The 57,671-nt window shown below is 57.7% G+C and carries 44 protein-coding genes and 1 rRNA gene (1 of these 45 running past the window's edge); 14 read left to right on the top strand and 31 right to left on the bottom strand.

Annotation, left to right across the window (positions count from 1 at the left end; all coding sequences use genetic code 11):
* Positions 1–2,532: the 5' portion of a hypothetical protein gene (locus ACFFT4_RS02550; RefSeq protein WP_378044813.1), read on the bottom strand. 1,356 nt of this gene lie to the left of the window's left edge; the window shows 2,532 of its 3,888 coding nt (coding positions 1–2,532); its start codon is at positions 2,530–2,532; the stop codon falls past the left edge of the window.
* Positions 2,533–2,706: 174 nt separating this feature from the next.
* Between ACFFT4_RS02550 and ACFFT4_RS02545 the strand changes: the two genes are divergently transcribed.
* The 11 genes from ACFFT4_RS02545 (at position 2,707) to ACFFT4_RS02495 (ending at position 20,043) form a co-directional block, all read left to right on the top strand.
* Positions 2,707–3,732, top strand: coding sequence for a family 43 glycosylhydrolase (locus ACFFT4_RS02545; protein ID WP_378044811.1), 1,026 nt, complete (start codon positions 2,707–2,709; stop codon positions 3,730–3,732).
* Positions 3,729–6,410 (top strand): family 78 glycoside hydrolase catalytic domain, encoded by a 2,682-nt coding sequence (locus ACFFT4_RS02540; RefSeq protein WP_378044810.1) that lies wholly within the window; start codon positions 3,729–3,731, stop codon positions 6,408–6,410. Before ACFFT4_RS02545 ends, ACFFT4_RS02540 begins: the two co-directional genes overlap by 4 nt.
* The gene (locus ACFFT4_RS02535; RefSeq protein ID WP_378044809.1) at positions 6,407–8,482 is read left to right on the top strand and encodes a beta-galactosidase; all 2,076 of its coding nucleotides are present in this window, start codon (positions 6,407–6,409) and stop codon (positions 8,480–8,482) included. The genes ACFFT4_RS02540 and ACFFT4_RS02535 overlap by 4 nt, the downstream gene beginning before the upstream one ends.
* Positions 8,475–10,199, top strand: a complete 1,725-nt coding sequence (locus ACFFT4_RS02530; RefSeq protein WP_378044807.1) for a glycoside hydrolase family protein — start codon at positions 8,475–8,477, stop codon at positions 10,197–10,199. Before ACFFT4_RS02535 ends, ACFFT4_RS02530 begins: the two co-directional genes overlap by 8 nt.
* 18 nt (positions 10,200–10,217) lie before the next feature.
* Entirely contained in the window at positions 10,218–10,880 is a 663-nt protein-coding gene (locus ACFFT4_RS02525) for an aspartate/glutamate racemase family protein (RefSeq protein ID WP_378044805.1), read from the top strand.
* 27 nt (positions 10,881–10,907) lie between these two features.
* Positions 10,908–12,173, top strand: a complete 1,266-nt coding sequence (locus tag ACFFT4_RS02520) for a ribulose-bisphosphate carboxylase large subunit family protein (RefSeq protein ID WP_378044803.1) — start codon at positions 10,908–10,910, stop codon at positions 12,171–12,173.
* Entirely contained in the window at positions 12,170–13,570 is a 1,401-nt protein-coding gene (locus ACFFT4_RS02515) for a four-carbon acid sugar kinase family protein (RefSeq protein ID WP_378044801.1), read from the top strand. The genes ACFFT4_RS02520 and ACFFT4_RS02515 overlap by 4 nt, the downstream gene beginning before the upstream one ends.
* Positions 13,571–13,640: 70 nt before the next feature.
* Positions 13,641–15,695 (top strand): beta-galactosidase, encoded by a 2,055-nt coding sequence (locus tag ACFFT4_RS02510; RefSeq protein WP_378045004.1) that lies wholly within the window; start codon positions 13,641–13,643, stop codon positions 15,693–15,695.
* Entirely contained in the window at positions 15,692–18,094 is a 2,403-nt protein-coding gene (locus ACFFT4_RS02505) for a glycoside hydrolase family 95 protein (protein WP_378044799.1), read from the top strand. Before ACFFT4_RS02510 ends, ACFFT4_RS02505 begins: the two co-directional genes overlap by 4 nt.
* Positions 18,095–18,131: 37 nt before the next feature.
* The gene (locus tag ACFFT4_RS02500; protein ID WP_378044798.1) at positions 18,132–19,118 is read left to right on the top strand and encodes a hypothetical protein; all 987 of its coding nucleotides are present in this window, start codon (positions 18,132–18,134) and stop codon (positions 19,116–19,118) included.
* A 214-nt stretch (positions 19,119–19,332) separates the two neighbouring features.
* On the top strand, positions 19,333–20,043 hold the full coding sequence (locus ACFFT4_RS02495) for a G1 family glutamic endopeptidase (RefSeq protein ID WP_378045001.1): 711 nt from the start codon (positions 19,333–19,335) through the stop codon (positions 20,041–20,043).
* Positions 20,044–20,075: 32 nt separating this feature from the next.
* On the opposite strand, the gene ACFFT4_RS02490 is transcribed toward ACFFT4_RS02495, so the two are convergent.
* The 7 genes from ACFFT4_RS02490 to ACFFT4_RS02460 form a co-directional block, all read right to left on the bottom strand.
* Positions 20,076–21,086 carry a Fic family protein gene (locus ACFFT4_RS02490; protein ID WP_378044797.1) on the bottom strand — a complete coding sequence of 337 codons (1,011 nt, stop codon included), beginning with the start codon at positions 21,084–21,086 and terminating at the stop codon, positions 20,076–20,078.
* 191 nt (positions 21,087–21,277) lie between these two features.
* Entirely contained in the window at positions 21,278–22,198 is a 921-nt protein-coding gene (locus tag ACFFT4_RS02485; protein WP_378044795.1) for a dihydrodipicolinate synthase family protein, read from the bottom strand.
* Between the two features lie 37 nt (positions 22,199–22,235).
* Positions 22,236–23,249 (bottom strand): sialidase family protein, encoded by a 1,014-nt coding sequence (locus tag ACFFT4_RS02480; RefSeq protein WP_378044794.1) that lies wholly within the window; start codon positions 23,247–23,249, stop codon positions 22,236–22,238.
* A 103-nt stretch (positions 23,250–23,352) separates the two neighbouring features.
* Positions 23,353–25,710, bottom strand: coding sequence for a helix-turn-helix domain-containing protein (locus tag ACFFT4_RS02475; protein ID WP_378044792.1), 2,358 nt, complete (start codon positions 25,708–25,710; stop codon positions 23,353–23,355).
* Between the two features lie 39 nt (positions 25,711–25,749).
* Positions 25,750–27,306: an extracellular solute-binding protein gene (locus ACFFT4_RS02470; protein ID WP_378044790.1), complete on the bottom strand. Its 1,557-nt coding sequence runs from the start codon at positions 27,304–27,306 to the stop codon at positions 25,750–25,752.
* A gap of 96 nt (positions 27,307–27,402) precedes the next feature.
* On the bottom strand, positions 27,403–28,299 hold the full coding sequence (locus tag ACFFT4_RS02465; RefSeq protein ID WP_378044788.1) for a carbohydrate ABC transporter permease: 897 nt from the start codon (positions 28,297–28,299) through the stop codon (positions 27,403–27,405).
* Positions 28,293–29,249 carry an ABC transporter permease gene (locus ACFFT4_RS02460; protein WP_378044786.1) on the bottom strand — a complete coding sequence of 319 codons (957 nt, stop codon included), beginning with the start codon at positions 29,247–29,249 and terminating at the stop codon, positions 28,293–28,295. Before ACFFT4_RS02460 ends, ACFFT4_RS02465 begins: the two co-directional genes overlap by 7 nt.
* A 268-nt stretch (positions 29,250–29,517) precedes the next feature.
* On the opposite strand from ACFFT4_RS02460, the gene ACFFT4_RS02455 reads away from it, so the two are divergent.
* On the top strand, positions 29,518–30,987 hold the full coding sequence (locus ACFFT4_RS02455) for an ATP-binding protein (RefSeq protein WP_378044785.1): 1,470 nt from the start codon (positions 29,518–29,520) through the stop codon (positions 30,985–30,987).
* 69 nt (positions 30,988–31,056) lie between these two features.
* On the opposite strand, the gene ACFFT4_RS02450 is transcribed toward ACFFT4_RS02455, so the two are convergent.
* The 7 genes from ACFFT4_RS02450 to ACFFT4_RS02420 form a co-directional block, all read right to left on the bottom strand.
* Positions 31,057–31,956, bottom strand: a complete 900-nt coding sequence (locus ACFFT4_RS02450) for a glycerophosphodiester phosphodiesterase (protein ID WP_378044783.1) — start codon at positions 31,954–31,956, stop codon at positions 31,057–31,059.
* Positions 31,957–31,981: 25 nt separating this feature from the next.
* Positions 31,982–32,812 carry an ABC transporter permease gene (locus ACFFT4_RS02445; RefSeq protein ID WP_378044781.1) on the bottom strand — a complete coding sequence of 277 codons (831 nt, stop codon included), beginning with the start codon at positions 32,810–32,812 and terminating at the stop codon, positions 31,982–31,984.
* Between the two features lie 10 nt (positions 32,813–32,822).
* Positions 32,823–33,743, bottom strand: a complete 921-nt coding sequence (locus ACFFT4_RS02440; protein WP_378044780.1) for an ABC transporter permease — start codon at positions 33,741–33,743, stop codon at positions 32,823–32,825.
* Positions 33,740–34,720 (bottom strand): ABC transporter ATP-binding protein, encoded by a 981-nt coding sequence (locus tag ACFFT4_RS02435; RefSeq protein WP_378044778.1) that lies wholly within the window; start codon positions 34,718–34,720, stop codon positions 33,740–33,742. The genes ACFFT4_RS02440 and ACFFT4_RS02435 overlap by 4 nt, the downstream gene beginning before the upstream one ends.
* Positions 34,710–35,702: an ABC transporter ATP-binding protein gene (locus tag ACFFT4_RS02430; protein WP_378044777.1), complete on the bottom strand. Its 993-nt coding sequence runs from the start codon at positions 35,700–35,702 to the stop codon at positions 34,710–34,712. The genes ACFFT4_RS02435 and ACFFT4_RS02430 overlap by 11 nt, the downstream gene beginning before the upstream one ends.
* Positions 35,703–35,722: 20 nt before the next feature.
* Positions 35,723–37,336 (bottom strand): ABC transporter substrate-binding protein, encoded by a 1,614-nt coding sequence (locus ACFFT4_RS02425; protein WP_378044776.1) that lies wholly within the window; start codon positions 37,334–37,336, stop codon positions 35,723–35,725.
* Positions 37,337–37,601: 265 nt separating this feature from the next.
* Positions 37,602–38,402: an HAD family hydrolase gene (locus ACFFT4_RS02420; RefSeq protein ID WP_378044774.1), complete on the bottom strand. Its 801-nt coding sequence runs from the start codon at positions 38,400–38,402 to the stop codon at positions 37,602–37,604.
* A gap of 264 nt (positions 38,403–38,666) precedes the next feature.
* Between ACFFT4_RS02420 and ACFFT4_RS02415 the strand changes: the two genes are divergently transcribed.
* The gene (locus ACFFT4_RS02415; RefSeq protein WP_378044772.1) at positions 38,667–39,242 is read left to right on the top strand and encodes a glycerol-3-phosphate responsive antiterminator; all 576 of its coding nucleotides are present in this window, start codon (positions 38,667–38,669) and stop codon (positions 39,240–39,242) included.
* A gap of 109 nt (positions 39,243–39,351) precedes the next feature.
* On the opposite strand, the gene ACFFT4_RS02410 is transcribed toward ACFFT4_RS02415, so the two are convergent.
* The 15 genes from ACFFT4_RS02410 to ACFFT4_RS02340 all read right to left on the bottom strand — a co-directional run bounded on the left by ACFFT4_RS02410 (position 39,352) and on the right by ACFFT4_RS02340 (position 56,532).
* A complete protein-coding gene (locus ACFFT4_RS02410) occupies positions 39,352–40,275 on the bottom strand; it encodes a dihydrodipicolinate synthase family protein (protein WP_378044771.1) in 924 nt (307 codons plus the stop codon).
* Between the two features lie 18 nt (positions 40,276–40,293).
* Positions 40,294–43,398, bottom strand: coding sequence for a glycosyl hydrolase (locus tag ACFFT4_RS02405; protein WP_378044769.1), 3,105 nt, complete (start codon positions 43,396–43,398; stop codon positions 40,294–40,296).
* A 22-nt stretch (positions 43,399–43,420) separates the two neighbouring features.
* Positions 43,421–44,284 carry a carbohydrate ABC transporter permease gene (locus ACFFT4_RS02400; RefSeq protein ID WP_378044767.1) on the bottom strand — a complete coding sequence of 288 codons (864 nt, stop codon included), beginning with the start codon at positions 44,282–44,284 and terminating at the stop codon, positions 43,421–43,423.
* Positions 44,285–44,296: 12 nt separating this feature from the next.
* Positions 44,297–45,232: an ABC transporter permease gene (locus ACFFT4_RS02395; RefSeq protein ID WP_378044766.1), complete on the bottom strand. Its 936-nt coding sequence runs from the start codon at positions 45,230–45,232 to the stop codon at positions 44,297–44,299.
* A gap of 76 nt (positions 45,233–45,308) precedes the next feature.
* Positions 45,309–46,901, bottom strand: coding sequence for an extracellular solute-binding protein (locus tag ACFFT4_RS02390; RefSeq protein ID WP_378044764.1), 1,593 nt, complete (start codon positions 46,899–46,901; stop codon positions 45,309–45,311).
* Positions 46,902–47,050: 149 nt separating this feature from the next.
* Entirely contained in the window at positions 47,051–49,372 is a 2,322-nt protein-coding gene (locus ACFFT4_RS02385; protein ID WP_378044762.1) for a helix-turn-helix domain-containing protein, read from the bottom strand.
* Positions 49,373–49,457: 85 nt separating this feature from the next.
* Positions 49,458–49,811, bottom strand: a complete 354-nt coding sequence (locus ACFFT4_RS02380) for an initiation-control protein YabA (RefSeq protein ID WP_378044999.1) — start codon at positions 49,809–49,811, stop codon at positions 49,458–49,460.
* Between the two features lie 74 nt (positions 49,812–49,885).
* Entirely contained in the window at positions 49,886–50,686 is an 801-nt protein-coding gene (locus ACFFT4_RS02375; protein WP_378044760.1) for a PSP1 domain-containing protein, read from the bottom strand.
* 2 nt (positions 50,687–50,688) lie between these two features.
* Entirely contained in the window at positions 50,689–51,666 is a 978-nt protein-coding gene (holB, locus tag ACFFT4_RS02370; RefSeq protein ID WP_378044759.1) for a DNA polymerase III subunit delta', read from the bottom strand.
* Positions 51,667–51,690: 24 nt separating this feature from the next.
* Positions 51,691–52,134 carry a YaaR family protein gene (locus ACFFT4_RS02365; RefSeq protein ID WP_378044758.1) on the bottom strand — a complete coding sequence of 148 codons (444 nt, stop codon included), beginning with the start codon at positions 52,132–52,134 and terminating at the stop codon, positions 51,691–51,693.
* 23 nt (positions 52,135–52,157) lie between these two features.
* Positions 52,158–52,487, bottom strand: a complete 330-nt coding sequence (gene darA / locus ACFFT4_RS02360; RefSeq protein ID WP_094048682.1) for a cyclic di-AMP receptor DarA — start codon at positions 52,485–52,487, stop codon at positions 52,158–52,160.
* Positions 52,488–52,600: 113 nt separating this feature from the next.
* The gene (gene tmk / locus ACFFT4_RS02355) at positions 52,601–53,233 is read right to left on the bottom strand and encodes a dTMP kinase (RefSeq protein ID WP_378044757.1); all 633 of its coding nucleotides are present in this window, start codon (positions 53,231–53,233) and stop codon (positions 52,601–52,603) included.
* A 27-nt stretch (positions 53,234–53,260) separates the two neighbouring features.
* Positions 53,261–54,688 (bottom strand): glycan biosynthesis hexose transferase WsfD, encoded by a 1,428-nt coding sequence (gene wsfD, locus ACFFT4_RS02350; RefSeq protein ID WP_378044756.1) that lies wholly within the window; start codon positions 54,686–54,688, stop codon positions 53,261–53,263.
* Positions 54,689–54,734: 46 nt separating this feature from the next.
* Positions 54,735–56,219: an aminotransferase class I/II-fold pyridoxal phosphate-dependent enzyme gene (locus ACFFT4_RS02345; RefSeq protein ID WP_378044754.1), complete on the bottom strand. Its 1,485-nt coding sequence runs from the start codon at positions 56,217–56,219 to the stop codon at positions 54,735–54,737.
* Between the two features lie 127 nt (positions 56,220–56,346).
* Positions 56,347–56,532 carry a sigma factor G inhibitor Gin gene (locus ACFFT4_RS02340; protein WP_378044752.1) on the bottom strand — a complete coding sequence of 62 codons (186 nt, stop codon included), beginning with the start codon at positions 56,530–56,532 and terminating at the stop codon, positions 56,347–56,349.
* A gap of 158 nt (positions 56,533–56,690) precedes the next feature.
* Between ACFFT4_RS02340 and ACFFT4_RS02335 the strand changes: the two genes are divergently transcribed.
* A complete protein-coding gene (locus ACFFT4_RS02335; RefSeq protein ID WP_378044751.1) occupies positions 56,691–57,218 on the top strand; it encodes a transposase in 528 nt (175 codons plus the stop codon).
* A 353-nt stretch (positions 57,219–57,571) separates the two neighbouring features.
* On the opposite strand, the gene rrf is transcribed toward ACFFT4_RS02335, so the two are convergent.
* Positions 57,572–57,671, bottom strand: a 5S ribosomal RNA gene (rrf, locus tag ACFFT4_RS02330); the annotation flags it as partial.

Raw genomic sequence — 57,671 nt, 5'->3', positions numbered from 1 at the left:
GTCGGCATTGCTCTCGACGCGTATCCAATAGCGGCCCGCCGACGGCGCAAGCACATAGGTGCGGGCCCATACGGACCGGCCCTGCTCCGCTTCGCCGAGGTTCAGGAATCTTCGCGGAACCCGGCCCATTCGGCCGGCCCACGATCTGAACTTGTGGTCTCCGAACGTACGGCTGTACACGATCGGCCGGCTAGCTTCAGGCGCGAAGCGCTCATCGTCGGAAGCCTGCCAATAGGCGGCCTCGCTCCACAAGCGGTCGGCCCAAGCGGCATCGTCGCATTCGGGAAGCTGCCAGCCCGTCCGTTCTCCCTCGCCCTCGTTTGTCTCCTGCCGGACCCGGACCATCCGCCGCTCGACCGGCGCGTATTCGGTGCGTTCCCCGTGCAGGTCGAAGTCGCCGTAACGATTGTCCAACGTCGATACGGCCGTCACCCGCCAGTCGTCGGACGGCAGCTCGCGGCAGACGGCCGACGCGGAGAGCGCAACGGATTGAGCGGGAAGGCCCGACGATGACGGCATGCTTGGAGACGTGGGTCCGATGACGGTTTCCTCGCCGACGTCCGCGTTCGGGCAGACGACCAGCGCGGCCGGCCAGGAAGCGAAGCTGACCTCCAGCTCCGCCCATTCGCCGTCGCGCGTATACGCCGCGGGAACGATGTTCCCGCTGACCGGGTCCCAGAGCTGGGGCCGGCCGGGCGTGCGCAGACGATAGACGGCGCTCTCCTGCACGGTCGTCCGGCCGTCGGCCGGCTGGTGCATCGCGAGCAGCCGATCTTCCTCGGGCAGCAGCAAGAAAATGTCCGCGTCGTCCGTGCGGCGATGCAGAGACATGCCCGGCCCCTCCACGATGCGGGGAAGGCGCTCGTTCAGCAGGCGCACGGCCTCGGCGGCGGAAGCGACCTTGACGACGCCCTCCAGCGCCGGGTCGTCCTCCGGCACCTCGATGCCGATTACCCAGCCGCCTTCCTCGATCCAACGCTCCACGCGGCGGCGGGCAGCTTCGTCCATCCTCGTCGTGCCGCACAGCAGCAGAACGGAGAACGTCTCGTCGGCAATGCGCAGCTTGCCGTCCTGCACCGCGCTTTTCTCCAGCGCCGAATCGTCGACGACGTCGAAATCGAGCCGTGCCTGGCGCAGTACGCCCAGCTTGTGCTGATCCCGGCGGGCGTTGTACCCGGCTACGTCCGCGTACACCCTGCGGAGATGCTCCATCTCGTCGTTGGGCACCTGGTTGGCGACCAGCATCGGATGGTCGGAGCTCTTGCCGTCGCTTAACGACATATAGCCCGCGGCCGAATAGGACGGATAATGCACCGCGATCGGCGCGACGTGCGTGCCCTCGCTTAGCAGGGCGCAGACGCGGCTGACCGTATCGGCGAATACCGAATAGTGCTCGAAATAAGGCTGCCGCCAGCCGGTGTCGGGCGGCGCCCATTCCCACCAGCCGCCTCTTGTGCTGTAGTAGACGGAATGCGGACTGTACAGGGTGACTCCGGCCTGAAGCCAGGGGATAAGCCAGTGCAGCGTCTCCTCCAGCGTGCCTCCCCAGCCGCTCGTATGAAACGCTTCCAGGAAGACGCGTTTGCCTCCGTGCAGATGAGCCATCGACGAATGCGGCTTGATCTCCCCGTCCATATCGCAGCCCGCCGCGTTGTACCAGCGGTGCGTCCGCATATAATCCAGGTACAGACGCTGCGCGCCATGCACGTCGACCTTCCTCGCCGGCCCCGCCTGATCGCAGCATAACAGCATTTCATGCTTCTCATGCCACTGCGCGATCGGCATGAAGAAAGCCTGTTCCGCCAATTCCGCCGCCAGCTCGTACACCTGCCTGCGCACCCGTCCCGACTCCGGCAGATCGTCGAACAGCGCCGGAAGCCCGGACAGCAGCTCCTCGTCGTATCTGTCTGCGTAAAGCTCCGTCAGCCGCGGCGTCCACAACGGCAGAGGCGGCAGCTCGTCCTGGAAGCTGCCCGCGATCGTTCGACCCAGATCGTGCGGAAACCGTCGTTCGAACTCTCCGTGCACGCGATCGAGCAGCAGGGAACAAGCGTAAGGGTCCAGCCAGTTAAAGCCCTGACGAACGGAAGCGTATTGATATTCCGCGGTCCGCAGCAGCGGCGTCGAGCCTTCGGGCAGCCGTTCGTCCGCGGCGAATCTGCGCAGGACGTAACCGGCGCATTCCGGGTCCTCGGCGACGATCCGCGCCGGGAAGTTCGAGCCGGAGAAGCCGATCTGATCATAGAAATACAGGTACATGCCGAGCCGCTCCGCTTCCCGCAAAGCGACTTCGAACATCGCCCACCAGCGTTCGCTGAAATAGAAAGGGTTGTCGCTGACGCTGCCGTATTGAGGACCGGTCGGCGCGATATTGATAATGCCGATATTGCGCAAGCCGCCCTCGCGGAATTTGCGCAGCTGCCAGCGTATGCGTTCCTCTGTCACTTCCTCCGCGCTCCACCACCAGAAGGGCAGGGGCCCGTAGCGCGGATCGGCCGCTTCAAACCGGCTTTTCAATCGTTCTATGCTCATCGTTCACCCTCGCTCGCCTTTTAGATTCGCCAATCCATACCCCCTATCTTAGAAGCCCGTTCGAGACGATGTATAGCGATCATTCTTAACCAAAAGCCTTAATTATCCGGATATCCTTCCGTGTTATGATGGTTCAAACTTCATTCGCCGTCTCGGCAAGGAGGCAATATCCGGATGAATATCCGCCCTTATTTAACCCCTTACAAGTATGGCCGTCCCGTGCTGGTCGGCTCCGGAAAACCCGGCAGCTTCGACTATCACGCGGTGGATTGCCCGTTCGTCTTCCGGCATCGCGACCGCTTCTATATGATGTACGTCGGCTTCGACGGCGTGGGCTACCAGACCGCGCTGGCAACAAGCGACGACCTGCTCCGCTGGGAGCCTCTGTCGACCATTCTGGACCGCGACGAAGGCTCCCGCTGGGATTCGCGCAACATTGCCGGAACGTGGATCATGCGGGAGAACGATCTGCACGGCGCGCCAACGCTGAAGAAGTGGCAGGGGAAGTATTGGCTCACGTACCACTCCTATCCGGGCGACGGATACGAAGCCGGACCCGCGAAAGTCGGGCTCGCCTGGACGGACGACGAGAGCTTGCTGACGTGGCATCGGCTGGAAGAGCCGATTCTCGTTCCGGAGGAAGGCGCGGATTGGGAGCGCGGCGGCTTGTACAAGGAATGCCTCGTCGAGCACGAGGGGACGTTCTATCTGTTCTACAACGCGAAAAATCAGGACCACGGCCGCTGGGTCGAGCAGACGGGGCTGGCCGTATCGACCGATCTGCGGAACTGGCGGCGGCATGAGCATAATCCGGTGCTGAGGGTGACGCCCGAAGCCTGGGACAGCGGCTTCGTCAGCGACCCGTGCGTGCTTCGCGACGGCGATCGATGGGTGATGTACTTCTTCGGCTACGATTACAAGAAAGCGCAGGAAGGCCTCGCGCTGTCGAGCGACCTGAAACAGTGGGACAAATATCCCGAGCCGATTATCGAGACGGGCCGGGAAGGGGAGCTGGACGCCATCTTCGCGCACAAGCCTTCCGTGATCAGCCATAAAGGCGTTCTGTACCATTTCTACACGGCCAGCCGCCGTCCGCAGGACGGGGATCGGACCTGCAACGTTTTTCCGGAGTTCCGTACGATCACGGTGGCGACGTCCGAGCCGATTATCGAATCATCGCTGTCAGGAGGAGAACAATGACCGAGTTGCTCATCTCGACGATGCGGACGGAAGGCCGCATCCTTCCTCTGGGGCTGGATGCAACCGCTCCCATGCTGGGCTGGACCTTCGCGCCTTCCCCTTCGCACTCCCTTATGCAAACCGCCTATCGGATCAGGGTCGCTGCGCGCGAGGAGCTGCTGACCGACGGAAAGCCCGATGTCTGGGACAGCGGGCGGCGGGAAAGCGGCTGCCAGACCGCGATCGCCTATGAAGGCGGCGCGCTGGAGCCCCGAAGACGCTACTATTGGCAGGTGACGGTGTGGGACGAAGACGGAAACCAGGCCGAAAGCCCGATCTCGTGGTGGGAGACCGGCCTGCTTCGCGACGGACAGTGGAGCGGCAGGTGGATCGGAGACGCGTCCGGCGGCGCCGACGGGCGCCCGCTCCCCCGGTTCCGGCGCAGCTTCCGGATCGGGAAGCCCGTCCGGCAAGCCCGGGCGTACATCAGCGGCCTGGGACATTACGAGCTTCGCCTGAACGGCGGCAAAGTCGGCGACCATGAGCTGGATCCCGGATGGACGGAATACGACAAAACGGTTCTCTATACGACCTACGACATTACCGATGCGCTCGCGCAAGGAGAGAATGTGGCCGCAATTCTGCTCGGCAACGGCTTCTACAACGTGACGGGCGGCCGCTATACGAAATTCAAGGATTCGTACGGCGCGCCCAAATGTCTGGCCGATCTGGTTATCGAGTACGCCGACGGCACGAGCGAGACGATCGGCACGGACGGCGCGTGGCGGGCGGCCGCAAGCCCGCTTGCCTTTTCCTGCATCTACGGCGGCGAGGATTACGATGCGGCGCTGGAGCAGGAGGGCTGGGACCGTCCCGGCTTCGTCGAAGGATCGGCTTGGCGCGAAGCGTCGGAGGCGGAAGCGCCCTCCGGCGAGCTGGTCGCCCAGTCGGCGCCCGCCCTTAAGGTGATGGAACGGCTGTCTCCGGTCGCCGTGACGGAGCCGAAGCCCGGCGTGTTCGTCGTCGATCTCGGCCGGAACTTCTCGGGCTGGCCGGAAATCGCCGTATCCGGGTCGAAGGGCGCGACGGTCAAGCTGATTCCGGCGGAGCTGCTGACGGACGAAGGATTGGCCAACCAGAAATGGTCGGGCTCGCCTTACGAATGGAATTACACGCTGAAGGGCGAGGGCACGGAGATCTGGAGGCCCAGATTCACCTATTACGGATTTCGGTACGTTCAAGTGGAAGGCGTCGGCGCTGCGCTCGCATCGGATACGGACGGCCAAGAGGCACGCGGGCTGCCGATCCTGCATCGGATGGAAGGACAGATGATCTATCCGGACGTTCGTACGACCGGAAGCTTTCGCTGCTCGGACGACAGATTGAACCGGATTCACGAGATCATCAACCGGGCGATGCTCAGCAACATGAAGAGCGTGCTGACCGATTGCCCGCATCGCGAGAAGCTCGGCTGGCTGGAGCAGGTTCATCTGATGGGGCCGTCGCTGATATTCAACTACGATGTCGAGGCGCTGCTGATGAAGGTGCTGGCCGACATCGCCGACGCCCAGCAGCCCGACGGGCTCATTCCGACAACGGCGCCGGAATACGTGGTGTTCCAGAAGCCGTGGGACGTGTTCCGGCATGCGGCCGCTTGGGGCGGCGCCTCCGTCCTGGCCGCCTGGGAGCTGCTGCAGCGCTACGGGAACGCCGGCGCTCTGCAGCGGCATTACGATACGATGAGACGGTACGTCGATTATTTGACGGCCAACGCGGACGGTCACATCCTTCGGGACGGGCTGGGAGACTGGTACGACGTCGGTCCGAACGGACCCGGCTTCTCGCAGAACACGCCGGTACCGCTGGCGGAAACCGCCATTTATTACGGGCTGACGGTCGTCATGCAAAGCATCGCGGCTCGGCTTGGCCTTGCGGAAGACGCGGACGTCTACGCCCGGCTGGCCGATTCGATCAAGGCCGCCTTTAACCGCGAATTCTTCGACGAACGAACGGCGCTGTACGCCGAGGGCAGCGACGCCGCCCTGGCGATGCCGCTGGCTATCGGGCTGGCTCCGGACGCCCATCGCGATACCTTATTCGCGCGGCTTGTCCGGAACGTCGAGGAGCGCGGCGGCCGGACGACATCCGGCGACGTGGGCCACCGTTACGTGCTGCTTGCGCTCGCGCGCGGCGGACGGTCGGACCTGATCTACCGAATGACGCGAAGCACCGATACGCCCGGTTACGGCTACCAGATCGCCAACGGCGCGACGACGCTGACCGAAGCCTGGGACGGACCGACGGTCGGCAAATCGCAGAACCATTTTATGCTCGGGCATCTGGAGGAATGGCTGTATACCGGACTCGCGGGGCTGGATTACCGGTATCGTCCGGAATCGGGACGCTTCGCCGTGACGGTGAAGCCAAGCGTCGTCTGGGACGTGCGATGGGCCGAAGTCCGGCAAGAGCTGCGGGCGGGCCAAGCGTCCGTCCGCTGGGAGCTTGGAGAGGGCCGCGAGCTTAAGGTGGCCGTCGAGATTCCGATCAACGCCGACGGAGCGATTCATATTCCCGCTGCCGAGTTCGATTCCGTCGCCGTGGAAGGCGACGGGGCGCGATTCGTCGGCCGCGAGGAAGGCTTCGCGGTCTATCGGACCGGCTCGGGTTCGTTCACGTTTACAAGGAGGGAGTCGCCATGATCGGCAGAGCGTGGAACAAGATGTATTACGGCGGCGATTACAATCCCGAGCAATGGCCGCGGGAAGTATGGGACGAGGATATGCGCCTGTTCAAGCTCGCCGGCATCGATATCGCGACGATCAACGTGTTCTCGTGGGCTTCCGTTCAGCCGGACGAGCACACGTACCGCTTCGAGCAGCTTGACGAGATCGTCGACAAGCTGCATCGCAGCGGGATCAAGATCGCGCTCGGGACGGGGACGGCGATGTATCCGGCATGGATGGCGACGCGTTATCCGGACGTGCTGTCGGTCGATTTCGCCGGGAGGAAGCGCAAATACGGCATGCGGCACAACAACTGCCCGAACAGCCCGACCTGGCGGCTGTACGCGGAGCGGATGAGCCGCAAGCTGGCCGAGCGTTACGGCGACCATCCGGCGCTGCTCGTCTGGCACGTCAACAACGAGATGGGCTGCCAGTGCTACTGCGACAATTGCGAGAAGGCGTTCCGGCAATGGCTGATGCGCAAGTACGGCAGCCTGGATGCGCTGAACCAGGCCTGGTACACCCGGTTCTGGGGACATACGTTCTACGATTGGGACGAGATCGTGCTGCCGAACTTGCTGAGCGAGCATCTCGACCCGAACGATCCGGACAAAACCGCCTTTCAGGGCATCTCGCTGGATTACTATCGCTTCAACTCGGAGAGCGTGCTGGAGACGTATTTGCTGGAGTACAACGCGATCAAGGCATTGTCGCCCAACGTTCCGATCACGTCGAATCTGCACGGACACGGCACTTACAAGCCGCTGGATTATTTTCAATGGGGCAAACACTGCGACATCGTCGCCTGGGACAACTACCCGGCCTTCGATACGCCGACCGCCGTCACCGCCTTCCGCCTCGATCTGATGCGCGGATTGAAGGACGGCGCGCCGTTCATGCTGATGGAGCAGACGCCGAGCCAGCAGAACTGGCAGCCTTACAACTCGCTCAAGCGTCCGGGCGTCATGCGGCTGTGGAGCTGGCAGGCCGTCGCCCGCGGGGCGGATACGGTCATGTTCTTCCAGCTGCGCCGGTCGTTCGGCGCTTGCGAGAAATTCCACGGCGCCGTGATCGAGCATGCCGGCCACGAGCACACCCGGGTGTTCGGGGAAGTGTCCGAGCTTGGAGCCGAGCTGCAGGCGATCGGCGATACGCTGCTCGATTCCCGCGTGGAATCCCGCGTCGCGATCGTGTTCGACTGGGAGGTCTGGTGGGCGGCGGAGCTGTCGAGCGGACCGAGCGTCCGGCTGAAGTACGTCGACGAGGTGCAGAAATATTACGATGCGTTCTTCGCGCGGAATATCCCCGTCGACATCGTCAATACCGAGAGCGATCTGCAGCGTTACGATCTCGTCGTCGCTCCCGTGCTGTATAGGGTCAAGCCGGGCTATGCGGAGAAGCTGGAGCGATTCGTCGAACGGGGCGGAACGCTCGTGACGACTTATTTCAGCGGAATCGCGGGCGAGACCGATCTGGTGACGCTGGGCGGTTATCCCGGAGAGCTGCGGAAGCTGCTTGGCCTGTGGGTGGAGGAGACAGACGCGCTGTTCCCGGATCAGAGCAACCGGATCGTGCTGCAGGAGAGCCTTGGCGGCGGGGAATGGACGGAATACGGATGCGGGATCGTCTGCGATCTGCTGCACCTTGAGGGCGCGCAGGCCATGGCGGTGTACGGCGACGATTTTTATCGGGGAATGCCGGCGCTGACCCGGAACCGGTTCGGTCGGGGAGAGGCGTGGTATGTCGCGTCCAGCCCGGACGCGGAATTCCTGCTCGACTGGACGGCGCGGCTCTGTCGCGGACTCGGCATCGCGCCACTGCTGGAAGGAGCGCCGGACGGCGTGGAGATTACGAAACGTTCGAAGGACGGCCGCTCGTATTGGTTTCTGCTGAATCATGCCGGAGAGGCGCGCTCCGTGCCGCTCGGCGATCTGAAGCTGAGAAGCCTGCCCGACGGACAGCTGCTTGCAGGCACGATCAAGCTGGAGCCCGCAGGCGTAACGATTGCGGAGCAAATCGGACAAGGGAGTGGATGGAACAATGAGTAAACGGCTGATCCCCGATACGCTGCTGCTGGAAGAGCGGGCGATACACGCGCTTAACGCGACGGTGGGCATGGCGGACGAGGACCACGGGGGAATTCCTTTTTTCAACGCCGACCTGAATCATAAACCGGCCTTCATGACGCACGGGGACTGGGATTACGGCTCCTCTCACGGCCGGATGATCGACGCGATGACGCTCGCCAGGCTGATGTCGGGCTCCAAGTACGGCCTCGAGACGGAAGAGCGTTACCGGGCGAACCTGCTCAGCTTTTTCAAGGAGGACGGCCTGAGCTATCGCGGCGTCAATCCGGTGATGAACTGGGAGCCGAACGCGAATCTGATCGATCAGCGCGCCGTTCTGCTCGCCCTGACGAGCTGGTTCATGACGACGGGCGACGCCCGGGCGAAGGAAGCGGCGGATCGCCACGTGGCGGCGCTGAAGCGAATCGCGGTGAAGGAACGGGACGTGTGGTATTACCCGGCCTCCGAATACAAGGATGGCGGCTGGCCGTCCCTCAACGCCGTGCAGCTGCGGCTTGCGCCCGATCCGGCGGCGTTCTGCGGCCGGCTGGTCATGCCGCTGCTGAAATATCACGAGCTGACCGGCAATGCCGACGCTTACGAGCTGTGCCAGTTTTTCACCAATCTGATCATTCATCGCAGCGGCGTGTTTAACGAGGACGGCAGCTTTAATTCTTCGCTCGCCTATCGCAGCGGACACTTCCATACGCGGCTCGGAACGCTGGACGCGATCGCGCGCTTCGGCTATTACACCCGCGACGCCTCGAAAATCGCCTGGGTGAAAAAAAGCTACGACTGGGCGCTCACCTGGTCCACCGCGTTCGGCTGGACGCCGGGCGACATGCATGAGCAGGCGTACGAGCACGAGACGTGCTCGCTCGTCGATCTGATCGCGACGGGCATTACGCTCGCGCGCAGCGGCTATACGCAGTATTGGGGCATCGTCGAGCGTTTCATCCGCAATCATCTCGTCGAATCGCAGCTGCTGGACTTGAGCTGGGTGGAAGAAACGGACGACAAGTCGAAGGATGTTCAAGGCTGGCTCTCCTACTACAAGGTGGCGCAGCGCACGAGAGGCTCGTTCGCCGGGTACTCGGCGCCGAACGACTTCATCTGCGATCACAACCATGGCCGAGGCCATACGAGCGACCTGCAAATTTGCTGCCTCGGCTCGGGCACGCGCGGCTTGTTCATGGGCTGGAGCAACACGATTACGGAAGAACGCGGCACGGTCAGCGTCAATTTCCTGCTGAGCCGGGGCTCGCGGAAGCTGGACGTCAGCAGCTATCTTCCCCATGAAGGCAAGGTGGAGTTGGACGTTCGCGAGGATATCCCGAAGCTTCAGGTGCGCATCCCGGAATGGGCCGGTTTTACGAAGGTGAGGATAATTCGCGAGCTGGACGGCGAGACGACGGAAGGCTCGGGCTCGGAGCCGAGTCGCTGGGCCGGACAATGCTTCCTGCAATTGGGCGCGGCCCGCGCGGGCGAGAAGATCACGATCGCCTTCCCGCTGAGCTTCCGCACGACGACGGAGACGGCGCTCGGCGAGCGGTTCGAGACGCATTGGCGCGGCGACGACGTTGTTGACATCTCTCCGCGGGGCAAACGCAAGCCGCTGTACACTGGCCGCAAGGTCTCGGATCAAGCGCCGCTGCGCGAAGGCGACTACCATCGTCCGGCGCAAGAATTTGTCTGGTAGATAGAGGAGGAAAATCGCATGGCACAAACGGTTGCGGCCGTCTATACGGGTCAAGGATTGGCGGAGCCGCTGAAGAAAGTATTCGACGAGCTTCTGCCGGGCGTCCGGCTCGTCAATCTGATCGACGACAGTCTGATCTACGACGTGATGCAGGCGGGCGGAGTGACGCCCCAGGTGTCCGGGCGGCTGCTCGGCTATTATCGGAGCGCGGCCGAGCTGGGCGCCGACGTGATTCTGAATACGTGCTCCTCGGTCGGCGAGGCGGCGGATCGGGCGAGGGCGTTCGTGAGCGTGCCGATCGTGAAGATCGACGAGCAGATGGCCCGGGAGGCGGTTGGCGGCTACGATCGCATCGGCGTGATCGCGACGCTGCCGACTACGCTGACGCCGACGATGGCTTTGCTGCGCGCCCAAGCGGGAGCGGCCGGCCGAACGGTCGCGCTGACGGAAGGGCTGGCCAAGGGCGCATACGATGCGCTCGTAGGCGGCCGGCCGGAGGAGCATGACCGGCGGATCGCGGAGACGGCGGCGGAGCTGGCCTCTTCCGTCGACGCGATCGTGCTGGCGCAGGGCTCCATGGCCAGAATGGAGGCGTCGCTGCGGGAGATCACCGGCAAGCCGGTGCTTTCGAGCCCGAGATTGGGCGTAATGGCCGTGAAGCGGCTTCTGGAATCGTTGTAGATGAGATCAAATCGCGAGGTGTTGAAGATGAAACGGGTGATCGCGACCTATTTGGCGGAAACGCCGTTTACGCTCGAAAGGGCCGCCGAAGCGATCGCCGGCGAGCAATCGACCGGCACGTTCACGGCGGTGCCCGGCGAGACGGCGGCGCTCAAGGAGCGCTTCGGCGCCCGGATCGAGCGAATTGTTCCGCTGGAGCAGGTCCGGCAGCCTTCGCTGCCGGGAGCGGCCGTGCCGCCGGGGCATAACGGAATTTATAGGCGCGGGGAAATCTCCGTTTCCTTCCCGCTCCACAATTTCGGTCCGTCGATTCCGAACCTGATGGCTTGCGTGGCCGGCAACTTATACGAGCTGCGCGAGCTGTCGGGCTTGCGGCTGCTCGACCTGGACCTGCCGGACGAGTTCGCGTCCGCCTATCCGGGACCGCGCTTCGGCATCGAAGGAACGAGGCGGCTGACCGGCGTCCGGGGCCGTCCGGTGATCGGCACGATTATCAAACCGAGCGTCGGTCTCGATCCCGCCGAGCTGGAGGTGCTTGTCTATACGCTGGCGACCTCGGGTCTGGACTTCATCAAGGACGACGAGCTGAACGCCGACCCGCCCTACTGTCCCTTGCCGGTCAAAGTCGCGGCGGTCTCCCGCGCCGTCGAGCGGGCGGCGGAGGCGACCGGGCGCAAAATCATGTACGCATACAATATCACGGGCGACATCGAAGCGCTGAAGCGAAATCACGATACGGTCGTCAAGGCCGGGGGCAACTGCGTGATGGTCAGCATGAACAGCGTCGGACTCGCGGGCCTGGCCTATCTGAACACGTTCAGCGAGGTGCCGATTCACGGCCACCGGAATCAATGGGGCATGCTGACGCGGCACGGACAATTGGGCATGGATTTCAAAGCGTACCAGAAGCTGTGCCGGCTCTCCGGCGCGGACCATCTGCATGTGAACGGATTGGGCAGCAAGTTCTATGAAAGCGACGACTCGGTCGTCGCTTCCGTGCAGGCGTGCATGGAGCCGCTGCTCGGCGGCTATGCGACGATGCCGGTGCTGTCTTCGGGCCAGTGGGCGGGGACGGCGGAGATCACGTACGCGCGAACGAATACCGTGGACGTCATGCATCTGGCAGGCGGCGGCATTCTCGCTCATCCGGACGGACCGGCCGCCGGGGTCGAGAGCTTCAAGCAGGGCTGGGAGGCGGCGATTCGCGGCATTCCTGCGGAGGCCTACGCCGAGAATCATGCGGAGCTGCGACGCGCCTTCGAAAAATTCCAACGCAAGGAAACGAAGCGATGACCGATACGAACAAGGCGGGCAAGCGATTGCTCTGCTACTACGGAGACGATTTTACCGGTTCGACGGACGTTCTGGAGGCGCTGACGACCGGAGGCGCCCGAACGGTGCTGTTTCTGGAGCCCCCGTCGGAGAGGCAATTGGCGCGCTTCCCGGATGCGCAATGCTTCGGCGTGGCCGGGGTCGGCCGCTCCATGTCGCCCGAACGGATGAACCGCGAGCTGCGGCCCCTGCTCGAACGGCTGAAGAGCTACGGCACGGCCATTGTTCATTATAAAATATGCTCCACCTTCGACTCCTCCCCTCGCGCCGGCAGCATCGGCGCCGTGCTGGAGCTGGGCCGGGAGCTCTATCCCGATCAGAAGTATGTGCCGATCGTAGCCGGCGCGCCGAGGCTGAGGCGTTACACCGTATTCGGCCATCATTTCGCCGCCGGCGGAGACGGAAAGACGTACCGGCTCGATCGTCATCCGACGATGTCCCGCCATCCGATTACGCCGATGCCGGAAGCCGATCTCCGCCTTCATCTGCGCGGGCAGACCGAGCTCCCCGTTGCGCTCGTGGATTTGGACGATCTTGCGGATTCGGAGGCGGCGGCGGACAGACTTCGGCAGCGGCTGACGGATTCGGAGGCGGCGGCCGTGCTGTTCGACGTGCTGGACGAGGAACGACTGGAAACGGCCGGCAGGCTAATCTGGGAGGAAGCGGAACGAGCGGAGGAAAGCCTGTTCGCCATCGGCTCCTCCGGCTTGTCGGACGGACTGGCCGCCCATTGGGCGAAGCAAGATTTGCTCCCCTCCGCGGACGCGACCCTGCAGGCGCCGGGTGAGACCGATCGGCTGCTGGTGCTGTCCGGGAGCTGCTCCCCCGTCACGCAGACGCAGATCGAGTGGGCGCTCGCCCAAGGCTACGCCGGCATTCAAGTTCCGACGCTGGAGTGGCTGGAGCCGGAGCGGGCCGAGGCGGCGAGCGCGGAGATTTTCCGCGAGGCGCTCCGTCAGCTGGAGGAAGGCCGGAGCGTGATCCTCTATTCCGCAAGCGGGCCGGACGATCCGGCGATCGCCGAGCTGCGGGCGAGGATGGGCGCGCTGGGACTGGAGACGGCGGACTCGGGTCGCATGATCGGAACCCGTCTCGGAAGATTGGCCCGGGAGCTTGTGCGGGCGGCGGGCTTGCGCCGGATTCTGATTGCCGGAGGAGATACGTCCGGCTACGTGATGCGCGAGCTGGGCGTCGAAGCCCTGTCTTTCCTGAGCGCGATCGTCCCGGGCGGACCGCTGTGCCGCTGCTACGCGCCGGACGCTCGAACGGACGGCCTCGAGCTGTCGCTTAAGGGCGGACAAGTGGGCGGCCCGGACTATTTCGAACGCGTGAGACGAGGCGGCGGCCCAACCTCATAAACCGACAACCGAACGACAACGCTGCGTCCGTTCTCTCCATGAGCGCGGATAGCTGTACGAGGAGGCTGCAATCATGAAACGCAAATGGTCGAAAATCGTATACGGCGGGGATTACAATCCCGAGCAATGGCCGCGCGAAATCCGCGACGAGGATATGCGCCTGTTCAAGCTGGCCGGCATCGACATCGCGACCTTAAACGTATTTTCCTGGGCGCTGAATCAACCGGACGAACAGACCTACCGGTTCCGATGGCTGGACGAGGTCATGGACGAGCTTCACCGGAACGGCGTCGCGGTATGTCTGGGCACGAGCACGGCGGCGCACCCGGCCTGGATGGCCCGCAAATATCCGGACGTGCTGACCGTGGATGCCGAAGGCCGCAAGAAGAAGTTCGGACGCAGACACAATTCGTGTCCGAACAGCCCGACCTTCCGCAAATATTCGGCGCTTATGGCCGGCAAGCTGGCCGAGCGCTACAAGGATCACCCCGCGCTGCTGCTCTGGCACGTGAACAACGAGTACGGCTGGCGCTGTTATTGCGATAACTGCGAGCGCGCGTTCCGGGTATGGCTGGAGAAACGATACGGAACGCTGGAAGCCCTGAACGACGCCTGGTACACGCGCTTCTGGGGCCACACGTTCCATAGCTGGGAGGAGATCGTCCTCCCCAGCCTGCTATCCGAGCATATCGATCCGGCCAATCCGGACAAAACGGCGTTCCAGGGCATCTCTCTCGATTACGCCCGCTTCGCCTCGGACAGTCTGCTGGAATGCTACAAGCTGGAGCGAGACGCGATTAAAGCCGTCATCCCCGACGCGGTCGTGACGACGAACTTCCAAGGCAACGGCGCGTACAAGCCGCTCGATTACTTCAAGTGGGCGAAGGAGATCGACGTCATCGCGCTGGACAGCTATCCGACGAACGATATGCCGATGAGCCAGATCGCCATGCGGCACGATCTGATGCGCGGCTTGAAGAACGGGGAGCCGTTCCTGCTCATGGAGCAAAGCCCCAGCGTGCTCAACTGGAAGGACGTCAATCCGCTCAAGCGTCCCGGGGTCATGCGGCTGTGGAGCTATCAGTCGATCGCGCGCGGGGCCGAGAGCATTATGTTCTTCCAGATGCGCAGAAACGCCGGAGCGTTCGAGAAGTTTCACGGCGCGATTATCGACCATGTCGGCCACGAGCATACCCGCGTATTTCGGGAGGTGGCGGAGCTGGGCGGCGAGTTGAAGCGTCTGGGCGATACGCTGCTTGACGCGAAAACGGCGTCGCGGGCGGCCATCGTTTTTGACTGGGACAACTGGTGGGCGCTGGAATATTCCAGCGGACCGACCGTCGCACTGAAGTATCTCGACCAGATTCAGCGGTATTACGACGCCTTCTACGATCGGAACATCCCGGTCGATCTGGTCGGCGTGGATGCCGACCTGGGCGACTACGACCTGGTGCTTGCTCCCGTGCTTTATATGATCAAGCCGGGCTACGCGGCCAAGCTGGAAAATTACGTACGCGGCGGCGGAACGTTCGTCACCACGTTCTTCAGCGGCATCGTCGGCGAGAGCGATCTGGTTACGCTGGGCGGTTATCCGGGCGAGCTGCGCAAGCTGCTCGGCCTGTGGGCGGAGGAGCTCGATGCGCTGTTCCCCGATCAGAACAATTCGATCGTCATGAAGGAATCGCTGGGCGCGGTTAGCGGCGCCTATTCCTGCGGTCTGCTGTGCGACCTGATCCATTCGGAAGGCGCCGAGGTGCTGGCGGAATTCGGCGACGACTTCTATCGCGGCAGCCCCGCGCTCACCCGCAACCGCTTCGGCCAAGGAGAGGCTTGGTATATCGCCTCCAGCCCCGAGCAGCGGTTTCTATCCGACTTCGTCGCGGAGCTGTGCCGGCGCAAGGGCATCGAGCCGCTGCTGGATACGCCGCGCGGCGTCGAGGTTACGCAGCGCGTCAACGCCAACGGCCGCTTTACGTTCCTGCTGAACCACCGCGATGACGAAGCCGCGGTGAACATCGGCGACGAAGCGCGCAAGGACTTGCTCTCCGGCTCGGTCCTGACGGGAACGGTCGCGCTTCCCTCCAAAGGCGTACTGATTCTGCAAAGCGCTCCGCAGGAAGGATGAGACCCTTGACCAACGAAAACAAGCTTAAGCTCTGGTATCGGCAGCCCGCCTCGGAATGGGTCGAGGCGCTGCCTCTTGGCAACGGGCGGCTGGGCGGCATGGCGTTCGGAGGCGTCAAGCACGAGCGGATCCAGCTCAACGAGGATACGCTGTGGTCCGGGCGGCCGACCGATCCGAACAATTACGGGGCCGCGGCGCATCTGGAAGAGGTGCGTCGGCTGAATTTGGCCGGGCAATACGCGGAGGCGCAGACTTTGATCGAGGAGCATATGCTCGGCCCGTGGGTCGAATCGTATCAATCGATGGGCGATCTGCGGCTGGAATTCGACGGGGACGAACAGGTGGAGGATTACCGGCGCGAGCTGGATTTGCGCGATGCCGTGTTCCGCACCCGCTTCATTCGCCAGGGCGTCCGCCATACGCGAGAGGTATTCGTCTCCGAACCGGATCAAGTCATGGTCATCCGGCTGGCGGTCGACCGCCCGGGCAAGCTGCACTTCCAAGCTTCGCTCGACAGTCCGCTTAACTATTCCGTTCGGCAGGCGGACGGCCGCCGCATCGCGTTGACCGGCCAAAGCCCGGCCCATGTCGAGCCCTATCACGTCGACACCGAACAGTCGGTGTTTTACGAGGAGGGGCAAGGCCTGACCTTCGCCGTGCATCTTCAGGCGGCTTCAACGGACGGGAAGGCGGAAACGCACGGCAATCGCATCGTCGTTCGGAACGCGACGGAGGCCGTGCTCCTGCTCGCCGCGGCGACCAGCTACAACGGCTTCGACCGCGATCCGCGGAAGGACGGCCAGGATCCGGACCGGCTCTGCGTCTCCCGATTGAACGAGGCTTCGGGGCGGACCTGGGAACAGCTGCTTTCCCGCCATACGGCCGATTATCGCCGCTTGTTCGAGCGCGTCGATTGGCGGCTCGAGACTCCGGGCCTGGACGAACTGCCGACCGACGAGCGGATCGAGGCGCTGCGAGCCGGGAAGAGCGATCCGCAGATGGCGGTGCTCTTCTACCAATACGGCCGCTATCTGCTGATCTCCAGCTCCCGTCCGGGTACGCAGGCGGCTACGCTGCAGGGCATCTGGAACGATATGACCCGTCCGCCGTGGGCCTGCTGCTATACGATCAATATCAATACGCAGATGAATTATTGGGCGGCGGAAGCGAACCATTTGGCCGAATGCCACGAGCCGCTGTTCGACCTGCTGGACGATCTGCGCGTAACGGGTGCGCGGACGGCGAAGGTCCATTACAACAGCGGCGGATGGGTCGCCCATCATTCCACCGACCTGTGGCGCACGGCCACTCCGTCCGGCGGACCGTCGAAGGGCCCGGCCAGCTGGGCGTTCTGGCCGATGGGCGGCGTCTGGCTCTGCCAGCATCTGTGGGAGCATTACGAGTTCGGAGGAGACCTCGACTTTCTGAAACGGCGGGCTTATCCGATTATGAAAGGCGCCGCGGAGTTTTGCCTGGACTGGCTCGTCGAGGACGGCGAAGGGCATCTGGTGACGAATCCGTCCACCTCTCCCGAGAATACGTTCATTGGGCCGGACGGACGGAAGGCGGCCGTCAGCCTCAGCTCGACGATGGATACGTCCTTGATCCGGGAGTTGTTTACCCGCTGTATCGAGGCCTCCTCGATTCTGGGCTTCGACGACGAATTCAGACGGACGCTGGAGCAGGCCCGCAGCCGGCTGCTCCCGCTGCAAATCGGCCGATACGGACAGCTTCAGGAGTGGTTTCGGGATTTCGAAGAGAGCGAGCCGGGCCACCGGCATACCGCTCATCTGTATGCGCTGCATCCGGGGAACGAAATCATTCCTCCGCGCCATCCCGAGCTCGCCGAGGCGGTCAGGACAACGCTTAAGCGGAGACGGGAGCACGAGAAGCTCGATACGATCGGCTGGTGCTTCGCCTGGATGATCAGCATGTACGCTCGTCTGGAGGACGGAGACACGGCTCACGATTACCTGGAAAAGCTGCTCCGCAATCCGTTTCCGAATCTGTTTAATGCGCACCGTCATCCGAAGCTCGTCTTCTACCCGCTCACGATCGAAGCGAACTTCGGAGCGACCGCGGGAATAGCCGAGCTGCTGCTGCAAAGCCACGGCGAGGAAATCCGTCTGCTGCCGGCGCTTCCTTCGGCTTGGCCGGACGGCGGCATTCGCGGCCTGCGGGCGCGCGGGGGCTTCGAGGTGGCCATGGAGTGGCGCAGCGGCAAGCTGACAAAGGCCGAGATTGTCTCCCGCAGCGGCCGGACCTGCCAAGTGCGCGCGGGGACTCCGTTCTCCGTCGTCTCGGCCGAATCCGGCGAAAGATCGCTCAGCGACGATCGCGGCGAAGCGCAGTTTGCCACCTTGCAGGGCGGAAGATATATAATAGAGACGAAGTTTTGAATTTGTTCGGGGCAGCTTCATCGAGAGGGGATCGACGATGAATTGGAGAGCGGAAATTTACCGGAAGGCGAAGCGGATCGCCGAACAATACCGTACGGAGAAGGGCGTGCGAGGGGTCGCTATCGGGGGCAGCGTGGCAAGACGAACCGTCTGGAAGCATTCCGACCTGGAGCTATGCCTGTTCGTCGATGAGTACAACCCGGCTTTCGAGTATTTTAACGTAATCGACGGCTTGGGCGTAGAAATCATTCAGATCAACGTTGCCAACGTTCGGGCCTTCGTCGATCGTTATGCCGAGGACGGAAGCATCCAGGGGGCGTTAAGCTTTCCTATTCAGGCGTACCAATGCCGCATCATTCACGACCCCGAGGGACATCTGGCTGCCTTTAAGCAAATTTATGATCGCGCTTTGTTCGACGAGCGCGTCAAGTCGGTCAAGAAACGGGAGGCGAAGCAGCGCGCGGACGAGCGATACGGGATCGCGTCGCGGCTTCTGGAAGAAAACAAATCCGGAAGCGCCCTCGCCGCCTTGCGGCTTGCCGTTAACGAGCTGATGCTGGCCTATTATTGGCAGCACGATATTTTGCCCAGAAGTCAGAACCGGACCGTCTATTTGCTGCAGCGTCATTCCCGCAAGCTCGGAAGCGACGAGCTATTCCGCCTTTTTACGGAAGTGTACGGATTGACCGGCAGTAAGGCGAAGATGAAGGAAGAGCTGCTGGCCGCCAAAAACGATCTGTTCTCGATCGCAAGCGCCGCATGGGGACGCAATACCCCGGATTTTCTGGAAAAAGCCTGCGACGGACAGCTGGAATGGGGATACGAGAGCAGCATCCTCTACGTTCATAAATGGTGCGTCCACACGATCCACTTCGCGGAGCTCTCGCAAGCGATTTACGACCTTCCGGATTTTGCGCGGCAGCATCCCGATCTGTCCAGGTTTCTGGGGTTTGATCGGGTGGATGCCAAGCAAGTGTCGGCTTGGATGGAAGACTATACGGAAGTCGGAAACAAGCTGCAATAAGATAAAAGAGGGGGAACGTTCACCCCTCTTTTTTTGCTGCGTCCGTCTCATTCAACGGCAAACGTTATGGGTTGCCGTCGAGCCGCTACGACAATTGCACACCCGCTCGATCTCTACCCGATGGGAGCTTCAGGGGTAGTTGTCCGTTTCCGTCTTCCGCAGGGAGGAATACCTTTATACCAAACCTGTAAAAGGCGGTGTAGATTTGGCGAAAATGCAACGGAAAGGCTCCGCCCCGTTTCGTCCCGCTTCCTCTGCCGTACGACCTTCCCGCAGCGCTCCTCCCGGGTGGGTATCGGGCAATTGGTCGGGCTATGCGGTCCAAGGAAAGAAAAATTCGTATCGTCAGATTTCGGCATACTGGGTCGTTCCCAGAGTGAAACCGAGCAAGCAGGATCGATTTTCCTCGGCCTGGATCGGAATCGACGGCTTCGGGAACCCGTCCCTGATTCAGACGGGCACCGAGCAAGATTCGATCAATGGCAAAACCGTATACTACCCGTGGTGGGAGATCCTGCCCGCTGCCGAAACCCGAATCGATCGTCCGGTCTCGCCGGGAGACCTGATGTTCGCCAAAATCAGCAGACTTCCGAATCGCAAGTGGCTGATTTTGCTTCGCAACAAGACGAAGGGCTGGACGTTCAAGACGATTCAGACCTATACCGGACCGGGGGCGACGGCGGAGTGGATTATGGAAGCTCCCTCTATCGGCAGTGAAATTGCGACCTTGGCCAACTATGGCAAAATCAGATTCTACAGCGGCAAGTTGAATCGCCGAAACGCAAACCTGAAACCGAGCGACCGGGGAATTATGGTTCAGCAAGGCCGAATCGTCTCGACGCCCTCCCTTCCGAACAAAACCAAAAACGGCTTTTACGTCGCCTACGGCTCCAAGCTTCCCCGGTCTCCTCGCTGCAAACGTTAACCGTCTTTCGGACGACGTGGTAATCAGCTGAGTTATTTCCGAAGAACCGCTTCGCCCTTATTTGTCAACCGATATTTTTGCAGCTTGCTGTTCGGTTTGTCCGGTACGGTCATATCGATATAGCCGCCCGTCAAAAGGGGCTGAACATTGCGCTTGAATGCTCTGTGATCGCCGTTCATTCCGATTGCAGCGAAAATTTCTTTACGTGACAGACTCGTAGATTCAAGAGATTTCAGCACTTTCAGCATCATCTCGTTTAACTGTCCAACTTGGTGTCTATCTTCGTGCTCAACTTGGTGCTTTTCCTGTAGGGCAAGTACATCCGCAATCGCTGTCAGTATAAACTCAATGAATGCGGTCGAATCGCCCGCTCGATCAGACGCTCTGAGCGCAGCATAATATTCTCGCTGACGTTCGAAAATAACGGTTTCAGTTGGCAGACTTAAAAAAAGGGAGTCCCACTTGGCCAAAATGACCGTTTGCCACAAGCGACCTATGCGGCCGTTACCATCCATAAATGGATGAATAAACTCAATCTCGTAGTGTACGACAGAGCTTTTCAACAAAGGGTGTACCTCAGCGCTCTTAGCCCAGTCGAACAAATTCTTGATATGTCCGTGAACGAACTCCGCTTTCGGTGCAGCGTGAACAAGATTGTCACCATCGAATATACCCACGCCTTGACTGCGGAATTTCCCTGCATTTTCTACAAGATCGCTCATAATCAGCTTGTGGGCTTTCAGGAAATCTGCGATGGCGAACGGCTCGAACTTCTCAATTTGTGAGTACGCCGCGAAAGCATTCTTAACTTCCAAAATCTCGCTTGGCGAACCAACAACTCGACGGCCATTCACGACATCAGTCACCTGTTCAAGCGACAGCGTGTTATTCTCAATGGCGAGCGACGAATGCACAGAACGTATATTGCGATCTTTGCGGAGCCGCATACTCATGTTTGGTGAAATCATGGGCAATAGTGACGAAATATTCGCAATAAGGTTTACCATTTTGTCAGTTATGACATAAGGCGGCTTCTCAAACATCACAGCCCCTCCTCGCTGTATCTCGTCGGTGGCATCCACTTCATAAGTATCAACTTCATAAGTATCGACGATAAATTCAATTATAACACAGCAGAGTGACGGGCATTAAAGTAAGGAGAAAGCCGTTCTTTACCCTCGGGGGTATCGAACGGCTTTTTATTATGGCTATTGGTAACGGTGAGCAATGGAAATCATGATTGCTCCCCCGCCAACCTAATAGACAGCTCGCGAAGCTGCTCGATCTCCAGCCGGAAGGTGGCGTTCATCTCCTCCGCATCCTTGGAGCGGCCGACGATGCTGTCGAGTACGCCTTCGAGCGACAAATAATATTTGGCGTTGATCGGATAGAGCTGCTTCTCCACCCACGAAGCCGCCGTCAGGATCGGCATCAGCCGCTGCGCTTCCTCCGGGCGGTCCTTCCAATGCCGCAGCAGCCATACGTACAGCTCCGGATGGAAGTTGGCCATCACGCCGCTGTAGCCGGAAATGCCCAGTTTGAGCGACTCCAGCAAGGTCGCCGTATTGGCGTTGTAGATTTTCAGACCGCTGTCCCGAACGGCCTCGGCTCGGCTTCCGAGCAGATCCAGATCGCAGCACGTATCCTTCAGAAACGCAAAACGTCCCGTCTCTACGCACCACCGGAGCAACTCCGGCGTGACCAGACGTTTGTAAGGGTACGGGCATTCGTAGAACCCCAGGGGCAGCTCCTTCGGCAGCCGTTCCAGCAGCTGCGCCAGCCGACTCTTCAGCGTCTCGTCGCTCTCCTCCGGCCCGGCCAGCCGGTTCGTAATGAGCACAAGCGCATCGATGCCTGTTCCGGCCATCGCATTCAGTTCTTCGACCTGCTCGTCAAAGCCGTCCGAGATGTGGCCCGAGGCGATGACCGGCAGGCGGCCGCCCGCCCGGCGCACCGTGTACTCCGCGACTTTCACCCGCTCCTCCAAGCTCAGATAAAACATCTCGCTGGACTGGCATACCGCGAACAGCCCGTCTACGCCTTTAGCCGCGTACCATTCGATCAACCGGGCCAGCGCGTCGTAATCGACTTCCCCTCCCGCCGTATACGGGGTAATCATCGTCGGCCATACGCCGCTGCGGATCGTATTATCCATTTCGAATCTCCTCCTCGGGAACTTTGCGGTTTCCGATCTACTCCGCCAACGGGATATGCCAGAAGGCAATACGCTCGCGCTTCCAGGTATACGTGATATAGAGCTGGCCGTCTCGCGCCACAATGGCCGGATAAGAGTATTCGCCCGGCTGGTTTTCCAGCACGAACTCGTCGCTCCACGAAGCGCCGTTGTCCTTGGAGAAGCTCACGACAAGCGGCGTGCGCGGCGAGTCTGTCGCAAAGCCTGCGACGGGATTATAGACTAATGCAAGCGTTCCGTTCGTGAGCCGGGCCAGATCGATGCCGCTGTTGTTATTAGGCAGCGAGGTAGCGTACGCCATGGACCAAGTCTGTCCCCCGTCCGTGGAATCGCTGCGGAAGATCGCGCCCTCGGTGCTGCGCAGCAGCATATGGACGCTGCCGTTGCCGGTCGTCCACAAGGTCGGCTGGATCAGCCCTTTGGCAAACCATTTTTCCGCGCCCACGTACCGATCCAGATCCATCGGAACGAAGGCGCTCTGCTGCCAAGTCAGTCCTCCGTCGCGCGAAATATCGACGAACGCATGCCAGATCTCCTTGCCCGGACGTTCTTCGTCCCGCCGTTCGACCGAAGATGGAGCCAGCAACGTTCCGTCCTCCAGCCGGATCGGCTTATTGCGCACCGGGCCGCGCCCACCGATATCGCCGGACACCAGTTCGCGCGGCCTGGACCAGGTTCGGCCGCCGTCTTCCGAATGAATAATGCGCGTATGCCAGTCCGCGATTTCGTGACCGACCTTATAATAGAGACTGACCCTTGCGCCGTCCGTATCCAGCACCGGATTCCAATGAGCGATGCCATCCTCGTCCGCGACTTTGACGGGAGCCGACCACTGTCCGTCCACGCGGGAGCTCAGCCAGATGGCGACATCGCTGGCTTTCTCGTGCAGCCCGCCGAACCAGGCGGCCAGTACCTTCCCGTCCGGCAGCACCGCTACCGTAGAAGCATGGCAGCTGGGAAAGGGTCGGTCGTCGCAGAATAGATATTGTTTCTCCGCTTTCTCAATGACCATGAGATCGACCTCTCTTCTTCTGTAAAATGGCTGTACGAGCCGAAGACCGGCACAATGAACGGATAACGGGGCGGGGTTGTCCGCCTATCTCCCGCCGCCGATCTCATTCCTCCTGCTTGCCGGCTTCTCTCGCTTGCCTGCGATAATCGTTGGGCGAAAGCCCTTCGAACTTCTTGAAGGTGCGCAGGAACGTCGTGCGGTCGAAGATGCCGACCTCCTTGGAGATCGCCGCGACCAGCAAGTCGGTGTCGCGAAGCAATTCCTTGGCCTTGTCGATGCGCAATTCGCTGATGAAGCCGGTAATATTGACGTCGTAGGTTTCTTTGAACAGTCTGGAGACGTATTTCAGCGAGACGCCCATCTCCTCGGCGATTTTCTCCAAATGCAGATCGGACGTATAGTGTTCCTCTACGTAGGCCTTGATGGTGGCCGCCAGCTCGCTCGGCTTCCTGGACGGAATTACGTTGGCCGTCCGATCGATGATCCGGTGCAGGAAATCGACCAGCACCCGTTTCCGCTCGGCGTGCAGGGCCGGCAATCTTCCGGGGTTCAGAAGGAGATGTCGATCGTCCGCGGTAAGCAGTCCTTCCGCGTCGATTCCTTGCTCGGACAGAAACCGGCGGCCAGTGGCGTAGACGTTGGCATAAAGCGAGTTTAAGGTATAATGGGCCCCGTCTTTGCGCCGCGCAAGCTCGTCGATCAGTTCGGCTGCGCCGTCTTTGTTGCCGATGCGCAGCAGCTGGAACAGCTTGTTCTCGTCGGCGTATGTGTAGACAAGCTCGCGGGCGGGGTCGTTGACCGTATATTCGACAATTTTATAATCCGGCTCGTCCGTAATTCGCTGCAGCGAAGCCAGACCTTCCCGATAAGTTTGGGCGATCCCCTCGACGCCTTGCCGCACCGTTCCGATTCCGATGTGCAGCCGGCAATATTTCCAGTCGCTGCTGAAGATGTCCACCAGTTCCTGCATGCCTGCCCGGACAGGAGCAATGGAGTCTTCAAGACCCACGTTAAACAGGATGACGTAGAGGGAGTCCCCCGTCTCCAGCACGTGAGCTTTACCATATTGCTTCATTAAACCGTGAAGCAGGTTTTTCATTTTGCTCTCGATTACGATGCGTTCCACGTCCTGAATCTCGATCAGGAACCGTTCCTTGAAGCGGAGACTGACCGCGCAGCAGAGGAAGCCCTCCTGCTCGAACGCCAGGCGGGATCGCATCACCTGCAGCAGGTTCTCCCGCTGTTCCTTGGAGAGCGTGTGGCCCTGCAGCAGCTGGGTCAGGGATTGATCGAGATACTCCTGTGTCATCAGCTCCATCTGGCCGCGATACTCGGACTGGTGATGCAGCAGCCGGTTGATTCCCGCACCGATATGCTGCAGATCCAACGACGAACGCGCGCCCGACGCTTCGCCTTCCGAGCCGCTCTCGAGCGCCTCGCCGATGCGGCGAATCGGCGTATAGATGCGGTAGGAAAATACGAAAGCGAAAACAAGGCTGATCACGCCTAAAATCAGACATAGGCTGACTACGAATTCAAGAATGCCCGAAGCTTGCTGTTTAAAGGCTTCGACCGGCGTCAGCGCGTAGAACGTCCAGCCGATCGAGTCGCTTGCCGACCGTTCGGTCATATAGCGGTTTCCGTCTACCGTGACCTCAATTGCGGCGTCTCTGGAATCGCGCTTCGCCGCAGCGTCCTCGATCCCCTTCAGGACGGCAGTCAGCGCTTGTTCGTTGACGAACTCCGGATCGGAGGCCATAATCAGGCTTCCGTCCTTGTCCGCAACGATAATCCGGCTTGCGCCGTGCTCCAGAATCGGAGCGAACGTGCGCCAGATTTTGTCGACCTGTACGGTCGCCGCCAGAATGGCCCGTTGATCGCCGATCTGGCTTGCGGTCAGAAACGTGATGACGGACTGGCTCCCGAACGAAGTGTTGACCCTCCGCGGCTCGAGAACGTCGACATAACGTACCGTACCGAGCAGACTCGTCCAATACGTCTCATCGTAGCCTTGATAGCTGTAATACTTGGTAAAGTACGGCTTGAAATCGTTAATGCCGCTGCCGTTAAAAACATACTGATCGTCGGCGTAAGCGAACAATTCCTCGACGATGGTATTGACATGGAATTTGGCTTTGGTGAGACTGGCCTGCAGATAGATCAGATTGGCGCGATCCGTCTCGCTCCACTGGCTGCGGGGCTTCAGCAGCTTCAGCACGTTAGAGTCGCTGAAGAAGCTCGTCGAGGTTTCATGGATACGCTGCCAGAAGCTCTCGACCGTATCCGTGGACGCTGTCAGGTTCAAACGCAGCTTTTCCTGGTAGTCCCGCTTCAGACCCGCAACGAAGTTGTTGTAGGTCAGCGCCCCCAACGCGACAAGGGGAAGGAGAAAAGAGAGGAAGGAGAGCAAAATTTTAACGAACAGCTTGTTGACGCGAAAGCTCTCGCGGAATGTCTTCATTTCGCCGCCCTCCCTCCTGCTCTCATCGGATTTTGCGAGTTACTGAACCCGTTTCAAAGCCTCGTTGTAGATGCTCTCCAATTGATCCGATCCCGCCTTGGTCAACTGCTCCGCCCATTGATCAAATTCGGACAGCGGCTTGATTCCGAGAATAAACTTGACCACGTCTTCCTCGAGCGGAGCGATCTTGGAGGTGAGACCCTTGATCAGCTTGCTTTCCTCCGCGGTGAAGGCCGGCGCCAGAGCCGGCGCATACCGCGCGCCCGGATCGTTGACCAGCTCCTCGCCCCAACGAACCAGGTTCGGATCGGACAACTGCTTAAACGGTCCTTCGTCGACGTGAACGGACAACGCGAGCAGGCCTGCGCCGATCTCGGACAGCATAACCCGGGCCGGATCGGTCGATCCCTTGTATTTCTCCAGCGTAGCTTCGGTGATCTGGGCCTGACCGTCGACGATCTCGAAGGTTTCTCCCTCGATCCCGTAATTGGTGACGTTCGTTCCTTCCTCGCCGTACATCCAGTCGAACATGGCGATCACCGCTTCCGGATCCTTCGTCTTGGAGCTGATCGCGTAATTATCGACCAGCCAGCCTTTCGGATAGAGCCAGCCGCGGATTTCCCCCTTAGAATTCTTAAGATAAGGAATGCGATCGAACTTGGCTCCCGGCTCGGTCTGCTGCAAAGCCGCGGTATAGTTGACGGCGAAGGAGTTGTTGTCATAGTAGAAGAACGATCTGCCCGTGCTCATCTTCTCGTCCCAGTTCTGCTTCGTATTGACCGCGAAATCCGGATCAAGCAGGCCTTCGCTGTACAGCTTGTTCAGGTAGGTCAGCACTTCCTTGAACTCCGGTTTGTTTTGCCCGTAAAAATAAGTACCGGCCTGGTCGTCGTAGGTCATCCCGAATCCGCCGCCCATGCCGAAGGCGAAGGCGTCCAGGAAAGCGGGAATTCCGCGGGAGGAGAACGGATAGGAATCCGGGTAAGCTTCCTTCATCTTCTTCAGCGTGTCGTACAGCTCGTCGAAGGTCGTCGGGACCGCCAGATCGAGCTTTTCCAGAATGTCCGTGCGAATCATCGGGGCTTTGCCGCCCTGGATTTTGAAATGCTCCGCAATGGGCAGAGAATACAGCTTCCCGTCGATAAACAGCTTCTTGATCTCCGGATTCGTCTCCATGACCTTCTGGAAGTTCGGCATCCGATCGAAGTAGTCGGAGATCGCCAGGAACATGCCGGTGGTGGCAAACTCCGCCGCATCGCTTGCCGAGACGCCGATGATGTCCGGAATGTTGTTGGTTGCCAGCAGCGCTCTCTTTTTATCTTCATAATTGCTGCCCGGTACCGGCTCCATGTTGATTTTCACGCCCGTCTTCGCGAGGATTTCGCGGATAACGGGTGTGTCCTGCTTAATGGCCTGCGCAGGATTCTCTCCCCGCATCCAGCGAACTTCCACCGTCGGCTTGCTTCCCGAGCCGGAGCTTTCCGCGGGACCCGTATTCCCCGCTTGACCGTTCGAGCTGCTTCCCGAGCTGCAGGCGCTTGCGAGGAGAACCGTGCCAAGCAGCATGCTTGTTAAGACCGTACCCTTTCTAGCCATCTTCTTCGCACCTCTTCTGTGATATTTTATAGTATCAACGCCGGAACATAAACGCAATCGCTTCCCCGCTTCGGCCGGAGGCGCCTCCGGCCGCAATCAGCCTTTGAGGGAACCGATCATCATGCCCTTGACGAAATACTTCTGGATAAACGGATACACCATCACGATGGGAAGAACGGCGATAATAATGACGGCATACTTGATATTCGTGGCCGTTACCGCAGCGTATACTCCGCCCAGCTCCTGCGTCTGGTTGGACATCTCCCCCATCACGACCATGTTGCGCAAAATAATTTGCAAAGGAAACTTGCTCTTCTCGTCAAGATAGATCATGGCGGAGAAAAAGCTGTTCCAATGCCCTACCGCGTAGAACATCGACATGGTGGCGATAATCGGCTTCGATAAAGGCAGCGTGATTTTGATAAAGGACATGAAGTCGCTGGAACCGTCGATATGGGCCGACTCGTACAGCTCATGGGGGATCCCCTGGAAAAAGGTGCGCATGATGATCATGTTCCACACGGCGATGGCCCCCGGGATGACGATTGCCCACATCGTGTTCAGCATGTGAAGCTGCTGCACCAGCAAATACGAAGGGATTAGCCCGCCGCTGAAAAACATCGTAATGACGATAAGCAGCGTGAAAAATCCGCGGCCGTAAAACTCCTTCTTGGACAGCGGGTAGGCGCACATCGCCGTACAGCAGACGTTGATGGCCGTCCCGACCGCCGTATATAGAAGGGTGTTCGCATACGAGCGCCAAATCGACGGATCGTCGAAAATCAGTTCGTAGGTGCTCAGTGTCAGCCCCTTGGGCCAGAAGGCCACCTCCCCTCTCATCACCGCATGCCCGTCGCTCAAAGAGACGACCAAGACGTAATAAAGCGGATAGAAGGTGACGAAGACCAATCCGAGCATGAACAGCACGTTGGCGCCGTCGAACAGATGAGAGCTGAATCCCCGCTTGATCGTGTAACCCCGTTTTTTTACCATAAGCTCGTTTCACTCACTTTCTTGCTGATCGCGTTGCCGATGCTCAGGAAAACCAGCGCGATGACGGAGTTGAACAGGCCTACGGCCGTCGCGTAGCTGAAGTCGCTGGACACGAGTCCGCGCCGGTAGACGTAGGTGGCGATAATATCCGACGTCTCGAAGTTGGCTCCGTTGGAGAGGAGCAGCACCTTCTCGAAGGAGACGGACATAATGGCTCCGATGCTGAACAGCAGCATAATAATGATCGTCGGAGCGATGCCGGGCAGCGTGACGTGCCGGATCTGCTTCCATCGGTTGGCGCCGTCCATTCTGGCCGCTTCGTAAAGCTGCGGATCGATGTTCGTCAGCGCGGCGAGATAGATGATCGAACCCCAGCCGACTCCCTGCCAGATTTCCGAAGAGACGTAGATCGTGCGGAACCAGTCGGGAATCATCAGGAAGTGGATCGGCTTCATCCCAAGAAAATGAAGAAACTGATTCACGATGCCGTCAAAAGAAAGAAAATTGACGAGAATGCCGCAGACGACGACGGTGGACAGAAAATGCGGCAGGTAGCTCACCGTCTGCACGAACCGTTTGAACAATTGGCCTCTGAGTTCGTTCAACAGCAGCGCCAGTATGATCGGTGCCGGGAACGCGAACAGAATCTGGTACAGACCGATCATCAGCGTATTGCGGATAAGCTTGTAGAAGTAGGAGTCGGACAGAAAATCCCGGAAGTATTCCAGGCCCACCCACTCGCTCCCCCATATCCCCTTGAAAACGGTGTAGTCCTTAAAAGCGATGATGATGCCGAACATGGGAACGTAATGAAAGACGATAAAATAAAGCAGCGGAATGGCGAACATGGCGTAGAAAAATCGGCTCTTCTTAATGGATCTCCAGACTTGCCGCTCGCTGGGGCGGTGAAGTGCGGAGGCCTCGACTGTGACGGCTTGCCGGGCTCTCATGGCTCCTGACTCCCTTCGGGGTAACGGGTATCGCAAACGCCTTTCGCTTGCTCATCCTGAGATTAATGACGGGAGCCGTTGGCGGCAAGAAGCAACATCCCGAACACGCTGCATTTTTCTTGATCTGGGCGGGAGGCCTTTTTCTACCTTGATGCAGATTTCCCCTTGGACGCTTATACAGCCCGCTTTTCATGAGAATTCGGTTTAGGTTTACACTTTTCCGGAAATAATGTAAGTTATAATTAACAACTTTCGAGGGGTTATAGGGATGATGAACTTTATTACGGATGAGAAGATTTTGAAAGTGCTTCGAGGGTACAACGACTGGTGGAGCACAAATCAAATATCGTCGGACCTGACGAAACCGGTCAAACGACTGGCTTATTACGAAGCCAAAAAAATATTCGAGCATCCGCAAATTAGAAGAGAAATTATTTTGTCCGGACCTCGTCGCGTTGGAAAGACCACGATCATGTACCAAACCATCGAGGATTGCTTACAGCGGGGGGTTCCTTCAAAAAGCATTTTGTATGTTTCCTTCGACCATCCCATGCTAAAGCTATGCGATATCGGAAGAATACTCGAGGTTTTCCAGAATAACTTAAATCCCGATGAGCGCGAGCTCCACCTCTTCTTCGATGAGATTCAATACGCTCAAGATTGGGATCTATGGTTAAAGACGCTTTACGACCGTAACCCCGGCTTCCGGATCATGGCAACCGGCTCGGCAAGCCCCGTACTTGCCGAGAAAGCAAAAGAGAGCGGCGTAGGCCGCTGGACAACCATCCGTATCCCAACGCTTTCTTTTTACGAATATATTGATCTCATGGAGGTTCCAAAACCGGAGCTGGCCAAGGATACTTTTCCAACCGCACTAGGTTCGTTGGAAGCGGCGAAGCTGGCCCAGGTGATGATGAGTTTAGAGCCCCTGCAAAAACATTTCCATCGCTATTTGCTGGTTGGCGGCTTCCCCGAAGTCGCTATGGCGGACGATGTCCATTTAGCCCAAAAAATCATTAGGGAAGATGTCGTAGATAAGGTTCTGAAACGTGATATGGTCTCCCTGTTCCCCATTCGCAATGTTGCGGAATTGGAACAAATCTTCCTCTACCTGTGTATGATAAGCGGAAATATTGTCGTTCAAGATACCATCGCCAAAGAAGTGGGCGTTTCGAGGCAAACGGTCGCGAATTACATGGATTTTTTGGAACAGGCCAATTTGATTTATATCAGTCCCCCTACGGAGCAAACCGGAAAAAAGGTGCTCAAGGCCCGGCCAAAGATTTATTTGGCGGATGCCGCTATTCGAAATGCCGTACTGATGATCGGCGAGGAAGTGCTCACCGATTCGGATGAAATGGGAATGATTATCGAAACGGCCATCTATAAGCATGTCCATTCCTTTAACTACCTGGACACGACCCAAGTCGGTTATTATCGAGATCCGAAAACGGACAAAGAAATTGACATCATCGTGACCTATCGCACCCTGTCCAAGATTCTGATTGAGGTGAAATACCGCGAGAACACGGGATTGTCCCCTAAGGAAGCAATTGTAGAGTGGGCCAATGACGCGAAAAGCGCGGCTGCAATTGTCGTTACCAAAAACAGCTCGGATTACGGCAACACGAGCCATCCTACCAGAACCCCGATCACGAAAATCCCTGCCTTTGCTTTCCTGTATCTGCTCGGTCATGCGGAATACACAAGGTATTTAGACTCTATAAAGGGAAAATAGGGTCAGCCGCAAACCAAAGCAGCCCACCCCACGATTGAGGCGGACTGCTTTTCGTTGTTTTATGAGGGTTCACCCAACGCCCTTAACCGCCAGAAAATCGTTGACGAGGATCGTGTCGATCCCATGCTTCAAGAAATAGTCGGCTTCCTGCGGATGATCGCTCCAGAATAGATTGCATCTCATCCCGTGATGATGGGCCCGATCGATCATATCCTTCGTCAGGTACAGCTTGCAGAACTGCACCCTCTCGCAATCATACTTCAAGGCGTTCTCCACGATCGTATAATTCATATGCCCTTCCAGACAATTGCGGCTCAAATGGGGGGCGATGTTCTTCGCGGTCATCAGCACATCCTTCTCGCCCGTAATATAGACGTAATCCCGGCAATCGTACTTGTCGATGAGATCGGAGATTTTACGGAATATCGCGGGATCGTAAGATTCGACGGCCGGATTGTTCTCCCATTCCAATTCCTCTTGAATGATGACTTTCTCGTGAGGCCCTTCCATATCGATCAGAATTTGCTCCTTCAACACCTTGCGCAGTTCGAGGCCGCGCTGGCGCATTTGCGGCGACGGCGTGTACCCGGTGTCTACGGACTTCAGATGAATATTCATAATCGTTTTTTTAGCGAGTAAAGCAAGCACTTCCTCGAAGGAAGGAAACCGGGTGCCTTTGAATCGGGGATCGAACCAGGACCCCATATCCAGCTTCCGGATGTCGGCCATCGCAAGCTCGGTAAGCTTGCCCGTCCCGTTCGACGTCCGGTCCACCGTCGTGTCGTGGCAGACAACAAGGTCTCCGTCCTTCGTCGGCCACAGGTCGAACTCGATTTCTTCGGCGCCGAGGGCGACAGCCATGGCGAGAGCGGGAAGCGAGTTCTCGGGAGCGACATTGTTAAAGCCGCGGTGCGAGCACAGGCGAGGATACTTCTGTTCCCGTTCCGATAACACAGGTCCGATTCTCATTGTTCGTACTCCTCTCGGTGGGCAATCAGGTTTTATTTCTAAGCTTAGGGTCGAGCTTATCACGCAACCAATCGCCGGTCAAAGAAATTTGCAGGATCAGCAGCACGATGAGCGCGCTTGGAATAACCGCCATCCACCAGCTCTGCAGCAAGTAATTTCGACCGTCGCTAACCATGACGCCCAGGGACGTCTCCGGAGGCTGAATGCCGAGCCCGATGTACGACAAGGCGCTCTCCAGCAAAATGAAGGAGCTGAGATTCATCGTTGCATAGACGATAAGCGGCGACGCGATATTGGTCAGAATATGCTCGAAAAAAATACGCGCCTTCGATGCTCCGAGAGATCGGCTGCTCTCCACGAAGTTGGCCTCTTTCAGCTGAATGACCTGGCTGCGCACAAGACGCGCGAATCCCGGCCAGCCGGTGACTCCGATGACGATGATCACGGTAAGGGCGTCGGACCCCATAATGGTTGCGCAAATAATGCCGATAAAGGTGGTCGGAACCGAAAGCTGCGCATCGGTAATGAAGGACAGGACAAGGTCGGTGACGCCCCCGTTCAGCCCGCTGAGCACACCCATGACCAGTCCGAATACCGTGGCCAGCACCATGCCGAGAAAAGCGATGATCAAGGAAGTCCGGGTAGCATACAGCAATCGGATTCCCACATCCCGCCCCAAGCTGTCCGTCCCGAACAGAAAGCTCGACTCCGGATCGATAAAGCGCGGAGGCTTAAAGCGGGAGGTCAGTTCGGTATCGGACAGATCGATGGGGAACAGCGCCGGCGCGAGCAGGGCAGCGATCGCGACGAGGCCGAATGTCGTCATCAAGATCAGAATAAACGGTGGTATTTTCATCGGATCTCCTTCAGCTTTTCACCCGTATTCGCGGATCCAGAATCGAATAGGATAGATCCACCAACAGGTTTATGAATGTAATCGAGATACAAATCATCATCACACCGAACTGGACGACGGGAAAATCGCGCTGCCTTGCGCTGCTCACAATGAGCGAGCCGATTCCCGGCCACGCGAACACCGTTTCGACAATGACGGAGCCGCCGATAATCGTGCTGAGCTGCGCGCCAAGCATGGTAACGACCGGGATCAGCGAATTCCGCAAAGCATGCTTGTAGACGACCGCCCATTCGTTCACGCCTTTGGCCCGGGCGCTCTCCAGATAGTCCTGTCCGACGACATCCAGCATGGAGCTGCGCGTGAGCCTCGCCACGCTGGCGGTCGGTCCTACCGCCATGGCAATTACCGGCAGCACATAATGAGCGGCGGTTCCGTAGCTGCCGCTGGGCAGAAGATGCATATACAGGGAGAAGACAATGATCAACAGAATGCCCAGCACAAAGTTCGGGATCGTATAACCCGCGATCGAGAAAGTCATCGTGATCCGATCCCAAAAGGTATTGTGCTTCACGGCGGCCAGCACGCCGAGCGGTATGCCCAGCAGGATGGTCACCAGAAAAACAATCGCACCGAGCGTAAACGTCGCGACAAAACGTTCCGCGAACAGATCCGACACGGGCCTTGCATAATAGTAGCTGTTGCCGGTATCCCCGGTCAGGATGCCGCCGAAGGCTCTGAAATACTGCTCCCACAGCGGAAAGTCGAGGCCCAGATTATGCCGCACTTGCGCGATGGCTTCCTCGGAGCCGCCCTCGCTCAGGATCCAGTCCACGGGGTCTCCGGTCACTCGAGTCAGGATGAAAACCATCGTCCAGACGAAGAGTACGGTTAGAACGGCCTTACCTGCTCTTACTGTAATATATCTCGTCATGAGGCACCTACCTCGTCGTTCACCAAATGGCATGCCGCATAGTGATCTTCACTCACTTGCTTGAATTCGGGCTTGATGTGGCACTTGTCCATCGCCTGCGGGCATCTCGAGCGGAAAGGGCAGCCCGCAGGCGCGTGGATCGGGCTTGGAAGATCGCCTTCAAGAATAATTCTGTCTTTCGCGACAGCCGGATTAGGCTTCGGGATCGCGCTCATTAACGCTTGAGTGTAAGGGTGCCGCGCATTGCCGAACAAATCTCTTTTACTCGCGATCTCCATCACCTGACCGAGGTACATCACCATAATTCGGTCACTGACATGCTTGATTACGCTCATATCATGAGAAATAAAGACATACGTGAGACCCCTCATTTTTTTCAAGGAAGCGAATAGGTTCAGAACCTGCGCTTGAATGGAAACATCGAGCGCGGATACCGGTTCGTCGCATACGATCAGTTCCGGATTCAGCATAAGCGCGCGGGCGATGCCGATCCGCTGTCGCTGGCCTCCGCTGAATTCATGGGGAAATCTCCGAAGCGCGTCGGCGGATAAACCCACCTGCTCCATAATGGGAAGCACGATCTTGTTTTTTTCTTCTTTGCTTAGGCGCTCATGAATCCGCAAAGGCTCCTCGACGATGCGACGAACGTTCATACGCGGGTCCAGAGAGGAATAGGGGTCCTGGAAAATCATCTGGATATTTCGACGCATGGATAGCGGCATATTCGACCGAACCGGCTTCCCGTTTAACCGGATTTCGCCGCCGCTCAGCTCGGCAAGACCCATAATCAGCTTGGCCAGCGTACTCTTCCCGCACCCCGATTCGCCGATGACGCCCAAAGTTTCGCCCCTGTACAGCTTAAAGCTGACGTTGTCCACCGCCTTGACGGTGCCGATATTTTTCTTGCTTATGAACCCTTTGGTCACCGGATAGTGTTTACGGGCTGCTATGACTTCCAGTATCAGGTCATTGTCCATGGTCCGAATCCTTCTCCCGTGCGTATAACCAGCAGCGAACGGAGCGCCCTTCGCCTATCGGAATCGAAGGCGGCTCTTGTTCGCGGCATCGGGTAAAAACATGATCGCAGCGGCTGCAGAATCGACAGCTGCTGACCGGCGCCCGGAAATGGGGGACTTGGCCCGGTATCGCATACAGCTCCTCTTTGTCCTCTTCGAGACTGGGAATGGACGCAAGCAGACCGCGGGTATACGGATGCAGGGGGTTCGCGAAGACATCCGTGCATGTGCCCTCTTCCATGACGACGCCGCCGTACATGACCAGCATGCGGTCGCACATCTCGGCGATCACGCCCATATTGTGCGTAATCAGGATAACGCTCATATTCAGCTCGTCGCGGATTTCGGAGAGGAGCTCCAGGATTTGCGATTGAATGGTAACATCCAAAGCCGTGGTCGGCTCATCCGCCAACATAATTTCAGGCTGGCAGGCCAAAGCCATCGCAATCAGCACCCGCTGCTGCATCCCGCCGGACAGCTGATGGGGATAATCGTCCAGCCGCAGCTCCGGCGAAGGGATATTGACCTGCTTCAGCAAGTGCAAAGCCCTGTCCCGGGCTTCCGCCCGAGACATGGACTCATGGGTCCGTATCGCTTCCTGAATCTGATTGCCGATCGTATACACCGGATTTAACGAGGATAACGGATTCTGAAAAACCATGGCTATCGATTTGCCCCGAATGCCGCGCATTTCCCGCCCGCTCAGCTTCAGCAGATCCTTCCCGTGAAACAGCACTTTCCCGTTTACGATCCGCGTCGTGTTCTTGTCCAGCAAACGGATGATCGAGCGTACGACCGTGCTCTTGCCGCTGCCCGACTCTCCAACGATACCCAGCACTTCTCCCTTGGCAAGCGTAAAGCTCACACCGTCAACGGCCGGGACGGCCTGCTTTCCCGCGCGATAATAAGTTTGCAGATTTTGCACGTCCAGAATGGTTTCCATGGTCCGTCTTCTTCCCTTGTTTACTTGACTTTCAAGTCCGCCGCTCTGAACGGCGTAATCTGATTCGCGGCATAGAACATGTCCCAATCCAGGCCGTCGCGAATGCCGTAGTAATCCTCGGCCTGATAGAGGTAGGTTCCGGGAGCGTACGTATCGAACATTCTCAGAAGCTCCTCGGACAGCTTGTACTTCTCCTGCGGATCGTTCGTCTCCGTCAGCTTCTGACCTGCCGCTTTGAAGTCTTCCGGCATGTCGAGCCAGGTGTTCTGCGCCGGTCCCGAACCCGGTCCGAACAGAAGCCACAGCGCGCCCAGCGGGCTGTCAAAGCGGGAAGCGCTGGACCATGCCCGAACATGCTTGAAATCCCATCCCAGCTTCTCCTTATACACCACTTTGGCGTTAACGCCGATGTCCTTCCACATGTCGACAATCGCTTCGCCGGCCTGGTTGCCGTTCATGTAATAACCGTTCAGCATTTCGATCTCGATCTCGGTTCCGTCATAACCGGATTCTTGCACCAGCTGCTTGGCCTTCTCCACGTCGAATTGAACGCCCGGATAATCTTCCGGCTTGACATACGTGCCCGAGGCTGCGTAGGAATCGAACTGATGGCCGTTCGGAACCGAAGCATACTCTCCCCACAGGGTATCGACCAGGAGCTGCCTGTTCATGCCGATCGTCAGCGCCTGGCGGAATTTCTCGTTGGCCATCGGGCCGCCCGCCGTATTGAATACATAGATATGAATATTTTTGATCGGGGTGCCTACCACGTTAACGCCTTTGTTCGACTTCAAAGCATCGACCATATCCGCCGTTACGTCATTGATAATATCGACTTCGCCGTTAATCAACGCCGTCATTCTTGCCGAAGTCTCGGGATAAACGATCATCTCGATATTCTTAAACGCCGGGGCGTCTCCCCAGAAACCGTCATACCGCGTCAACACGATCTTCTCCGGAGAATAGGAGGTCATCTGGTAGGGGCCGGTGCCGATCGGTTTCGTCTTGAAAGCCTCGTCGCCGATTTCCGTAAGATAATCCTTGGGCACGATGCTGGCGCCCCAGATGGAGCCGAGCCGCTCCAGGAACGAAGAGTCCACGATCTTGGTCTTGAATCTGACCGTCAAATCGTCCACCACCTCGATCGATTCGAGCGTTTCATAGAGCAGCTTGACCGTACCGTCGCCATAACCGTTCAGGAAGCGGTCAAAGGTGAATTTCACGTCTTCCGCCGTGCAAGGCTCGCCGTTCTGGAAGGTCACGCCCTTGCGGATTTTGACCTCCAACGTTTTGTCGTCCACCCAGTTGTAGCTTTCCGCGAGCTGTCCGACGATCTGCCCTTCCTTATTTGTAGTCAACAGCGTATCGAAAATGTTGTAAAAGACTTTGATGCTGGCGATCCCGATGCTGTATCCGGGGTCGAACTGCGTAGACGATGCGGCCAGCGCTACTTTTAACGTGTCGTTATTCGGCGTCGCGACTGCGGAAGACTGGCCGGCCGGCTGGCTCGAACCGGAAGCCTCGCTCGGACTTGCCCCTTGGCTGCCGGCATTGCCGTTATTGCCCGCCGCGGAGCATGCGCTCAGTACAAGGATGATCAACAGCAGGGATAGCATCGTGAACTTGCTCTTCATTGGTAAATCTCCTCCCATTTTTAATCGCTATTTTTAAAAGTTTGAAGCTATAAAAAATAGAGGCCAGCAGAAAAGATTACAACAAATCGTATCGAGCTCCGTTTCGGGACTCGCCGACTTTGTCATAAGGTTTTCTCTAAGCCTCCACCTTATAGCTATTCAATTTGCTGGCTCCATTTACTTGATCTCATTGTATCTCCGGACTTTCAACAGGCCATTAACATCAAGTAAATTGAATGTAAAATAAAATCCGCCAAAACCTCCGTCAACAAATGCGGCAAAATCGGTCCATCGTCTCGATGACGCCCTTGTCCCAGCCGTGTTCGCAAACAAAATCCGCGTAATTCAGCAGTTCGGGGTACGAATTGGATACGGCAGCGCCGATTCCCGCTTCCGTCAGCATCTCCTTGTCGTTCATATGATTGCCGATCGCCAGAATTTCTTCCTTCGGGATCCCCAGCCTCTCTGCGAGCTTAAGCATGGTCTTCCCTTTGTTCTCGCCTTTCTTGACGATCTCAAAAAAGTCCTCTTCGCTGCGAATGAAGCCATTCTGTCCGCTGACGTCCATCCGATGCCGATGCCACAGGGACAAGCTGAGTTCGTACGGACCGACCAATACCGCTTTAAGCGCCTTGATCCGCAGCAGTTCGTCCTTGCGTGCCGGAATAACCTCACAGTTCACTTTCTCTTTGTCGCAAAACCGGTTGATGCCCTGTTCGCTGCCAAATCCGAAAACGTTGTTATGCTCGAATAACAGAACCGCGATTCCGCTGTTCCCGGCCTCTATCAGCAAATCCGCCATTACGTCCGTGGCCAGGCCGGATTCGTAATAGATCGTCGACGGGTCCGCCAGAACGGCGCCGTTGCACAGAATGACCGGTACATGGATCGAAGTCTGCTCTACAATGCGTTTGGTCGCATACCAGTTTCTTCCTGTCGCTATGGTGAACAATCCGCCCTGCTTCGTATACGTCCTTACCCTGTCCATCAGCTCGTCGCTCAACCGGTGACTTTCATCCAGCAATGTACCGTCCAAATCGCTTACAACCAATCGTATTTTGCGCATTTGATCTACTCCGTCGTTTTTTTTGGACAACAACAAAAAGCCTTGCAGGATACCAACGGGACGCAGTCCTTGTGCGTCTGGTACATGCAGGCTTTCTCCGATTCTCCACCTGAAAGTATTCATTTTCCATCTTAGTTCATCTTAATCAGGATCGTTAAGAGGATCGTTAATTCAACGTTAACTTGATGTTAATTTTTGTCGTAAAGCCCGGATTGGGACAAACGGCGTTATATAATACAGGTAAAACGGTACGAGGTGTGCGCCATGAGAAACGATCTATTTCGTAAACACGCGCTTGTTGCGGCCTGCGAGTATCCTCAAATGAAAGCGGCCATCGATTCGGAAGTCGACGCAATCATCTACATGAACGGCGATCTGAACGATATGGTATCCAACACTTTCAAAGAATACTGCCGGCAGAAACGCGTCTTCATCCATATCGATCTGCTGAAAGGGTTGAGCAGCGACAAGGAATCCCTTCAGTTCATTCAGAGATACGTGAGGCCTTACGGCATTGTATCGACCAAGAGCAATATCATCAAGTCCGCCAAAAAGGAAGGGCTGGTCACGATCCAGCGGGTATTCCTGATCGATACGAAATCCTATAACACCTCGATTGAAGCCATCAGCCATAACGACCCGGATTGCGTGGAGGTCATGCCCGCCATAGCCCCTTCCATTGTAAAAAGCTACAAGCAGCAACTGCCGTCCATCTCGATTATTCTCGGCGGTCTGGTCAGCGAAGAAAGCCACATCTCCGAGGCGTTCAAGCAGGGGGCGGACGCGGTGTCCCTGTCGAAAACTTCCTTGTGGAACTATCGTCCGGCTATGAAAAAATGATCCCTAGCGGGATCAACTCACGGACGACTCCTTTTTCTTCTTTTCCGGTTTTCTCTTTTTCGTTACTCCCCCGGAGATACCCGGGGGACGTCCTGGCTTATCGATCTTACTAGAGGGAGTGCTCTTCCGCCAGCCTTAGAGACAGCTCGCGCACCTGTTCGACCTCCAGCCGGAAGGTGGCGTTCATCTCCCCCGCATCCTTGGAGCGGCCGACGATGCTGTCGAGCACCCCTTCGAGCTTCAAATAATACTTGGCGTTGATCGGATACAGCTGCTTCTCCACCCACGACGCCATCGTCAGGATCGGCATCAGCCGCTGCGCATCCTCCCGACGATCTTTCCAATGCCGCAGCAACCAGACGTACAGTTCCGGATGGAAGTTCGCCATCACGCCGCTGTATCCCGAGATGCCGAATTTCAGCGATTCCAGCAAGGTGGTCGTATTCGCATTATAGATTTTCAGCCCGCTGTCCCGAACGGCTTCCATCCGGCTCCTCAGTTGATCCAAATCGCAGCAGGTGTCTTTAAGAAACGCAAACCGTCCCGTCTCCGCGCACCAGCGGAGCAATTCCGGCGTGATCAAGCGCTTGTAGGGATACGGACATTCGTAGAAGCCCAGTGGCAGCTCCCTCGGAAGCCGCTCCAGCAACCGCTCCAGCCTCTTCTTCAGCGTCTCGTCGCTCTCCTCCGGTCCGGCCAGCCGATTCGTAATGAGTACGAGCGCGTCGATGCCGGTCGCGGCCATCGCGTTCAGCTCCTCGATCTGCTCCTCGAAGCCGTCGGCAATATGTCCGGAGGCGATGACCGGCACGCGGCCGGCCGCCCGGCGCACCGTGTATTCCGCGACCTTCACCCGCTCCTCCAAGCTCAGATAGAACATCTCGCTGGACTGACAGACCGCGAACAAGCCGTCCACGCCTCTGTCCAAATACCATTCGATCAGCCGTCCCAAGGCGTCGTAATCGACTTCTCCTCCCTCCGTGTACGGGGTCAGCATCGTCGGCCATACGCCGCTGCGGATCGTCTCGTTCATCTCGGCTCTCTTCCTTCCCTATTTGTTCTTGCGAATCTGAATCGGCTCGAAAATGCCATAAGGATGCACGATGTATTCCGAAGTATACTCCACGCCTTCCGTGCGGAATGATTCCCAGCCCGTTGAAGGAACGGCTCCCCGCGCCTGATGGAACGGCCCGAACAAATTGCGCGGGCTGCCCGCAACTTCGATATCCAAGCGATTGACTCCGCTACGAAGCAGGCCCGTAATGTCCAACCCGTTCGCCGCCCGCCAAGGAACGGCTCCCGCTTCAACTCCGTTAACGGTCACGTCCAGCGTTACCGCCGAATAGTCGCCCATGAACAGGTACGCGCGTTCTCCCGTTTCCATCCGGCAATCGAAGTCAAAGTGATAAACGATACTGCCCGCATAATGAAAATAGCCCTGCAAACCCCAATCCCCGAACCTCAGCCGCTCCGGCTCGGCGACAATCGTCCGCTCGGAACTTACGCCGAAGTCTCCGATCAGATAACAGTCCTCCAACTCCATCCGGTTCAGATAGGCACAGGAAAGAATCAGCTCGTTCTCACCCAAGCGCATTCCCTCCAACCGTACCTTGCGAATGGCCCTATCCACGAACCAGCCTTCCGCCCCGTCCGGCGCCTGCACCCCGTTCAAGGACACCGTGAAGTGCTCGGCCTCCTCCAGCGCCAGATAGACTGGATTCTGCGGCAGCGTCTCTACTCTGAACCGAAAGCGCAGCTCCACGGGCGTTCCATCCCGCGAATGCGGCTCTTCGATCCACTTGTACCGCTGAGGCAGCCCGTTATAATAAATCTGCCGCATGCCGAGACGTTCGCGAATGTCGCGCTGCGCCTGCCAGACGTCCATCTCCCCCGACCAGGGTCCGCTATCCATCCGATATGCGCAGTTGTCCAATACGAGCGCGTTCGGCATCGTCCGGGTGAAGGAGCAGGAGGGACCGAGCGAAGCGTGCAGCTTCACCGCAAAAGGATTCAGCGCCGTCTCCCCGTCGTCGACGAGCGGCGGTGCCGCGGCCGGACTGCCCTCCTTGGAGATAAAGTACAGCTTGGAGCCAGACGGCGGGAAGCTCGCTTCCAGCGCCATTCCGCCGTCCCCCGTCGGTTCCGCGCCGACTTCGAAGACGTCCCCGGTCAAAGGGTTCCATTCCTCCACCCTTCCCGAGAAAGCTGTCGTCAGCCGCACGTTCAGCGCCTTCTCTCGGTCGTTGTTCACGACAAACAGCGTATGGCCGTCTTCCTGTTCTTTAAGTAAATACAGCAATTCCGGGGCTTCGTTCATAAATTCGCTTACGAGACTGACCCGGCGGGGCAGGACATTCTCCAGCGCCGGAACGACCGCCCGCTCGCTCGGTACGACGATCATATTCGGATGCGCGAACAACGTCCGAACGCGGTCGTCCGCCCGCCCTTCGATCATCTCCGGCACAGGAGCTGCGGCGATCGCCCGTCCGCCCGCCTCCAGAAAGGCCTGCAGCAGCCGATACGTGCTGTCCAGCATTGTCCGCATCGCGGGAACGATAACCGCATGATAGCCGGCCTGCCCTACGAACAAGCGATTCGTCTCTACTCGCCCGGCCTCTGCCATAATCGTCTCGTCCCCCAGATCGAAATCGTAGTGCGCGCCGAGCAGCCCTCTCAGGAAGCCGTTGAACTCGTCGCCGTAACGATTGATGCCGGGAATGTCGCGGTCCTTGTTGCGATCGGGGATGCCGTACGGATTCGCTCCCAGCAGCGACCAAGCGGTCGAAGCCGGATGGAGGACGAGCACGTCGCGCACCGCCGTACCCGGCGTCATGACCGCTCCGATCCGCGCGAAGTAATCCTCGACGACGCGATTGCGGTTCCACCAGGTCGTATTGTAGCTAAATACCGGGGGGTAATCCCGCTTCCGACAGCCCTTGAGCGAATAAAGCGCAAGGTGCTGCGAACGCAAATTCACGCCCAGCACGTATTGAAAGTCGCCGACCCACTTCTGTCCCTCGAAGGTAAACTCCCAGCCCGTGCAGCCGTACGTTTCCGTAATGACCCTCTGTCTGCCGTATTGATTGGCCACGCTGGTGCATTGCTTTACCGTGATCGTCTCGTCGGTCTGCTCCATCAGCATGTCGATGCCGGGTACGTGCTGGTAACGGTAGTTCGGCATGATCGCCCCGCAGACGCGCGTCGCCACGCCGAGCTTGTTCTCCCACAGGTAATGTCCGGTGAACAGCAGTCCGTTGTCCTCGCACCATCTTCCGAGCTGTCCGGAGTACGACTCGGAGAACAGCTCGGAGATCGTGCGCCAGTAATCGTGGCGGGCGGCCGCCGACGGCTCGCCGTTGAAGAAAACGTAAGGAATCGTATCCAGCACGTCCGTTCCCCGCTTCTCTCGGTAATAATCAGGAAGCGAATACGTCCACGGCAGCCAGCCTCTGCCTTCGGTGAACTTGCAATGCCGGTCGGCCGCACTCGGCTCGTCCGTGAACACCCCGGCGATCGTCTTGCCGAACTGCTCTCCCGCCGCCTCCTTATACGCTTCGTAAGTCGTCTCGATGAACAGCCGGACGGAATCCGGATTGAGCGTATCGTGCGGAGATTCGTCGTTGAACCATTCGCATGCTTCCGCCACCTCTATCCGCAGCGCGAGCAGCGCTTCCCCTTCGCCCGGCTGCGGGTAGCGGATGCCCGGACGGCATTCCAGCCGCTCGCAGCGGCTTATCTCCATCCCGTCGATCTCGGCCCGAAACAGCGCAACGAAGGACTCATCCGCCTCCGTCGCTTCCCGAACGACCTCGATCGTCAGCCCTTTAGCCCGATAAGCATCGCCCATAGACGGAACGATGCCGCCTGCAGAGCCGGATGGCCAGCGATCCTCGTCATAGATCCACGCAGTCATCCCCCGCTCGGAGGCGGCTTGGACGGCCGTACGGACATGCTCCATCCATTCCTCGCTCATATAGCGGGTTTCCAGCCCGTCCCGCGAATGCATGAAGAAGCCGCCCGCTCCCTGTTCCTTCATGCTCTTGATCTGCCGTTCCAGCTCGTCCCGCTCCAGCTTGTCGTTCCAGGCCCAGAACGGCGCGGAGCGGAACTCCGCACCCGGATTGCGGAACGCTTCCCTCAAACTCGTCGATTCCATTGCTTACCGTTCTCCTTTCCGCTCACCCTTTTACCGAACCGAGCATTGCGCCTTGAACGAAATATTTCTGCACGAACGGATAAATGCACAGCACGGGAAGAATCGCCACGTAGACGACCGCGTACTTGATCGTAGCCGACATCGTCGCCATATCGGCGCCCATCTGCGTTGTCTGCGAAGCCATATCGCCTTGAATGACGATGTTGCGCAGGATAATCTGCAGCGGGTACAGCTCCTTCTCGTTCAGATAGATCAGCGCGGGGAAGAAGCTGTTCCACTGTCCGACCGCATAGAACAGGAACATCGTGGCCATGACCGGCATCGACAGCGGCAGCACGATCTGCAGCAGCGTCCGGTACTCCCCCGCTCCGTCGACGGTCGCGGATTCGTGAAGCGCTTCGGGAATTTGTTCGAAGAACGTTCGCATGAGAATCATATTGAACACGCTGATCGCCGTAGGAATGACAAGCGCCCAGATTGTGTCGACCATGCCAAGCCCGTGCACGACCATGAAACGAGGAATCAACCCCCCGTCGAAAAACATCGTGAAAATAACAAACAGCGAGAAGACCGCCCGTCCGTAGAAATGGTTGCGGGACAGCGGATACGCGCACAGCGTTGTCAGCACCAGACTGATGAGCGTTCCCAGCGCCGTATAGAGAATCGTATTGCCGTACGACCGCAGCACGGCGGGATCGTCGAACACGTACTTGTAAGCCTGCAGGTTGATCCCTTTCGGAAGCCACAGCACCTCGCCGCGGCTGACCGCTCCGCCCGAGCTGATCGACACGATGCCCATATAATAGAGCGGATACAGCGTAATTACGATCAGCAGCAGCATCAGAACGAGATTAACCCCGTCGAACCATGTTTTTTTGGTTGTCATCGCTCTCTCCCCTTAGAACAGCCTGGCGCCGTTGAATTTTTTCGAGAGCTGGTTGGCGGAGATGACGAGCACGAACGACAGCACCGATTGGAAAATGCCGACCGCGGCCGCGAAGCTGAAGTCGCTGTCGATCAGCCCTCTGCGATACACATAGGTTTGAATAACATCCGCCGTCTCATAAGTCGGTCCGCTGTACAGCAGCAGGATTTTTTCGAAGCCGACGGACAGCATATGACCGAGATTCAGCAGCAGCATGACCATGATGACCGTCATAATGCCGGGAATCGTAATGTGACGCATTTTCTTCCACCGGCTGGCGCCGTCGATCGTCGCCGCCTCATAGAGCGTCGGGTCGATGCCGGTCAACGCGGCCAAATAGATGATCGAACCCCAACCGAGCCCCTGCCAGATGTCCGAGCCGATGAAGATCGTCCGGAACCACTCCGACATCGACAGGAAGGTGATCGGATCGCCTCCAAGCATGCCCCGGAACTGATTGATCAAGCCGTCCGAGGACAGGAAGTTGACCAGCATGCCCGCCACGACCACGGTGGACAGGAAATGCGGAATATACGTAATCGACTGGACGAACCGCTTGAACAGTTGGAGGCGCAGCTCGTTCAGGAGAAGCGCGAAGACGATCGGCGCCGGAAAAAAGAAAATCAACGAATACAGATTCAGCAGAACGGTATTGCGGACCACTTGCCAGAAGTAGGAGTCGTTCAGGAATTGCTCGAAATATTTCGTTCCGGCCCAGGAGCTTCCGAAGAAGCCTTTCACGATCGAATAATCCTGGAAAGCCATCAGATTGCCGACCATCGGCGCATAATGAAAGATCAGAAAATAAATCAGCGGAAATGCAAACATCGCGTACAGCGCCTTGCTCTTCTTTATTTTTCTGCGCGCTTCGCTCCAGCCGGATGCTGCGGATTTGCTTGACAAGGCCATCGGTTCTCTCTCCCTTCCCATGGCAAGAGCCGCCGCCCCGCGAAGGGACCTGGGGCAACGGCTCTGCATGCTCTCCTTAAGACTGAACTCTTGCCAACGCGTCGTTATAGATCTTCAGAAGTTCATCCGCGCCCTTGGCTTTGCACTGCTCGATGAAGGAAGCCCACTCGCTTTCCAACGCCCCGTCCTTGATGATGAACTTGTCCATGTTCGAAGTGATGAACGAGTCGAGCTCGGTTCTAAGCTGCTTCAGACGCTCCCGCTCCTCCTTGTTGAACGGAGGATCGTTCGTGAAGCGGAAGTTGATGCCGGCTTCCACGTTCTTCAGATTCGTATCGCTCCAGGCCAACGAATCCGGCGCCTGGAACGGAATGTTCGGACGGTCGTCGTAATGCATGGCCAATCCCAGATAACCCGTGCCCAGATCCGACTGCATCGCATAATAAGGAACCGGCTTATCCATGTACTTGCTCTTCGCTTCCTCGGTCAGCTTGAATTCCCCGTTCTCGATGACGTAATCCTCGTTTTCCACGCCCAGGGAAGTGATGTTCGTTCCTTCTTCTCCGTACATCCAATCGATGAACGCGATGACCTTGTCCGGATTTTTCACCTTGGTGCTGATGACGTACGATTCGCTCAGATGGTCCAGGCTGTACACGAGATTGCGCTTTACGCCGCCCGGTCCTTCCAATACCGGAATCATATCGAACTTCGCTTCCGGATCCTGCTGCTGCATGATCGTGTTGAATGTATTGCCGAAGCCGTTATTGTCCTGGAAGTAGAACGACTTGCCCGAATTCAGCTTCTCCTGCCACGTCTGGGACGTCGCCGTCGTGTAATCCTGATCGAGCAGCTTCTCGCTGTACAGCTTATGCAGCCAGGAGATCGCGTCCTTGAACGCGTCCGAGTACGGTCCGAACTCGTAACGCATCGTCGCCGGATCGTAATACACCTTCGTGCCGTTGCTCGTCGTATAGCCGCTGCCGAAGCCGAACGCGATCGGGTTGATCAGATTTTCCGTGCCGGTCAGGCCGTTGGCGGCGCGGGACGCGAACGGGAACGAGGCGGGATTCGCTTCCTTCAGCTTCTTCATCGTCTCGTAGAGCTCGTCGTAGGTCGTCGGAACCGCCAGGTTGTTCTTTTTCAGCAGGTCCATCCGGATCATCGGAATCTGACCCGCCTGAAGGTCCCACTTGGTGACTAACGGGAACCCGAACAGCTTGCCGTCGATATAGTTGTTTTTGACCTCCGGATGCTCCTCCAGCACCTTCTTGAAGTTCGGCATCTGATCGATATACGAAGTCAGATCCAGGAACACGCCCGTATCCGAATAATTCTGAATATCGTCCTGCTTGACGAGAATGACGTCCGGGATCGTGTTCGTCGCGATGAGCGTCTTTTTCTTGTCATCGTAGTTGCTCTGCGGAACGCTCTGAAGATTCAGCTTGACGTTCTGTCTTTTCTCGATCTCCCGTACCGCCTTGGAGTCGCTTACGATGGCCTGGCTCGGATGCTCGTACCTCATCCAGGTCAAGCTCAGCGCTCCGTCTTCCGAACCCGAATTGCCCGAGTTGTTCGAATCGCCGCAGCCCGCCAGAGTTCCTCCGATCAGGAAAAGCGATAACGCCGCCGCGCTGCCGGAAATCCGACGTTTCTTGTTTCTGTTCATTCGGTATACCCTCCCGTGAAATGTGGATCGTCGTGCACCCTCATCGTAAGCCGACCCCGCCGTCGCCGAAAATAAACAAAACGGAATAACGTGTGCCGTTATTCCGCTCTTTGCCCCTATGATTCAATTATCCGCCTTGATCCAAAAAGTCACTTTTCCCCGTCAGCCCTACGGCCATGGGCGTTCCGGTAATCCATCGGGGAGATTCCCTCGAATTTCTTGAACACCCGCAGGAACGTCGTTCGACTGGCGATTCCGGTCATCTCTGCGATTTCCCCGATTTTCAGATCGGTCTCCAGCAGCAGCTGCTTCGCCTTCTCCATCCGCGTCCGGCTGATCGTATCGGTAATGCTGCTTCCTGTCGTCTCCTTGAACAGCTTGGACACGTATTTCGGAGACAGGCCTATCTCGTCGGCAATCATCTCCAGATGAAGATCCTTCGCGTAATGAAGCGCGATGTATTCCGAGATGAGCGCCACGACACTGCTTGATCGGCGCTCCGGCTTCACGGCCGTCGCCTCGATGATCCGATCGAAGAAGCCGTACAGTTCCTCCGTCCTCTCCTCCCATTCCGTCGGCAGTACGATCTTCTGTGTCAGCTTCTGATGCTGTTTCTCGGTCGCGAAGCGGAACACGTCCTGCTTCCTCTCCGTCAAGTAGCGATAGCCCGTCTGATAGACTGCGGCAAGAAGCGCGCCCAGATGAGAATAGGATACACCGCGGCTCCGATTCGTCTCGACGATCGTCTCAATTTCTTTCCTCAGCAGATCGGGCTCCCCGATCTTAAGCGCGTTCACGATCTTCGTCTCGTCGAGGAACGAATAATAATAAACTTGACCGATGTTCAACTCGGCCGCGTCGACGACCGAGGAATCCGGACGCGAGCGCATCTTGTCGAGCGCCGTGATCGCTTCCGAATAGGACGAGGCCAGCGAAGTCGTCTCCGGGTATACGTTGCCGATGCCGATAAGAAGATCGCAGTAGACCATATCATATTCGAACGTCAGTCGGATCGTCTTGAGCGCTTCGTCCAATCCCGCCCGGTCTCCCTCGGTACGAAGATTGACCATGCACACGTAGAGATTGTGCTCGCATTCGACCATATAGCAGTTCACATGTCTCCTCATAATGCCCCAAAGCACAACTTTTAATTTTTCGAGAATCATGACCCGATCCGCTTCGGCAATTTCGTGATAGAACCTGTCGCGGAATTGGAACATGAAGCAGCAGCACAAATATTTGCCTTCGACGAACCCGATATCGGCCATAATCCGCGACTCGCCGATCTCATCCTGCCATGGGCTTCCGTTCACCAGATCAAGAAAATATCGCTCCACGCGGTCATTGGAAATATGCTGAAGCCGTTCGGTAATATCCAGCTTCTCATCCATCAGCTCGTAAATGCGCTGGCTGATCTCCCCGAACTCTCCTCGCCCTGTCGAATGGTCGCGGCGGGCGTCCGGATGAGGCTCGTTTTGCAGAATGCTGCGAATGTTCCGAATCGGGTTATACAATCTCAGGCTGAAAATGAGCGAAAATACGATGCCGATCACGATAAGCGCCACGCAGATCCAGACGATCATCGTCAATATGCCGGATGACTCGTAATTAAACGCATCTACGGGAGTGATCGAGAAATAATGCCATCCAAACGACGGAGAGATCAGCCGGGTTACGAGCATCTTCTCGCCGCCGATCGTCGTTTGCAATTGATCAGGCTCGTCTTCGCGCTCAAGCTTGATCTTCAGCTCTTCCAACTGCTCATCCGTCCACTGATCCGAACGCATCATAATCGAGCGATCCGCATCGGTCACAACGTAAGCCGTTGACTCATAGATCGAATTGCCGGTCAGCGCGCGCAGCACCGAACGGGCGGGAATCGTCGTGACGGACGTAATGAGATGGCCGTTAACATATTGGGTCGTCACTTCCGGAATGACCGTGCGCCGTCCTCCGCCTTCAAACCGCACCTCGGTCGGAGGAAGAATCTCGAAAATGCTGTCCCGGCTCAGACGATCCTTCCAATAAGCTTCCGGGAATTGATCGAATGCGTAAAACTTGTTGAAGAACGTCTCGAAATCGACTACGCCATCGGCCGTATACACTTTCTCCACGTCGCTGAACAAGAACACCGTATCGATGAACGAGCTGAGCGTGCTTCGATTGGCCGCGATCGTCCGAATGATGGAGGGAACGTTGATCTTGTCTTGCGCGGTCTGAAGCGAATGCGGTTTCAGATACTGCTGGACGATGTCGTTGATCATCAGGTTGTTATGCGTCGTTCGCACCATCTCCAGATTCACATCGATGTTGGATACCGATGCCGTCAGATTGGCCTGGAGCCTGTCCGACACGTCCTTGTTCATCAGCCTGTCCACGTTCACATAGACGATATAACCGATGAACAGAATCGGAATCAACAGCGAGATGAAATAAGACCATATTTTGAAAAATAGCTTGTGCTCCTGCATGGGCCAACCTCCCGACGAAACGTACAGCGAATCTCCGATGCCGCAAAAAAGCAACGTGCCGATCCGGCCCGTTGCTTTTCATCTATTATTTACTCAAAAAAGACAAGCAGAACAAGCAATCGCCTTCCATTCGCAGATGTCCGTAATACACATTGCAAATATGGAAGCCTTCGTGATAAAGCCGGGCAAGATTATCGTAGCCCTCTCCGACGCCCGCGTTCGCCGCCGGCGTCAGTTCGGCGTCCCCCTTGGCGGCAGCCGGTTCTTCCGCCGCTTCCTGGGTGACCGCTACGGGTTCCGTTTCCCGCTTCAATACTTTTCTGAGCTGCTGATTCTCGATGCGCAGCCGCTGATTCTCCTCCAGCAGCTCTTTGAACTTCAGCTTGAGATCTCCGAATTCGGCATATACTTTGCCCAAATGCGATTCGAGTTCATCCATATGAAGGAAAGTGTCTTTCATGAACAGATATCCACCTCAAGGCATCCGCCATGTCATTTCGGAAGGTCAGGCAATCACTTCAAGACGACATCGTCGAAGGGCAGCTCTTTCACTTTGCCCAATTCGAACAGCTGTACGTGCACGCTCCGGGAGCCGAGGTTAATGCCAACGACTTTACCTTCTCCCAACGACGTCACGACCGTCTTGCCTACCGCCGGCAATTCTTCTTTGGCGCTCTCGTAGTTGTCATGCTCGTACTTCAAACAACACATTAAACGACCGCACAAGCCGGAGATTTTCGTCGGATTAAGCGACAGATTCTGATCCTTCGCCATCTTGATGGATACCGGTTCGAAATCCCCCAACCACGAGGAACAGCAGAGCACTCGTCCGCACGGCCCTATTCCGCCAAGCATCTTGGCTTCGTCGCGCACCCCGATCTGCCGCAATTCGATGCGGGTTCGGAATACGCCAGCCAAATCCTTTACAAGCTCCCGGAAGTCGACGCGTCCTTCGGCCGTAAAGTAAAAAATGATTTTATTCCGGTCAAACGTGTATTCCACGTCCACGAGCTTCATCTTGAGCGCGTGATCCTTGATTTTCTGCAGTCCGACGGTAAATGCGTTCTTGGCTGCACTGCGGTTCTCCTCGACGGCCTTCGCATCGGGATCCCCCGCGATGCGAATAACCTTCTTGAGCGGAAGAACGACATCTTCTTCTCCTACCGTCTTCGGGCCGACGACGACTTTGCCGTATTCTACGCCGCGTGCCGTCTCCACGATGACATGCTGATCTTTGGACACCGGATGCTCGGCGGGATCGAAATAATAGATTTTGCCCGCTTTCTTGAAGCGGACTCCCACCACATCGTACAAATCTACCCCTCCCGCACGTTCACCAGAAATTGCTCCAGCGCTAATTGCGGCGCCACGTGAGCTTTAATCCTCCTTGCCGCCGTCAGCGCAGATTCCATGATCCCTACCCAGGACCCGATCGATCGGCTCCAAGCCGTCTTGGAAATCCATTCCGCCTGGTCCGGGAACACCATATGGCTCTGACGGTCGGTCATGGCGTAAATCATATCTCTATACCACAAAGCAAACATTTGCAGCAATATGTCAACATGTTCGGCGAGCTCCGTCTTAAACACCCGCTGCTGCGCTTGAAGCAGATTAGAGGCGAACCGGGACGGACTCTCCTTGCCTAATTGTATCACTACGTTTCGGATATCTGCAAACCAATTCTCGTCTACCAATTTCCGGCTGGCCCCGAGCCCCGGGGACAGGTGGACGGCCGCCCGCGCCAGCAGCGGAGATTTGCCCTCCTGCACGAGAATGCTCTCCAACGCCTGGCGGTCGCCGGGCACGAAGGGAACGAGCTGCGTTCGCGAAAGAATGGTCGGAAGCACCGCTTGCGCGCTCGGCGCAAGCAGAATGGCGACGACGGGAGAAGGGGGCTCCTCCAGAAATTTAAGCAGGCTGTTGCTCGCTTGGGTCGTCATCGTCTCGGCCGCTTCGATCACATACACTTTATAGCCCGCTCCGGAACTGCGATAGGAAAGCTCGCGCTGCAGCGAACGAATCTGCTCGATCTTGACGGTTGCGCCGTCCGGCCGGATGACGTGAAGATCCGAATGGTTGCCGTGCATCACCTTGCGGCATTCCAGACACTCTCCGCAGGCGTCGCTGCCGCCCTTCTCGCAAAAAATCGCCTGCGCGAACGCTTGCGCCATCTCCATCCGTCCCGATCCGGGAGGTCCCGCGAACAGGTAGGCGTGCGCAAGCCGGTTCGCCGCAAGCGCATTGCGCAGAAGCGATTTCGCTTTGTCTTGTCCCGCAATCTGTTGAAAACCCATCTTACGAAGCTCCTTAGTTAGCACTCAAAACGCAATATTGATCAGCAGACCGCGAATCTCCCCGACCTTCTGCAGCAGGTCGATTCGCCCTTCCTCGCTCTGCAGCAGCTCTTCTCCCATGCCTACGAGCATCGCATCGACTTCTTCGAGCAGTTTGTACCTTTTGCCGCGGCCTCTGCGGTCCCAGCCTCTCGTCTCCTTCAAGGCAATGCCGCGGCGCACCGTATCCTCCAGGAACGCTTTGACCATCTGCCGGTAGAGCACCAGCTCCCGAATCGTCATCGACCGGGTCAGCCGCTCCCCCTGCATCCGGATATCCTCGAGCTTGCGCTGCAGTTCCTCATGCGACCGCTGTTCGTCCTGCTGCTGCATCAGATCGCCGAAGTTCTGCGACTGCGCCGGCCGGGTTGGCATGTCTCCCCGCTGAATCGTTTTGCCTACGGGATGCAATCCCGGTTGGATCTTCATGTCCGTTCACACCGCCCCAACCGTCAGAAATGTTCGAAACGCTCGACCGGCAGCACGAACACGGCCGCCCCGCCCACCTGCACCTCGACGGGAAACGGAATGTAGGAATCCGCCGCCCCGCTGACCGGCGATACGGGCGTCACCAATTGGTCGCGCACCTTACAGCTGGAACGGATGACATCGAGAGCGCCTTGCACCCGATCGTCCTCGATCCCGATCAGGAACGTCGTATTGCCCGCGCGAAGGAATCCGCCGGTGCTCGCCAGCTTTGTCGCCCGAAACCCTTCCTTGATCAATGCATTGGACAGCCGGTTGCTGTCCTTATCCTGAATAACCGCAATCAGTAATTTCATGGTCAGGCCTCCTCTTAAATGAATAGGGGTCTGTCGACAAATCGATTTGCTTTCTTTTCTTACTATTCTACTAAATTGGACACTTCCGTGCTAAAATCCTTTTTTTTAAAGAGCTACCCCAACGATTTCTTCACCAGCAGCCAGGCTTCATCGGCAAGACGGGCTGGCTCTTGATTCGCATCCAGCGTACGAATGCGCTCCGGGAACTTGGCGGCAATCTGCAGATAACCCTCCCGGACCTTCCGATGGAACGCCAGTCCCTCCAGGTCGAGCCTGTTCACTTCACGATGCTTGTTGTCCGCGATCCTCGCCAGTCCGACCTCGGGCTCGATGTCGAGATACAAAGTGAGGCTTGGCATGCAATCTTCGGTCGCGAACCGGTTAATGTCCCATACTTGGTCCACACCGAGTCCCCGGGCATAGCCTTGATACACCAGACTGCTATCGACAAACCGGTCGCAGATGACGATATTGCCTCTCTGCAGAGCCGGCATCACGATCTCGACCAAATGCTGCCTGCGAGCGGCCGCATAGAGCAGCGCTTCGGTCCGCGGGTCCATCTTCGTATTTTTCGTATCCAGAATGACGCCCCGGATCGCTTCCGCGATCGGACTGCCTCCGGGCTCGCGGGTTCTGACCGTTCTTCTCTTCGTCTCGGTATAGATTCTTTCCGTCAATCGAGCGATCAGCGTCGTCTTGCCCGCTCCTTCGCCGCCTTCTATCGTGATGAACAATCCGCCCCGCACCCAGCTTTCCCCTTTCAACCCTTACGATCAGTTCCGGGCTTGCCTCTCCGCCAGCTTGATCCCTCCGTAGAGCGCTCCGGCTATCACGCTTATTACCATCATATCAAAGCAGACGTTAAACATAAACAAATGCTTCCCCAGATCGGCTTCTCCGTCCCCGATAAGCGGAACGACGCAGGAGAAAGCCGCGGCCAAGACGACGACAGCCATCGTCTCCACGGGTATCCTCCATTTACCCGAACGATTTTTCCGCCAAACCGCGAATAAAGCAAAGCCATACGCGAGAAAAATAAGCAAGTACCATGCAGCGCCGCGTGGCATATAAGCCACCTTAAATTCGCTCCAGCCGTCGAACGAATGCGAGATCGCCTTGGGAGGCTGGCCTGCCGAGAGATCATAATTGCCCAGGTAATAAGGCCGGATGTACATCGCGTTCTCCGCCGCCCTGTCCAGCTTCTGCATAAAGCGGGAAGGATGCTTCAAATAGTACAGCGCAACATCTTTGTGGCTGAGCTTCTGCAGCACCTCGCGATGCAGCACGGGATCGTTCTGCGGAATGGCCGTATCCTTCTGAAAATAGTTCGTTCCCGCCAGCGCCCCATACTTCGAGGAAATCCCCAACTCCTCCATGTCGCGTTCCAGATGCGGAGTGTCCTTCAGCACGCCGTAGAAAATCGATTGATAGAGATTGACGTGTTTTAGTCGATCCGGCGCCGCCGCAATCATCAGGATCGATCCGACCAGCAGGATGGCCGCTCCCGTTCGCACTTGGCGTCTCCATCCGTCGTCGCCCCGCAAGCCGGACATTCTCCAGGCCAGCAGCGCAAAAGCGAGCCCCAGAGGAGCGTTCTGGATTTTCGATGTCGCCACCGCCAACGCAGCCGCCACGAATAAAGCGAGCATCCGGCCGGACGGCTCGTTCGAGGAAGCCAGCGCGAACGCCGAAGCCACCGTCAGCAGCATGGCGATCATCGCATAAGGCTCGCCGAAGAAAGATTGGAAATAAGCCGCATAGCCGATATCCCCGAACACGAACAGCAGCGCGGCAGCCAATAACAAGGCGCCAGCTATTGTCGCTGCCCGACTCTTCATTCGCGGCGCGTGACGGACGAACAAGGCAATTGCCCAGACGTAGAACGCCGCATAACAAGCGCCAAGCACGCGAATATCGAATACCTCTCCGTCCGCAAGCCTGCCGATCCATCCCGCCGCCGCAACAAATAGAACATGTGTCGACACGTAGCCGCCCGGCGCGTAGCCTCCGTATCCGAAATGCTGATGCGCATAATTAAAATAAAGCTCCTCGTAGGATTGCTCGGGATGAAGCACACGAAGTCCCGATACGCCCAGCACGCGCCCGAAATCCCCGCTGTCGGCCAAGCCGATTACGGGGGGCGTCATAATTAATCCGATCAGCAGCGCTCCCGCCGCGATTCCCGCCAGCCATGCGATCAAGATACGACTATCTCGATCGGCGCTGTCCCTGACCATGCCCTCACCTCTAGCGGCCGCTGCCTTGCCGAACTTGAATCTCGCGAAGCTGCGGGTCGCGTGCGCCCTGGATCCTCGCGCCTTCGTGCCGCCAACGCCGCAATCGGCCGATAATGCTCTCTGTTATGGTTTCGCCCGGAAAGAGTACCGGTATACCCGGAGGATAAGGAATAACCCATTCCGCCGCCTTGCAGCCTATGCTTCTCTCCAAAGGGATCGAGACGGTCTTCCCCTCTTCCCGATCGAACAGGACCGGTTCCGGTACGATAGCCGCCCGATCGTCTTCTTCATACAACGCTGCTTTCGCCGGACCCGTTTTAGGCGCAGGCGGCTTGCCTCGCACGCCTTCTGCAATGTCCGCCAGCGCCGCCTTCAGCCTCTTCCCGTCTTCCTCTGTTGTTCCCGGACCGAGCGCCAGCACCGCATACCTCTCATCGGCCATTTCCGCTATGCAAAGCCGCTTCTCCAGCTCGTCTCTCAGCGCAAAACCGGTCAGACGGTCCGATTCGTCAAACAACACCAGCTTAAGCGGATCGTAGGAGAGTCCCTTGCTCGCATAATTTCCATGCCCCAACGCACGGAAGGGAGTTTGTTTCAACGCCTCGGCGACTTGCGAAGCGACATCTATCGCTGCAGAGAACGTATGTTCTTTGCTGTTATGAAGCTGCTGCCGAGCCAGATCCAACGACGCCATAATCGGAAAGGACGGGCTGGAGCTCTGCACCATCGTTAACGCCTGTCTGATCGAGGCTCTGGGCACCAGCTTGCCTTGCATATGCAGCATAGCTCCCATCGTCATCGCGCCTAACATTTTATGCGTGGACTGCACGACCAGATCCGCTCCCGCCTTCAGCGCCGAATCGGGAAATTGCGGATGAAAACCAAAATGCGCCCCATGCGCTTCATCGATCAGCACCGGCACGTTCCTCCTGTGCGCGGCGGCGACAAGCGATGACAGATCGGCGCTCATTCCGTAATAATTCGGAGAGGACAAGATAATTCCCTTGGTCTCCGGATAGCGCTCCAGCGCCTTCTCCACAAGCCGTTCCCCGGGAACGGTCGCAAGGCCCGACGCGAGGTCGATCTGAGGCGGCAGCAGCACCGCTCGGACGCCTGCCAGCATCAGGCCGTGAACGATGGATTTATGTACGTTGCGCTGGACGACGACCAGCTCGCCCGGCCTGCACAGACCGACGATCATCGCCAGATTGCCCGCTGTGCTGCCGCCCACCAAAAACCGCGTTTCCTCCGCTCCAAAGCATTCCGCCGCGAGCGCCTGCGCTTCCAGCAGCGGCCCTTCCGGGTGGTGCAGGTCGTCCGTGTCCGACAGCTCCGTGACGTCCAACGCCAGCAGCGAGGCATAGTAGGCGGCCGCCCGCTCCTCGCCCCAGCATGCCCGGCCCTTATGCCCCGGTACATGGAAGGCGGCCGCCCGCAGCCGGTCGTGAGCGGCCAAAGCCTCGAACAGAGGCGCTTTCCGTTGGTCTAATGCCACTTGCCTGCTCCCCTTCCGATTCCTCTTGAATGGTTCCTATTATATCAGAATCGGCCGCCGCTCTTTCTTGCTCTGTCCGATTGCAAGAAAAAAAGACCGAGCAAACCTCTGCCCGATCTCTTAAGAATCAAACGTGGAATCGAACCCATAACTGCCTCAATTGCCTGACGAAGAAGGGATATTTCTCATCCTGCGCGCTTGTGCGTACCATCTCGGATTCGCATGACGTACAAATAAATTCCGTTACAATCGTAATTCCCTCATCCTTAGGCTCCCCACACACAATGCAGGTTTTCCGCTCGGTCTGCTCCATCGATATCCCCGCCTTTCCCTATTGTTGCCTCTAGTATGCCCGAATTCTATGAAAATATACGAATTCATAGTCGGAAATCGCGTCAAACATAACAATAAGCCCGAATTTTTCCGATAGTATTGGACAGAAAACGTTTTGCTCCGGGAGGAATATCGGGAATGATCGAACCGCAGACAAAGAGAGAAGCAACCTTCTATAACTATACCCTCGTTCGTAAAATTCCTCTGCGGCCGGAGAGCAAGCTCAGCTATATGTCGACCGCTCTGCTTCTCGTCGTCGTTTTGTATCTTATCGATGGGTGGCGCGGTTTGATTTATTCCGTGCTTGGCGTTGCCCTCATGCTGCTTGTGCATGCTCTTGTGCTCAGAGTCACGTTAAGACGGGTGGACAAGCAGTCGGAGAAAAGGTGGACCTTCCGGCGGGATTGGCCGTGGATCGGCCCTCTTCCGATTATGGATACGCAGCTTGCCCTGTTTCGCCGCCTTCACTTTCATTTGTTTCTCGTCGGTTGCTGCGTCGCCGGCCTGTTCTATCCCTGGGCCCCTTCGTCGCTCGTCATCTCGTTGGTCTACTGGCACATCTGGCTTCTGACCCCGCGAATCCGACTGCTCGTCACCCTGCGCCGCGAGCGCAGAGACGGAGTCGTCCGACTCGAGTCCAAAGAAGTGCTCTTCTACCATCAGTAATCCCTTAAAAATCGAGACAAGCTATAGCGTACTTCGAAAAATTGTGAAATCGAGTCACGCCCCTCCAATTCTGCCCGAACGGTCGGCAATGTTCTAAGAAACAATGTTCTACGAAATCGAGTATCGTCGCCACATTTCCGCTCAAATGGCCGCTTATGTTCTAAGAAATCGAGTAACGCCCTCCCAAAACCGCTCAAACGATCGGTAATGTTCTAAAGAATCGAGTATCTCCACTCAAAAATCACCCAAATGGCCGCCTATGTTCTAAAGAATCGACTATCGGCCCACCAATGCACATAGACAAAAGGGCGAATACCAAAAAAGACACCTTTTCGAGGGTGTCTTTCAGTCCAGCCTGGCAACGTCCTACTCTCCCAGGACCCTGCGGTCCAAGTACCATCGGCGCTGGAGGGCTTAACGGTCGTGTTCGGGATGGGTACGCGTGGAACCCCT

Origin of the sequence: Cohnella cellulosilytica, from assembly GCF_042431195.1 — a bacterium.
Classification (GTDB): Bacteria; Bacillota; Bacilli; order Paenibacillales; family Paenibacillaceae; genus Cohnella; species Cohnella cellulosilytica.
The sequence above is the reverse complement of the archived record's forward strand: the minus strand, read 5'-3'. Positions and strand labels throughout refer to the sequence as shown.

Excerpts from the sequence above, each read along its gene's own strand:
- ACFFT4_RS02545 (WP_378044811.1), top strand. The coding sequence starts at position 2,707 with ATGAATATCCGCCCTTATTTAACCCCTTACAAGTATGGCCGTCCCGTG.
- ACFFT4_RS02410 (WP_378044771.1), bottom strand. The coding sequence starts at position 40,275 with ATGAACGAGACGATCCGCAGCGGCGTATGGCCGACGATGCTGACCCCG.
- ACFFT4_RS02430 (WP_378044777.1), bottom strand. The coding sequence starts at position 35,702 with ATGGAAACCATTCTGGACGTGCAAAATCTGCAAACTTATTATCGCGCG.
- ACFFT4_RS02340 (WP_378044752.1), bottom strand. The coding sequence starts at position 56,532 with ATGGAGCAGACCGAGCGGAAAACCTGCATTGTGTGTGGGGAGCCTAAG.
- ACFFT4_RS02380 (WP_378044999.1), bottom strand. The coding sequence starts at position 49,811 with ATGGATGAACTCGAATCGCATTTGGGCAAAGTATATGCCGAATTCGGA.
- ACFFT4_RS02335 (WP_378044751.1), top strand. The coding sequence starts at position 56,691 with ATGATCGAACCGCAGACAAAGAGAGAAGCAACCTTCTATAACTATACC.
- ACFFT4_RS02525 (WP_378044805.1), top strand. The coding sequence starts at position 10,218 with ATGGCACAAACGGTTGCGGCCGTCTATACGGGTCAAGGATTGGCGGAG.
- ACFFT4_RS02395 (WP_378044766.1), bottom strand. The coding sequence starts at position 45,232 with ATGGCCTTGTCAAGCAAATCCGCAGCATCCGGCTGGAGCGAAGCGCGC.
- ACFFT4_RS02450 (WP_378044783.1), bottom strand. The coding sequence starts at position 31,956 with ATGAGAATCGGACCTGTGTTATCGGAACGGGAACAGAAGTATCCTCGC.
- ACFFT4_RS02530 (WP_378044807.1), top strand. The coding sequence starts at position 8,475 with ATGAGTAAACGGCTGATCCCCGATACGCTGCTGCTGGAAGAGCGGGCG.
- ACFFT4_RS02425 (WP_378044776.1), bottom strand. The coding sequence starts at position 37,336 with ATGAAGAGCAAGTTCACGATGCTATCCCTGCTGTTGATCATCCTTGTA.
- ACFFT4_RS02435 (WP_378044778.1), bottom strand. The coding sequence starts at position 34,720 with ATGGACAATGACCTGATACTGGAAGTCATAGCAGCCCGTAAACACTAT.
- ACFFT4_RS02520 (WP_378044803.1), top strand. The coding sequence starts at position 10,908 with ATGAAACGGGTGATCGCGACCTATTTGGCGGAAACGCCGTTTACGCTC.
- darA (WP_094048682.1), bottom strand. The coding sequence starts at position 52,487 with ATGAAATTACTGATTGCGGTTATTCAGGATAAGGACAGCAACCGGCTG.
- ACFFT4_RS02460 (WP_378044786.1), bottom strand. The coding sequence starts at position 29,249 with ATGAGAGCCCGGCAAGCCGTCACAGTCGAGGCCTCCGCACTTCACCGC.
- ACFFT4_RS02455 (WP_378044785.1), top strand. The coding sequence starts at position 29,518 with ATGATGAACTTTATTACGGATGAGAAGATTTTGAAAGTGCTTCGAGGG.
- ACFFT4_RS02515 (WP_378044801.1), top strand. The coding sequence starts at position 12,170 with ATGACCGATACGAACAAGGCGGGCAAGCGATTGCTCTGCTACTACGGA.
- ACFFT4_RS02500 (WP_378044798.1), top strand. The coding sequence starts at position 18,132 with ATGAATTGGAGAGCGGAAATTTACCGGAAGGCGAAGCGGATCGCCGAA.
- ACFFT4_RS02405 (WP_378044769.1), bottom strand. The coding sequence starts at position 43,398 with ATGGAATCGACGAGTTTGAGGGAAGCGTTCCGCAATCCGGGTGCGGAG.
- ACFFT4_RS02440 (WP_378044780.1), bottom strand. The coding sequence starts at position 33,743 with ATGACGAGATATATTACAGTAAGAGCAGGTAAGGCCGTTCTAACCGTA.
- ACFFT4_RS02470 (WP_378044790.1), bottom strand. The coding sequence starts at position 27,306 with ATGGCTAGAAAGGGTACGGTCTTAACAAGCATGCTGCTTGGCACGGTT.
- ACFFT4_RS02480 (WP_378044794.1), bottom strand. The coding sequence starts at position 23,249 with ATGGTCATTGAGAAAGCGGAGAAACAATATCTATTCTGCGACGACCGA.
- ACFFT4_RS02385 (WP_378044762.1), bottom strand. The coding sequence starts at position 49,372 with ATGCAGGAGCACAAGCTATTTTTCAAAATATGGTCTTATTTCATCTCG.
- holB (WP_378044759.1), bottom strand. The coding sequence starts at position 51,666 with ATGGGTTTTCAACAGATTGCGGGACAAGACAAAGCGAAATCGCTTCTG.
- ACFFT4_RS02420 (WP_378044774.1), bottom strand. The coding sequence starts at position 38,402 with ATGCGCAAAATACGATTGGTTGTAAGCGATTTGGACGGTACATTGCTG.
- ACFFT4_RS02365 (WP_378044758.1), bottom strand. The coding sequence starts at position 52,134 with ATGAAGATCCAACCGGGATTGCATCCCGTAGGCAAAACGATTCAGCGG.
- ACFFT4_RS02540 (WP_378044810.1), top strand. The coding sequence starts at position 3,729 with ATGACCGAGTTGCTCATCTCGACGATGCGGACGGAAGGCCGCATCCTT.
- ACFFT4_RS02485 (WP_378044795.1), bottom strand. The coding sequence starts at position 22,198 with ATGGATAATACGATCCGCAGCGGCGTATGGCCGACGATGATTACCCCG.
- ACFFT4_RS02390 (WP_378044764.1), bottom strand. The coding sequence starts at position 46,901 with ATGAACAGAAACAAGAAACGTCGGATTTCCGGCAGCGCGGCGGCGTTA.
- ACFFT4_RS02445 (WP_378044781.1), bottom strand. The coding sequence starts at position 32,812 with ATGAAAATACCACCGTTTATTCTGATCTTGATGACGACATTCGGCCTC.
- ACFFT4_RS02415 (WP_378044772.1), top strand. The coding sequence starts at position 38,667 with ATGAGAAACGATCTATTTCGTAAACACGCGCTTGTTGCGGCCTGCGAG.
- ACFFT4_RS02465 (WP_378044788.1), bottom strand. The coding sequence starts at position 28,299 with ATGGTAAAAAAACGGGGTTACACGATCAAGCGGGGATTCAGCTCTCAT.
- ACFFT4_RS02490 (WP_378044797.1), bottom strand. The coding sequence starts at position 21,086 with ATGTTTGAGAAGCCGCCTTATGTCATAACTGACAAAATGGTAAACCTT.
- ACFFT4_RS02495 (WP_378045001.1), top strand. The coding sequence starts at position 19,333 with ATGCAACGGAAAGGCTCCGCCCCGTTTCGTCCCGCTTCCTCTGCCGTA.
- ACFFT4_RS02535 (WP_378044809.1), top strand. The coding sequence starts at position 6,407 with ATGATCGGCAGAGCGTGGAACAAGATGTATTACGGCGGCGATTACAAT.
- ACFFT4_RS02505 (WP_378044799.1), top strand. The coding sequence starts at position 15,692 with ATGAGACCCTTGACCAACGAAAACAAGCTTAAGCTCTGGTATCGGCAG.
- ACFFT4_RS02400 (WP_378044767.1), bottom strand. The coding sequence starts at position 44,284 with ATGACAACCAAAAAAACATGGTTCGACGGGGTTAATCTCGTTCTGATG.
- ACFFT4_RS02475 (WP_378044792.1), bottom strand. The coding sequence starts at position 25,710 with ATGAAGACATTCCGCGAGAGCTTTCGCGTCAACAAGCTGTTCGTTAAA.